The 57,671-nt window shown below is 45.1% G+C and carries 47 protein-coding genes (2 of these 47 running past the window's edge); 14 read left to right on the top strand and 33 right to left on the bottom strand.

The features are described from left to right. From ACHUFN_RS10690 to ACHUFN_RS10670, 5 genes are all read right to left on the bottom strand, one after another. On the bottom strand, positions 1–291 hold the 5' portion of the coding sequence (locus ACHUFN_RS10690; RefSeq protein WP_394222365.1) for a DUF3299 domain-containing protein. Its footprint begins 291 nt before the window's first position; only the first 291 of its 582 coding nucleotides appear in the window; the start codon lies at positions 289–291; its stop codon lies beyond the left edge, outside the window. 122 nt (positions 292–413) lie between these two features. Beyond that, entirely contained in the window at positions 414–650 is a 237-nt protein-coding gene (locus tag ACHUFN_RS10685; RefSeq protein ID WP_394222364.1) for a YgaP family membrane protein, read from the bottom strand. 25 nt (positions 651–675) lie between these two features. Beyond that, positions 676–2,235: a hypothetical protein gene (locus tag ACHUFN_RS10680; RefSeq protein ID WP_394222363.1), complete on the bottom strand. Its 1,560-nt coding sequence runs from the start codon at positions 2,233–2,235 to the stop codon at positions 676–678. Continuing rightward, positions 2,225–3,118, bottom strand: a complete 894-nt coding sequence (locus tag ACHUFN_RS10675) for an outer membrane lipoprotein-sorting protein (RefSeq protein WP_394222362.1) — start codon at positions 3,116–3,118, stop codon at positions 2,225–2,227. Before ACHUFN_RS10675 ends, ACHUFN_RS10680 begins: the two co-directional genes overlap by 11 nt. A 1-nt stretch (position 3,119) precedes the next feature. Then, positions 3,120–5,753 (bottom strand): efflux RND transporter permease subunit, encoded by a 2,634-nt coding sequence (locus ACHUFN_RS10670; RefSeq protein ID WP_394222361.1) that lies wholly within the window; start codon positions 5,751–5,753, stop codon positions 3,120–3,122. 996 nt (positions 5,754–6,749) lie between these two features. Here ACHUFN_RS10670 and ACHUFN_RS10665 point away from each other — a divergent pair. Together ACHUFN_RS10665 and ACHUFN_RS10660 are read left to right on the top strand one after the other, a co-directional pair. Beyond that, complete coding sequence (locus ACHUFN_RS10665; protein WP_394222360.1) at positions 6,750–7,970, top strand: MFS transporter; 1,221 nt, start codon at positions 6,750–6,752, stop codon at positions 7,968–7,970. A 579-nt stretch (positions 7,971–8,549) separates the two neighbouring features. Next, entirely contained in the window at positions 8,550–8,741 is a 192-nt protein-coding gene (locus ACHUFN_RS10660) for a CsbD family protein (RefSeq protein WP_370244849.1), read from the top strand. Positions 8,742–8,926: 185 nt separating this feature from the next. Here the strand turns inward: ACHUFN_RS10660 and ACHUFN_RS10655 are convergent, their stop codons facing one another. From ACHUFN_RS10655 to arfB, 4 genes are all read right to left on the bottom strand, one after another. After that, complete coding sequence (locus ACHUFN_RS10655) at positions 8,927–9,448, bottom strand: CC0125/CC1285 family lipoprotein (RefSeq protein WP_394222488.1); 522 nt, start codon at positions 9,446–9,448, stop codon at positions 8,927–8,929. A 3-nt stretch (positions 9,449–9,451) separates the two neighbouring features. Then, a complete protein-coding gene (locus tag ACHUFN_RS10650) occupies positions 9,452–10,018 on the bottom strand; it encodes a hypothetical protein (RefSeq protein WP_394222359.1) in 567 nt (188 codons plus the stop codon). A 455-nt stretch (positions 10,019–10,473) separates the two neighbouring features. Then, a complete protein-coding gene (locus ACHUFN_RS10645) occupies positions 10,474–11,148 on the bottom strand; it encodes a hypothetical protein (protein WP_394222358.1) in 675 nt (224 codons plus the stop codon). 126 nt (positions 11,149–11,274) lie between these two features. Next, on the bottom strand, positions 11,275–11,691 hold the full coding sequence (gene arfB, locus ACHUFN_RS10640) for an alternative ribosome rescue aminoacyl-tRNA hydrolase ArfB (RefSeq protein ID WP_394222357.1): 417 nt from the start codon (positions 11,689–11,691) through the stop codon (positions 11,275–11,277). A 145-nt stretch (positions 11,692–11,836) separates the two neighbouring features. Between arfB and ACHUFN_RS10635 the strand changes: the two genes are divergently transcribed. After that, complete coding sequence (locus tag ACHUFN_RS10635) at positions 11,837–12,766, top strand: alpha/beta fold hydrolase (RefSeq protein ID WP_394222356.1); 930 nt, start codon at positions 11,837–11,839, stop codon at positions 12,764–12,766. A 23-nt stretch (positions 12,767–12,789) separates the two neighbouring features. On the opposite strand, the gene ACHUFN_RS10630 is transcribed toward ACHUFN_RS10635, so the two are convergent. Then, positions 12,790–13,224, bottom strand: a complete 435-nt coding sequence (locus ACHUFN_RS10630; protein WP_394222355.1) for a hypothetical protein — start codon at positions 13,222–13,224, stop codon at positions 12,790–12,792. A 434-nt stretch (positions 13,225–13,658) separates the two neighbouring features. Here ACHUFN_RS10630 and ACHUFN_RS10625 point away from each other — a divergent pair, with 434 nt between their 5' ends. Further along, positions 13,659–14,186 carry a cytochrome b gene (locus ACHUFN_RS10625; protein WP_394222354.1) on the top strand — a complete coding sequence of 176 codons (528 nt, stop codon included), beginning with the start codon at positions 13,659–13,661 and terminating at the stop codon, positions 14,184–14,186. 21 nt (positions 14,187–14,207) lie between these two features. Continuing rightward, complete coding sequence (locus ACHUFN_RS10620) at positions 14,208–14,774, top strand: YceI family protein (RefSeq protein ID WP_394222353.1); 567 nt, start codon at positions 14,208–14,210, stop codon at positions 14,772–14,774. A 65-nt stretch (positions 14,775–14,839) separates the two neighbouring features. Here the strand turns inward: ACHUFN_RS10620 and ACHUFN_RS10615 are convergent, their stop codons facing one another. Together ACHUFN_RS10615 and ACHUFN_RS10610 are read right to left on the bottom strand one after the other, a co-directional pair. Beyond that, positions 14,840–16,132 carry an NAD(P)/FAD-dependent oxidoreductase gene (locus ACHUFN_RS10615; RefSeq protein ID WP_394222352.1) on the bottom strand — a complete coding sequence of 431 codons (1,293 nt, stop codon included), beginning with the start codon at positions 16,130–16,132 and terminating at the stop codon, positions 14,840–14,842. A 189-nt stretch (positions 16,133–16,321) separates the two neighbouring features. Continuing rightward, complete coding sequence (locus tag ACHUFN_RS10610; RefSeq protein WP_394222351.1) at positions 16,322–18,391, bottom strand: TonB-dependent receptor; 2,070 nt, start codon at positions 18,389–18,391, stop codon at positions 16,322–16,324. A gap of 232 nt (positions 18,392–18,623) precedes the next feature. On the opposite strand from ACHUFN_RS10610, the gene ACHUFN_RS10605 reads away from it, so the two are divergent. Then, positions 18,624–19,067 (top strand): DUF2721 domain-containing protein, encoded by a 444-nt coding sequence (locus ACHUFN_RS10605; protein ID WP_374960524.1) that lies wholly within the window; start codon positions 18,624–18,626, stop codon positions 19,065–19,067. A gap of 168 nt (positions 19,068–19,235) precedes the next feature. Here ACHUFN_RS10605 and ACHUFN_RS10600 read toward each other — a convergent pair whose 3' ends face one another. After that, positions 19,236–20,240: a 5'-methylthioadenosine/S-adenosylhomocysteine nucleosidase family protein gene (locus ACHUFN_RS10600; RefSeq protein WP_394222350.1), complete on the bottom strand. Its 1,005-nt coding sequence runs from the start codon at positions 20,238–20,240 to the stop codon at positions 19,236–19,238. Positions 20,241–20,556: 316 nt separating this feature from the next. Then, positions 20,557–21,912 (bottom strand): OmpP1/FadL family transporter, encoded by a 1,356-nt coding sequence (locus ACHUFN_RS10595; protein ID WP_394222349.1) that lies wholly within the window; start codon positions 21,910–21,912, stop codon positions 20,557–20,559. Between the two features lie 377 nt (positions 21,913–22,289). Here ACHUFN_RS10595 and ACHUFN_RS10590 point away from each other — a divergent pair, with 377 nt between their 5' ends. After that, a complete protein-coding gene (locus ACHUFN_RS10590) occupies positions 22,290–23,288 on the top strand; it encodes an NADP-dependent oxidoreductase (RefSeq protein WP_394222347.1) in 999 nt (332 codons plus the stop codon). A gap of 41 nt (positions 23,289–23,329) precedes the next feature. Here the strand turns inward: ACHUFN_RS10590 and ACHUFN_RS10585 are convergent, their stop codons facing one another. The 8 genes from ACHUFN_RS10585 to glmU all read right to left on the bottom strand — a co-directional run bounded on the left by ACHUFN_RS10585 (position 23,330) and on the right by glmU (position 34,440). Continuing rightward, positions 23,330–24,406, bottom strand: coding sequence for a GGDEF domain-containing protein (locus ACHUFN_RS10585; RefSeq protein WP_394222346.1), 1,077 nt, complete (start codon positions 24,404–24,406; stop codon positions 23,330–23,332). Positions 24,407–24,512: 106 nt separating this feature from the next. Beyond that, the gene (locus ACHUFN_RS10580) at positions 24,513–26,438 is read right to left on the bottom strand and encodes an ATP-binding protein (protein ID WP_394222345.1); all 1,926 of its coding nucleotides are present in this window, start codon (positions 26,436–26,438) and stop codon (positions 24,513–24,515) included. A gap of 19 nt (positions 26,439–26,457) precedes the next feature. Next, positions 26,458–27,480, bottom strand: a complete 1,023-nt coding sequence (locus ACHUFN_RS10575) for an ABC transporter substrate-binding protein (RefSeq protein WP_394222344.1) — start codon at positions 27,478–27,480, stop codon at positions 26,458–26,460. A 125-nt stretch (positions 27,481–27,605) separates the two neighbouring features. Further along, entirely contained in the window at positions 27,606–28,592 is a 987-nt protein-coding gene (locus tag ACHUFN_RS10570; protein ID WP_394222343.1) for an LLM class flavin-dependent oxidoreductase, read from the bottom strand. Positions 28,593–28,865: 273 nt separating this feature from the next. Beyond that, positions 28,866–30,698 carry a glutamine--fructose-6-phosphate transaminase (isomerizing) gene (gene glmS, locus ACHUFN_RS10565; protein ID WP_394222342.1) on the bottom strand — a complete coding sequence of 611 codons (1,833 nt, stop codon included), beginning with the start codon at positions 30,696–30,698 and terminating at the stop codon, positions 28,866–28,868. A gap of 2 nt (positions 30,699–30,700) precedes the next feature. After that, on the bottom strand, positions 30,701–31,531 hold the full coding sequence (locus ACHUFN_RS10560) for a DeoR/GlpR family DNA-binding transcription regulator (RefSeq protein ID WP_394222341.1): 831 nt from the start codon (positions 31,529–31,531) through the stop codon (positions 30,701–30,703). A 245-nt stretch (positions 31,532–31,776) separates the two neighbouring features. After that, positions 31,777–32,817, bottom strand: a complete 1,041-nt coding sequence (locus tag ACHUFN_RS10555; protein WP_394222340.1) for a Gfo/Idh/MocA family oxidoreductase — start codon at positions 32,815–32,817, stop codon at positions 31,777–31,779. Positions 32,818–33,081: 264 nt separating this feature from the next. After that, on the bottom strand, positions 33,082–34,440 hold the full coding sequence (glmU, locus tag ACHUFN_RS10550) for a bifunctional UDP-N-acetylglucosamine diphosphorylase/glucosamine-1-phosphate N-acetyltransferase GlmU (protein WP_394222339.1): 1,359 nt from the start codon (positions 34,438–34,440) through the stop codon (positions 33,082–33,084). 236 nt (positions 34,441–34,676) lie between these two features. On the opposite strand from glmU, the gene ACHUFN_RS10545 reads away from it, so the two are divergent. Beyond that, positions 34,677–36,098: a sensor domain-containing diguanylate cyclase gene (locus ACHUFN_RS10545; RefSeq protein WP_394222338.1), complete on the top strand. Its 1,422-nt coding sequence runs from the start codon at positions 34,677–34,679 to the stop codon at positions 36,096–36,098. Between the two features lie 15 nt (positions 36,099–36,113). Here ACHUFN_RS10545 and ACHUFN_RS10540 read toward each other — a convergent pair whose 3' ends face one another. From ACHUFN_RS10540 to ACHUFN_RS10530, 3 genes are read right to left on the bottom strand one after another with little or no spacing between them, the layout of a single operon-like run. Continuing rightward, positions 36,114–36,998 carry a DMT family transporter gene (locus ACHUFN_RS10540; protein ID WP_394222337.1) on the bottom strand — a complete coding sequence of 295 codons (885 nt, stop codon included), beginning with the start codon at positions 36,996–36,998 and terminating at the stop codon, positions 36,114–36,116. A 21-nt stretch (positions 36,999–37,019) separates the two neighbouring features. Further along, positions 37,020–37,544, bottom strand: coding sequence for a methylated-DNA--[protein]-cysteine S-methyltransferase (locus tag ACHUFN_RS10535; RefSeq protein ID WP_394222336.1), 525 nt, complete (start codon positions 37,542–37,544; stop codon positions 37,020–37,022). Between the two features lie 2 nt (positions 37,545–37,546). Beyond that, positions 37,547–39,001 carry a DNA-3-methyladenine glycosylase 2 family protein gene (locus tag ACHUFN_RS10530; protein ID WP_394222334.1) on the bottom strand — a complete coding sequence of 485 codons (1,455 nt, stop codon included), beginning with the start codon at positions 38,999–39,001 and terminating at the stop codon, positions 37,547–37,549. 224 nt (positions 39,002–39,225) lie between these two features. Here ACHUFN_RS10530 and ACHUFN_RS10525 point away from each other — a divergent pair, with 224 nt between their 5' ends. Then, positions 39,226–40,374, top strand: coding sequence for a serine hydrolase domain-containing protein (locus ACHUFN_RS10525; protein ID WP_394222333.1), 1,149 nt, complete (start codon positions 39,226–39,228; stop codon positions 40,372–40,374). A gap of 84 nt (positions 40,375–40,458) precedes the next feature. Here the strand turns inward: ACHUFN_RS10525 and speA are convergent, their stop codons facing one another. The 5 genes from speA to ACHUFN_RS10500 all read right to left on the bottom strand — a co-directional run bounded on the left by speA (position 40,459) and on the right by ACHUFN_RS10500 (position 46,024). Beyond that, positions 40,459–42,369, bottom strand: coding sequence for a biosynthetic arginine decarboxylase (speA, locus tag ACHUFN_RS10520; protein ID WP_394222332.1), 1,911 nt, complete (start codon positions 42,367–42,369; stop codon positions 40,459–40,461). Positions 42,370–42,514: 145 nt separating this feature from the next. Further along, complete coding sequence (locus ACHUFN_RS10515) at positions 42,515–42,868, bottom strand: arginine decarboxylase (protein ID WP_394222331.1); 354 nt, start codon at positions 42,866–42,868, stop codon at positions 42,515–42,517. A gap of 314 nt (positions 42,869–43,182) precedes the next feature. After that, positions 43,183–44,571, bottom strand: coding sequence for an NAD(P)(+) transhydrogenase (Re/Si-specific) subunit beta (locus ACHUFN_RS10510; protein ID WP_394222330.1), 1,389 nt, complete (start codon positions 44,569–44,571; stop codon positions 43,183–43,185). Between the two features lie 11 nt (positions 44,572–44,582). Then, positions 44,583–44,864, bottom strand: coding sequence for an NAD(P) transhydrogenase subunit alpha part 2 (locus ACHUFN_RS10505; RefSeq protein WP_394222329.1), 282 nt, complete (start codon positions 44,862–44,864; stop codon positions 44,583–44,585). Positions 44,865–44,866: 2 nt separating this feature from the next. Then, a complete protein-coding gene (locus ACHUFN_RS10500) occupies positions 44,867–46,024 on the bottom strand; it encodes an NAD(P) transhydrogenase subunit alpha (protein WP_394222328.1) in 1,158 nt (385 codons plus the stop codon). A 541-nt stretch (positions 46,025–46,565) separates the two neighbouring features. Here ACHUFN_RS10500 and ACHUFN_RS10495 point away from each other — a divergent pair. The 4 genes from ACHUFN_RS10495 (at position 46,566) to ACHUFN_RS10480 (ending at position 52,576) form a co-directional block, all read left to right on the top strand. Next, the gene (locus ACHUFN_RS10495; protein ID WP_394222327.1) at positions 46,566–49,472 is read left to right on the top strand and encodes a TonB-dependent receptor; all 2,907 of its coding nucleotides are present in this window, start codon (positions 46,566–46,568) and stop codon (positions 49,470–49,472) included. Between the two features lie 84 nt (positions 49,473–49,556). Further along, a complete protein-coding gene (locus ACHUFN_RS10490) occupies positions 49,557–51,125 on the top strand; it encodes a tryptophan halogenase family protein (RefSeq protein ID WP_394222326.1) in 1,569 nt (522 codons plus the stop codon). Positions 51,126–51,152: 27 nt separating this feature from the next. Next, positions 51,153–51,896 carry a SapC family protein gene (locus ACHUFN_RS10485; protein ID WP_394222325.1) on the top strand — a complete coding sequence of 248 codons (744 nt, stop codon included), beginning with the start codon at positions 51,153–51,155 and terminating at the stop codon, positions 51,894–51,896. Continuing rightward, positions 51,875–52,576: a DUF6445 family protein gene (locus ACHUFN_RS10480; RefSeq protein WP_394222324.1), complete on the top strand. Its 702-nt coding sequence runs from the start codon at positions 51,875–51,877 to the stop codon at positions 52,574–52,576. Before ACHUFN_RS10485 ends, ACHUFN_RS10480 begins: the two co-directional genes overlap by 22 nt. Before the next feature lie 105 nt (positions 52,577–52,681). Here ACHUFN_RS10480 and ACHUFN_RS10475 read toward each other — a convergent pair whose 3' ends face one another. The 3 genes from ACHUFN_RS10475 to ACHUFN_RS10465 are packed head-to-tail and all read right to left on the bottom strand — an operon-like array spanning position 52,682 to position 55,822. Continuing rightward, complete coding sequence (locus ACHUFN_RS10475) at positions 52,682–54,103, bottom strand: DUF2271 domain-containing protein (RefSeq protein ID WP_394222323.1); 1,422 nt, start codon at positions 54,101–54,103, stop codon at positions 52,682–52,684. Continuing rightward, positions 54,103–55,002 carry an EF-hand domain-containing protein gene (locus ACHUFN_RS10470; protein WP_394222322.1) on the bottom strand — a complete coding sequence of 300 codons (900 nt, stop codon included), beginning with the start codon at positions 55,000–55,002 and terminating at the stop codon, positions 54,103–54,105. Before ACHUFN_RS10470 ends, ACHUFN_RS10475 begins: the two co-directional genes overlap by 1 nt. 25 nt (positions 55,003–55,027) lie before the next feature. Beyond that, complete coding sequence (locus ACHUFN_RS10465) at positions 55,028–55,822, bottom strand: DUF4198 domain-containing protein (RefSeq protein WP_394222321.1); 795 nt, start codon at positions 55,820–55,822, stop codon at positions 55,028–55,030. Positions 55,823–56,150: 328 nt separating this feature from the next. On the opposite strand from ACHUFN_RS10465, the gene ACHUFN_RS10460 reads away from it, so the two are divergent. Beyond that, positions 56,151–57,671: the 5' portion of a TonB-dependent hemoglobin/transferrin/lactoferrin family receptor gene (locus tag ACHUFN_RS10460; RefSeq protein WP_394222319.1), read on the top strand. It continues 807 nt past the right edge of the window; 1,521 of the gene's 2,328 nt are visible here — the first part of the coding sequence; the start codon lies at positions 56,151–56,153; its stop codon lies off the right edge, out of view.

The raw sequence follows: 57,671 nt of genomic DNA, 5'->3' as shown, positions 1-57,671 counted from the left end.
CGCCTCTATAACACGCGTTGAAACTAAGGCTTGCTGATACCGCTGCGCTTGCTCGTCCTCTAGCTGCTTCGAAGCGAAACTATCAACTGAATCTGCAGCAGAACCATCGGCGATATCATTCAAAAATTCAGGTCTATTCAACAGCGCACTTAAATCATCTTCGGGCATCAACGCTACCCAATCAATTTCTTCATAATCAGTGGCTGACGCAACGTTAATCGTGGCCATTAAAACCATGAAAACAGCAATAAAAATGCGTTTAGCGCTATAGAACATAGATGTTAGTTTCACAAAAACAACCTGAGTAAAGTATGACACAATCACGTTATAACATATCACACACGCGCAATATGTAATAAAGGTTTAACTTCGCTATGTGTTGTTTTAGCGTCTTTTGAACACAAATAGGCTTTCTATAAATGATCATTTGAAGGGCCGTTAGTTAACGCCAAGTCACGCTCGCTTTTCAGTCCAAGTACATGCTTAAAGAAAAGAGTGGCGGGGCAAAAGCCCGTGAAACTCTGTTGAAATAGATTTGCGCCAATGAACACGGTTAACCAAATGAAATGGGTGTGAACAAAGTGGGTTAGTAGAACAGACAATAACACCATTAAACCTGCAAAGGCGGTTAATGCTTTTTCTTGCGACATTGTGTAAACCTTCTTGATTGAAAAATTAGTAGTAAAAGCGGTAAGCGACAAACGCATTGCTGGCATCTTCAAATTGCCCCCAAAACGTGTGGTTTTGCTCTCCTGCAAACAGGTTTAATCCGGCTCGTACCTGCCATTTATCGGTTGGAGAATAAGCCACTGTGGCTTTAAGGTATCCGTCATCATCGCTTGGCGAATAAAATAAAAAGGTGTTTAAGGTTAAGGTTTGACGAAGGGCCATCCATGTTAAACGGGTTGTTATCCAGTGGCGGTATTTTTCTTGAACGCGCTCAGAAGAGGAAAGCGCTCTATCGAGGCCACCAGCGTTATGTAAATACTCGGTATACCACTGAATACCGCCTGTCAGGTTTGCTGCCAGCTCTTGACTGTAGCCAAGAAGAAAACGGCTTTGATCATTCGCTATTTGCCCGTTAGCGCCGTATTTGTCTTCTAAGCTGTTATAAAAAACATATTCAGCGTTTGCAATGCCCGGCCCGACAGGCGCAAGAAGACTTGCCCCGTAGGCATTCATTTTACTGTAGCGTGGTCTTCCTAATGAGTCTGTTGCCGTAGGTTGCCTGGTGTAACCAGCGTAACCGTAGCCTGCAACTTCCACACCCTTTACCGATTTATAAACCCGTAACGCCAGCTCGCGGCCTCGCGGGCGATTTTCACTAGCGACAGAAAACGCGGGTGCAACATTCTTATCCAGTTGTGGGCTGTAAAATGAAAACACCTCGCCTGTGATACCAATGTCAGGCTCAAATTCAGGGGTTATCACCATGTCCACATTGGCAAAATCAGTGTAGCCCGACACCTTCAACGCGGTGCTCGGCGCTTTTAAGTATTCGTCGTCTCTTCCTGCAAAAAAAGACTGATAATCCTTGGGGAAAAGGTCGTTTAAAAACAGATAGTCACCGGTTCCCCACGTTAGCACTTGCCTACCAACTTTGATATCAAACGCATTCGCCCAGTCATTTTTATTCAGCAATGCGTTAGGCAAAACGCTGCTTAAGCTACCTTGCCATGCCAGCTCGCGAAGCTGTGTTTCCCATGTTGACGTTACGCCGTTGTACCAAACATCAGCCTTGCCCGAAATAGATGAACTCTTTAATGCGTAGTCTGCGCGCAACTGCACACGCGCGTCGCGTAACGTACTGTTGTTTAAAGGTTGGCGACCATGTGCTGATGCCATGTCACGAGAAAAGCGGTTACCTACTGCAAGCTCTGCGAAACCGCTAACACGCAGCTTTTCTTTATTCTCTGTATCCCAATCATCAGTCCACGCATCTTCCCAGTCGTCATTTGAATCGCTGCTCCAGTCGTTCGCTTCCTGAGCCGCGGTAATAAAAGAAACAAATGCCAAAAGAACTAGCGCAGCTCTCAGTCTCGAAAATAACATCGTTATATTCGGCGTTTCTCTTCGTTGTACTATCCAAGCAGTTGAAAGTAGCAGGGCATTCACGCGCACTTTTGAAAACTCCTTAACTGCGAATGTGTTCTCTGGAATAGCACTATTTGAGTAAGCTCCATTTGAGTTAATCCCATTTGAAAGCGCTTCATTTGAACGAGCCTCATTTGACATAGCGCTCTGGTGGCACGCGCAGACTACGCTCACTGAAGATGCTATCTGGCAGACCTATGTCATATTCAATTCCTCTAAACTCCATGAGGGTATAGCCGCCTGATGCTAGGTCGGTTACCTTACTTCTTACAACGGTAGGGTTACCTTGAATGACTTCAATAGAAACGGCTTCAACGCGACGATAGTTGTTATCGCCTTTGTAAAAGTTAATGGTGGTGGGTAAAAAGTTAGCCTTATCTATTTCCACCACGTAATGACTGAACTCGACCAGCGCGGTATCTTTTGGGGTTGCTTTTAAACGGTAATGCGTATTGGTTTGCTCTATAAATTCGAAATTATCTTGCGCCGTTGCGCGCCCTGAAACATCTTCATAGAAAAAATGAGAGCCAACAAACGATGTACGCTTATCGCCCGCTGCTATTCGCTTTACCAAATCTAAGGCTGGCAAATATAACCATCTGTCATCATCTGAATTAAGTGACGCGTGCTTTTCTACTCGAAATACTGTGCCCTCAACTTCCGTCGGACGGCTAAAAAACACTAGCATTCGCTGATCGCCCGTGTCTTCACCTGTTTCACTCACCACATCTTTGCGCAAAATAGTAAACTGACGCATCTGTTTTCGGCCTTGCTCATCTACAATCAGCATTCTTGCCATTGAGCGCCCGTCATCGCCCGCGTAATACGCCGCATGCTCGGCTTTTTTGACAATATCAATAACGCTTACATCATTAATGACGGCTTCATTACTTTGAACTTCAGGCGTTTGAGCAAAAACCTTGGCTGATAGCAGTGTGAAGGCGAGAGCTCCAGTAAAGTAGTGGCGAAGTGTCGGCAGGGATAGTCGACTAAGTCTTAACCTTAACAACATGGAAATACGCATTTTAGGCCTCCTTGAAAACCCAACGTTTAAGCAACGTCATAGCAGCTGGTAGCACCAGCAGCGTGACTAGAGCTGAAATGAACATGATACTTGCGAGAAAAATACCCACGGTGATGTAGGGCACAAGTGGTGCCAGCAGCAGTGGCGTAAAGCCCAGCGCAATAACCAACGCGTTGCGAGTAATAGCGCTAGCAGGCTCTTCAAACATGGCGTGTAGTGTTTTATTCACATCGCCAGTTTGCTTGTAAATTTCTTTGGCTCTTGCCAAGAAGTGAATAGCAAAGTCTACCGACAAACCTAGTGTAAGGGCTGATAGCACGGCAATTGGCATATCGTAATCTTTGCCTATAATACCAATAGCGCCATAGATAAACGTTATCGTTATGGTTAGTGGCAGCATGGCTAGTACGCCAAAGACCAGCGAGCGCAGTAGTAACACCATCATCACAAATACAATAATGAAGGCGCTAAGTAAACTGTCTAACATGCCTGCCACCATGTTGTCCTGCCACACCACATTCAGGTACGCCTTGCCCGCCCAACGATAAGTAAGACCATCAGGCAATGGGTGCTGCGCAAAGTAGCGATCAACCAATTCAATAACTTTTGTCATATCTTGGTTGTCACCACTAGATAGCTGCAGCCACACAAGCGTTTTACGATAATCTGGCGTAACGAAATGCCACAGGTCTTGCGGTCTATGAGAAGACTGATATTGCAGAAGCGTTTGGGCTATCGCGGGCTGCGTATTAGGTAATTGGTAGTCGCTATCGTTGCCCGAATGCAGTTCTCGGTTCACTACTTTAACTATGTCGCTCAATGATTGAGATTTACCTACCAGCGCTTGAGTGCTCAAATAGGCTTGCAAATCTGAAAGCATTGCAACTTTTTCGGGCTGCTGAAACGTCTTGCTTGCGCTTTTCACATCATCAATTTGCGATTGCAAGCGACGTAAGGCATTAGACGCGTTCTCATCTATATCGCTAAATAGTGCGTCATCAATGGCAAAAGCTAGGCTCTCGTAACCGTTACCCTCCGTTTCTTCTTTAAGCGCACCAAGGGTTGATATTCGCCACTCTCCCAATGAATCTGGCAGCTCTGCTGCGTTTAGCAATGCGCTTGCGCTTTTTAGCTTGCGGGTGTTTTCAATAACAATGTAGGCGTTGTACGTGCCAGCAAACTCGCTATTCAGCGCTTTGTCGGCTAAGCGAATTTCATGGGTTTGTTTAAACCACCGCACTGGGTTGTCGTTAATTTGTATTTGAAATATGCCCCACACCGATACTGCTGAAATGAGCGTGAAACCAGCAAGCAGCGCTCCCTTGTAACTAAGAGCGACGGTGCGAATACCATATACAACGCGCTGTAAGTGCGACGTTTTAACTGACTCAGAGTGAGTATCGGTATGGAGCGCCACCTGCAATTTAGCGAGTGCTTCAGGCGACATTCTGGATATGTAGGCAGGAATAAAGGTAAGCGTAACAACGAATGCCAACAAAATGCCCGAACCAATGAAAGCTCCAAAAATCTGCACGGGTGGAATAGGCGTAAGCATGAGTGAATAGAACCCAGCTGCCGAGGTAAGTGACGTAAACAACATGGGTTGAAATAGGTGTTCGACCACCGTGGTGATCACGTCATCGGCCTTCTGACCTGGTTTGTAGCGATCTGAAAACTCAGACAGAATGTGCACCGAGTCGACTACGGCAATTGGCATCAGAAATATGGCAATCATGGATGACATAATGTGCACGGTGAACCCTAGACCGATTAGCGCCCCCATGGTGATAATAACCGTTGCCATTGCCACCACCATAGGGGCAATAATAAGCGTAAAGTTACGGAAAAATACAAATAGCAGAATGAAGATCATCAATCCTGCCGCGGGCGCTGAAATAGCCATTTGAATAAACATCTCAACGCCGAATTGATCTTCAGCGACCGGCAGCCCGGTTATATGCCACTGCAGTGCATCGCTCGTTGTATTTGCGCCAATAAATGCCCGAATGCCTTCAGCAATACGAAAACTCTCGCTTTTATCTTTAATAGGCACATAGATTGCCGCAGCATTTTTTGAAGAAGACGCTAGGCTTCCCTGCAACATTGGCAGGCGCGCAATGGCTTTAGCAATGTTATCCGCTTCTTTCTGAGAAGATGGAGCTTGTGGCATCATCCAAGAAAACTTCAGCTCGCCGTTGTCGCCCTGAGTAATGTTGTCCACGGTTGAAAACGACATAACGTCTTGGGCAATAACACCCTCTGTTTTCAGGATATGCTGAGTAACGCTATCGATTGCACGCAAGTTTTCAGGCGTATATATCCCTTTTCGTGAGTTTCTCGCTCCTTTTTCTTCGATGTTTTCCGCAAAAGAATCTTCTACCGTAGCTTGCGGTGCACGCGCTGATGCAACAACCCCAACGACAATGGCGTCATGCATTGCGAACGTATGCTTTACCTTGTTATGAAAGACGCGGGCAGGATGATGAGACTCCAACATGTTTTCCGGGTCGGTATCTATCGTAATTAAGCGCATTTGATAGGCGCCAAAGGCAACAACCAATAGTAAAGCGGTGTAAACCCACCTGCCTTTGTGAGTAGATAAAAACAGTAACTTTTCAATAACTGTCGTGAACATAACCATGAACTCCTGCTTATTCAGCCTTGGAAACCTGTGATTTGGCGATAACGATGCATGTCTTGATCGCGCCTAAAACCGGCTGTGCCTGTTAATCCTGACTGTAATCTCAAAAAACGAGGCTCAACAGCTTTGTGCCGGTCAACTTGAACCAATCATGATGAACGATTTTAAATTAGATAATACTAATATATAAATAATCTAATATATTTTTAGAAAAGATCAACCCTATTTCGATGAGTGACGCAAGAACGGGAAAAGTGTTTGTAAAACGCTACACACTACCGAGAAAAAACTACATACCAATAGCAGTCTGGTTTTACACAGAGAACATCAAGAGAGACAAAAACGACACATAAAACAATAAAAACAATAACTTATACTTTAAATAAATTGCTTTTTAGGTTTGGCACAGATCACGCATACATTAGACTAACGATTAGATACAGAACGTAACTTGTAGCTAGGACAGCTTTAGCGACGGAGAGGCCGAGTTACGTAGTAAACAACACCGAAGGTGACAACATTGGAAGTTTATGGAGTGTGTCGCCAAGGAGATATGGAAGTATCAGTATTGTTACTAATGGATGACTGTAGAAGAATCGTTAAATTGCTGGTCGATGATGAGGTTAGGTAAAAGATAACCCAATTAAACTCGCAGGACGCAAGGCTCTTGTTTCATAAGGATTGCAAACAAGCTCTGAGTACCTACATCGCAAGCACTGACAGTGATGTCTCGTGCAGCAAGGGACTGTTGACCCAATTTGGATTCGTTGAATGTATGTGTGTGTTGCTTCAGCGAAGCCATTGTGAGGACACTGGTAATGTCGTCGATGTTATTAGTGAGTTGTCATCCGACGACTACCCTCTCCCCTCAAAGGCCCCTCCCGGCCTTTACATACCTCTGATTTTAGCCCGCCTTTGGCGGGCATTTTTTTATCTGCTTTTATGTTAACATTCTTCATGTTTTTACCTTCCACTGAAAAGGCTAACTGCGTGCTACCGCCTTCTGCGTCTACTATTGTCTTTAGGGTTCTTTTTTGTGCATTACTCGCTACATCAGTAGGCCAGAGCGTAATGCTCATCACACTTCCCTCAATGGGGCGCGAAGCTAACCTTTCTGAGTTTCATATTGCCACTATAATGTCGAGTTCTGCGCTTATCTTCGCGTTCGGCACCAATGTGTGGAGTAAGGTGGCAAAGCGCGCTGGGTTTAAACGCATTTTAATGGTGGGGCTAACTGGCTATAGCCTAGGCACGTTTGCTTTTGCAAGCGCGTGGATGGCAGGGTTTTCTGGCATTATTAGCGGTACCAACTTATTTTTAGCATTGCTGATAAGCCGTAGCTTACAGTCAACCATTATGTCTGCAACGCCTCCTTCCGCCGTGGGTTACGCGGTAGCCATAAGCACGCCCCAAAGTAGAGTTAGCGCCATTAGTAAGGTGACTTCCGCCAGCAATGTTGGGCAGATAATAGGTCCAGCTTACGCAGGGCTATTAGTAGGCTTCGGTTTACTAGCTCCCTTGTATAGCATTGTACTGCTCACTTTACTGGCACTAGCATTGGTGTTCTTTAAGCTACCCGTTTTACCACCATTAGCAGAACAACAATCGACGCAAAAAGCTAGTGGAAACGAGAAACCAATCGCAACCACAAAAGTGCCATACGTTTTCGTTGCCGCCTGCATTAGTGTTTTTTGCGCAATGGCAATGATGCAGCAATCGCTGGGTTTCTTTTTCATTGATTTTTACCAGTACTCGCCAGTTGAGGCTGCTCGGCAGGTTGGATTTGCCATGATGGTGAGCGCCGCAGCGTCGCTCACCGCACAATTTGGCTGGGTGCAAAAGGGTCGCGTAAGCAAAGAAACCATGATCACAATAGCCCTCCCACTTTTAGGGGTGGCGTATTTACTACTCTTTCTGCAACATACGTTGGTTGTTCTTTATGGGGCAATGATATTGATGGGGCTTGGTATGGGCATGGCTTACCCATCCTTAGCGGCAGCGGCTACTACTTATTGTACGCCATCTCAACAAGCCACAATTACAGGGCTAATCACTGCCACAACCGCCATGGGCTATGTTATAGGCCCGCCTCTCGCAGCCTTTATTTATCAAGCAGACATTGCGCTACCGTTCGCCGTTGCATCGGTGTTAATAGCTGCGACTACGTGCGTCACTTACATAACATTGCGCAAAGTAAAGCATGATGTTTAGTTGCTTAGCGGTAGCGCAGCACTTATCTTCCCCGCTCGTTTGAAAAGTATTTAATTATTTACCTTTTATTTTTAAACAAGCGGAACCTTTTTGGAATTAGACTATCTTAATTTATACGTAAAGACGTTGAGTGTGCGTCTTTGCGGTGTGTAAATGTGTTTTCCAAGTTATGTTGTGTTTTTTTAAGGGGCTTTACGCCCCTTTTCTTTTACCTCTTTTTCTTTACCGCCTGTTCGTTACCTTTTAACGCTTTCTTATTTTTCTGTGCTCACAATGAACGGTGCGCATCTCTTGCCGCTTTATTTTGAGCTTGTCACCAAATTTTGTTCAATGAGTGAGAAAACTCGAGCGCAAAAAACTAAGCTTCAATCCGCTTCTTTCCAGTGTAGACACTTTGTAGTGTTTGCAATGACTTGTAATTCCTGCAGATAAACCGCCTATTGCATTTTATAGAGTTTAAATAAAATCCATAATTTTCATAAACCTACACATTGGAATATGAATTGCTGCGGTTAAGTCAACTGGTCATAGAACTCTGACCAGTTTTTCCACCAACTGATAAGTTAAGGAGAGCAAGTAATGAACAGTGATCGTATTGAAGGTAATTGGAAAGAAATGAAAGGTAAGGTGCAGCAAAAGTGGGGCAAGCTTACCGATGACGATTTAGATGTAATTGATGGTCGTCGTGAAGAATTAGTAGGTAAAATTCAACAGGCTTACGGCAAAAGCCGTGATGAAGCCGAAAAAGAAGTAGACAGTTATTTCAACTAACGGTCGTGCCTCCAATTAGTATTGATAGGTAGTCTCTACGTACTTCTGGGGTATTAACGATGTGCTATTCGTTAACACTTTAGTTATCAAAAAAGGCCGCAGCGTGTTGTCTGCGGCCTTCTTTCATTTTCAGGTTCGACTTCCCAATGTTTTATCGTCTAGCCGAACCACGAAATCCCAAAGACCTATTCGTCTGCCTCTGGTTTCAAGTTATCGCGTACCTCTCGTGCATCAAAGCTAGTCGCCGATGTAGGTCGTGTACCCTTGCCTAATTCAATGCTGAGTATGCTTTCAATTTCGCTTTGCTGAGCGCCACCAATAAACACGCCCGTTTCAAATTGAGTAGTGGGGTGATATGACGTACGGCAGGTAAGCACACCACATTCGGTCACGCGTGCATAACGCTGACTGAACCCGGCGGTAGGCGTGGTTTGCACGGTTTCTTTATCTACTAAGGTTTCCCTGTCGGTTACAACAAACCAGTCGTACCCTTCAAGTAACGTGAGTTCAGCTGCACGCAACATGGCATAGTCCATTGCTTTGCTTTTGTCAGACCCCTTTGCTTTAAAATGCACGCGAAACTGCGTTTCACTTAGCTTACTCTCTGTATATCCAAAGCCACCTTTTTGAGCCTGCCTATAATCTGGCTGGCTTGCACAGCCTGCCATTACTACAACCGCAAGTACTAACATAATTTTAGTTTTCATCATCTACTCCTTTGGCCTTTCAGCTAGCCAAGTTGCTTCAATTGCTTTTTTCTCTTGCTCTCGGTTCAATGGCGCAAAAGCCATCATTCTGTCTAACTCATCTTCCATTAGGTTTGTGCTTACAGCCGCAGCAGTTTGTCCAGAAACCTCACTTCGTTTGTTCAGTTTACTTGCCGTGAGCTGCCATGCGCCCTGTTTATCTTTACAAGCGATCATTACATTTAGTTCATCTTTCGATGTTACTTCAGCCTGTCTGCAGTAATGCAGCCTTGAGTCGAAGAAAGATAGTTGAGGAGTTACTGTAACCCCTGAGTTTAAGGTGGTTGCTGCGCCTGCTAAATTACGGTCAAGTACAGAAGACACGCTAGCCCAGTGCGAAGGCTGAGTGGTTTTATCACCTTGTTGATTAATGAAAACTAACGCAGCTAGCACAGTTAAACTTACTACAAGGGCCACTATACGGTCTGATATAACCACATCATTCCCTATCGCTTTATGAACTTCATCCATCTCAGTTATCTCTTGCTCACCATCTAAAAATGCTGAAAATTTTTCGTCAGTTGAGATCACAATAACGCCTCATAAGTCAGCACGTCTTCGGCACTGCTTCTAATCTTTATAAACATTAAGTTCACGGTTTCTTACTATCTATTCTGAAATTTTTTCTAGCTATTCGCCTTTAAAATATGAGGTAGAGACAATAGTCAGTGAGTAAGTCGCACAATTTGTGCCATTCTTTGCAATTTCCTATCTACGCCATTTACAACGTCAAGAAAGCATAGTGAAGAGCACCTTTCTGATAGTATTTATAGTGTTTGTTGGGGGGATTGAGGGGCGTGTTTGTAAGGGATAACCGCGGCGCCAGACGCGCGGGATGGCCACGTGTCGTTCATTCGCAACAGTTTTCGCAAAAAGCTGTAATCATTTTTTTAGCTAGCGCAGCGGTCGTTTACAGCTGAACATACCAACGAAGGAAGTTTTTCAATGTCATTAAAAAAGCCCTGTAAAAACAGGGCTTTTAGTTATTATTCTGAAGCAGTCATGCTCTTTTCCCACCAAGGAAGCGAAAAGTCTATATTTTCCGCATCACGAGTTTTGGCGTATTTCATTTTAACTGAGCTCCAAAATGCCGCTTTGAAAACCGGGTCGTAAATAACAAACTCACCCTGTTCACGATATTGCTCAAACAGCTTTTGATATGCTCCAACAGGCGTCAGCGGATTGTCTTGTTGAAAGACTACGTCACCACCGTATTCTTCGTATAATGCCTTAGAAACTTTCCAACTCTTAGCCATTCCCTCAGCCATTGCAAGACGATAACGTTCAAGCTCAGGCCCTTGAAATGCTCCGTCACTATCTAAGTCGACAGTCCACAGCTTAATGACTGAATACGCAGATTGAATTTCACCTTCACTAGGCTCAATCGCGTTTTTGCTTGCAAAGTCTGACAGTACCGATTCTGTAATTTTGTTACCAAGAGCACGTTGCGTCAAAATAGCACGGACTTCTTTTTCTGACTTGTCAGTTAAAATAGACTGAAAGCGATCGACATCGGCCTGTGTTGGCTGCAATTCTGTATTTGATATTGATTTGTTGAACAAACGAGCAATAATCTCATTTGCGGCTTGCGGTGTGTTAATCCCAAGCGAAACCACTATGGCTGCGAATAGCACCATAGGAATAACGTTCGAACGAGTCACTTTGTATGCTTCCCTAAGTTCCAATAATTAGCACAAGCACAAGACACATTCATTTATTATTTTAGGAATTTTCCGTTGTCTTGCGAAATGACATCTAATAGGGCTAATACTTTAGATTACTTTTAGTTAAAATTCCACTTTCTTACGCATAGTTTTCTTAGCGCTCTGTTGTTTTTTTACGTCACCTCGTCGCGCTTTCACCGCTCGGCTCACTTTAGTTTCTCTGCGAGGTTTTTGCTCAATTGTTGCCGCTTTAATCCACTCGACAAGTCGCGCTAGAGCGTCTTCCCTATTTTGTTCTTGTGTGCGGTAACTCTGAGCCTTTAGCACAAAGACCCCCTCATTTGTCACTCGGTTGTCTTTTGTTTGCAGTAGTTTTTCTTTCAGCTTTTCAGGTAACGATGATGCGCCAATATCAAATCGCAGATGTATCGCACTACTCACCTTATTAACATTTTGTCCACCACTGCCTTGCGCACGAATAGCCTGAAGATCAGCTTCAGCGTCATCTATGGAAAGAGAAGGGGTTATTTTTAATTCCATTTGCATTCCTAGTACTGCGTAGCAAACCCACGCTTGCTTTGCCCGTTATTTATCTTGCGCCAATATAACACTATAAAAAATGCTTACTTGACGGTCTTATCGTTAGCCGATAGGTTAAATTTCAACCTTGCATTGGAAGCACAATATGTTCGTCGTCTTATTTCTGGTTATTTGTATTATCGTCGCGCTTATTTGGATTACTGCAAAAATGGACAGCAGTATCGAAACCGCATTTACGCCAAAAGGCCAGCTTACTCCCGTGGAAGGGGGAATTATTCACTGGCAAAAGCAAGGAAGCGGGCCACCGCTTGTGCTCATTCACGGTTTACTTGGCAATAGTAACAATTTTAGTGAATTAGCTAAAACGCTAGCAAATCATTATACCGTTTACGCTATTGACCGCCCAGGTAGCGGTTTTTCAAGTCGCTATAAGGGCACGTCGGCCAGCTTTGAAGCGCAGAGTAAAATGATTTTAGCTTGGATGAATATAGAAGGCATAAAAGAAGCCAGCATTGCAGGCCATTCGATGGGAGGTGGAATCGCGTTAAGAATGGCATTAGATGCCCCTGATAAGATAAAGTCAGTTTCTCTATTTTGCCCGCTTACCACGCCCCTTAAAGAGGGAGCAGGTCCGCTATCAGTACTTTATATTCCCAATGAATTTGTGCGCAAAAGTGTAGCTAAAACCATCGCAAGCCCATTAAGGGCAAAGCTCGGTAAAAAGCAGGTTGGACAAATCTTTTACCCAGAACCCGTACCTAGTTCATTCTCTACAGAAGGAGGTGGGCTTTTAGCGCTACACTCACGCAGTTTCTATGAAGGAAGCCGAGATACCGTATCGGCACAACGAAGCTTATACAAACAACAGCCCAGATATAATGAAATTCGCTGTCCAGTAGGCGTTTTATATGGCGAAAGAGATACTATTTTAAAACCAAGCGAACACATATCGGCGCTTACCGATGCGATTGAAACAGTAACGCATGAAATCATACCCAGCGCGGGCCATATGATCCCCGTTACCCAAGTTGAGGCGTGTGCCAGTTTTCTATTGTCAGTAGACGCAAAAATCTAGGTATTCTGGTTATATAGAGATACTTAGTGAAAAATAGTATCAGCCTTTTCGACTTGTTCTTTATAAGGAAATTCTAGCGTTGCTAGCGTGCCTTTTCGACCCAACGAAGACTGTTTCAGTTTACGAAGTTGATCGGCAACCCGCTCTATACCATCTTGCTCTTTACACATTTCGAATGGCGACATCTCAAGGGTAATATTGTAGCTGCTGAACCACGCATTCATTTGCTCAGTGTCCCCATCTGACAATGAGATGAGTAAATGATACATACGAATGAAAGCAAGTTGTTTTCTATACTCTGCCGTACCACTTTCAAACCCTAACAATGTGGTCTGAGCCAGTGAAGACGGAGAAATACCCAATATTTCAGACGCTTGCTTGATATTTAACCCAAGTTCTTGGTAAGCCCAAGTAAATGCTTTTGTTACAACGCTGGTAGGAAATAGAGATCTATTCATAGTGTCGCCTCAATTCTTCGCATAATGTTACGTAGATGTTATGAGGCTTTGCGAAATGCATACCAAGTTGCTTCGAGTACTTTAATGCGAATATTTCTTTGAGGCTTAGGACGGCTTAACGCATGAAATCACCCGAATAATTTAGCGCGCAATTAGCTAAGGCAGCGCCACAAAAATCGCTTCGCGAAAACACCAATGACTTTGTTACGTTGAATATAAACTATTAGAGCCTTTGGCGCGTTTAATTTAAACAATCAAACACTTTGCGCTTAAATCGCCGTCAAGACTACGATTTGCTTGCCGTTCACCTTTTGCATGTCGAGTGCTTCAGAGTCACCGTTCTATAAAAAAGAACAAAGGATCTTAATAAATGCAATGTTTAATCGGCATAATTGGAAATACACTAATCACAATTAAAAGGTAATGGACGTGATATGAAACCTAGATGGCCGCGACTTATTGTAATTATTCATTGGCTCAGTGCAGTTACCATTATTGGTATGTTCGCATCGGGCTTGTGGATGGTTGACCTCACTTATTATAGTGACTGGTACAAAACCGCTCCTCACTGGCATAAAAGCGTAGGTTTACTTTTACTCGCACTTACCGCGTTTCGATTAGTAATGCGTGCTGTAACGTCGCGCCCTCCTTCTCATGGCACTGCCACCGAAAAAACATTGAGTCGACTAGGGCATGCTTCACTGTATGTTTTGATGTTCACGCTTTTCATCAGTGGTTATTTAATTTCTACCGCAGATGGCAGAGCTATTGACGTATTTTCTTGGTTTTCCGTACCTGCTGTAGGTGAGCTATTTGAAAATCAGGAAGACATAGCAGGCGATATTCATTTTTACGTAGCGTGGTCAGTGATTATTTTAGCAGTTGTTCATGCACTGGCCGCGTTAAAACACCACTTTTTAAGTAAAGACGACACACTGAAGCAGATGTTAAGGCTTCGTTGATATTAGGAAAAAGGAGACATTATGAAGAAGTTAACACTTGCCTTGGCAGCCGCGCTGTCTTTAAGCACCGCTCAAGCCGCTGATTATGTGATTGATAGCAAAGGCGCACATGCATCTATCAACTTTAAAATTCAGCATTTAGGTTATTCTTGGCTGACGGGTCGCTTTAACGATTTTAACGGTACGTTTAGTTACGATGATGGCGCACCCAGTGCGGCAAAAATCATGGTTACTATTGATACAGATAGTATAGATTCAAACCATGCAGAGCGCGATAAACACCTAAAAAGCGATGACTTTTTGAATGTAGACGACTACCCAGAAGCTAAGTTCGTAAGCACCAAAATTGTCGATAAAGGCAACGGCATGATGGATGTTATGGGTGACTTTACATTGCACGGGGTAACCAAGCCTATCACTATCGAAGCGAAAAAAATTGGTGAAGGTAAAGATCCATGGGGCGGCTATCGCGCAGGCTTTATGGGCACGACTACCATCGCACTCAAAGACTATGGCATTGACTACGACTTAGGTCCGGCGTCACAAACCGTAGAATTAGAGCTACATGTTGAAGGCGTGAAGCAGTAATGCCAATGTAATTCCGCGTTAGCTATTAAAAAAGCCCCGTATTCGGGGCTTTTTTATAGGAAAATCTAATGAAGCTTGAGTTTGGGGCTAATGGCGTTACTTAACTTTTTAACTAAAAGCTTTAGCGTACCTTTTATTTTTCCATGTACCGCAAACTGATGCATGTTGTATAACGATACGTAAACCAGTTTAGCCAAACGGCCTTCTATAAACATGCTGCTGTTAGAAAGCGACCCCATCAAACTGCCCACGGTACTGTAGTTACTTAAGTGAACAAGCGAACCATAGTCTTTGTAGGTAAAGTCTTTCGTGCCTTTTTGAGTAAATACCGAGGTTATGTTGTGCGCAACAATATCTGCCATTTGATGCGCCGACTGCGCCCTAGGTGGCACCCACTTACCGTTTTCCTGCTGGAATCCACAGCAATCGCCTAGCACCCATATATTTTTGTGTGTTGAGCTTCGAAGTTGCTTATCAACAAGAATTTGATTGGCGCGGTTTGTCTCAAACAAGTCTAACTTTGTAATAAAGTCAGGTGCTTTTACGCCAGCTGCCCACACCATCAAGTCAGCATCTATGCGGCTACCATCTTTAGTGATCAGCCCTTTTTCATCGGCTTTCGCCACCATGGTTTGCTCTTTAATGTCTACGCCCAGCTTATGCAGCGCTTTGCGCGCAGAGTTCGCTATGCGTTCAGGTAAAGCAGGTAAGATACGATCGCCCGCTTCAACAATGGTAATTTTTAAGCGCGACGCCGACATATCTGGCATGCCGTAGGCTTTAGATAAGTTTGCAACGTGATGCAGCTGCGCGGCTAGTTCGGTGCCAGTGGCACCAGCGCCTACTATTGCCACATCAATTCTGGCGTTTTTGTCTTCCTGCTGATTAATACGGATAAGCTGATTAAGTAGAGCGCGGTGAAATCGCTCGGCTTGTTTTAACGAGTCAAGAAAGTAACAATTTTCAGCAACGCCTGGCGTGCCAAAATCATTGCTGACGCTGCCTATTGCTAACACCAGCTGATCGTAGTGTATTTCGCGTTCAGGCAACACCTGCGTACCATCTTCGTCAATGAGTGGCGATAGGGTGATGGTTTGCTCTTGTGCATTAAGCGAGCACATTTCGCCTAGTTGAAAGCGATAGTGATGAGCCGCAGCGTGAATAGCGTAGTCCACACCGTCTGAATGTTTATCGATAACGCCGGCTGCCACTTCGTGAAGTAATGGCTTCCAGATATGGGTTCGACTGCGGTCGACAAGGGTTATTTCGGCTTGTTGCTTTCTCCCGAGGGTGCGGCTTAAGCGACTGGCTAATTCAAGACCACCAGCACCGCCACCAACAATTACTATTTTTTGCATGGGTATACCTATTAACAATCATTCCACGTATATCGCCTATGCAACCACTAAGAAGCGCTATACGGGGTATGACTGAAACCCATGCTTACCCTCACAGACTACGCCTGAAGCTGATATCACACAAGCTATTCGCTGTAATAGTCTGAATATTTGAGGGTAATACGTGTTTATTTTTTCATTTACTGTTTTCTACAGGGTAAATGATGCACTTACCATGAAATTCCTAGGACGCCCGGGGAAATAACGCGGACCAGTAAAGCTGGTGAAGTCAGCGCGTTCCGCGTACTGGGCATCTAGTAAATTGTTAATACGCGCGTAAAGCGTAATGTCGTCATTTACGCTGTAACGCACACGCGCATGCAAAAGATCGTGACCTTCATATTTGTTAAGGTTTTCCGCGTCGGTAAAATAGCTTGCAACATGCTGCCACTCTACTTGCGCTTGTAACGACGATGAGATGTCATAGCTTACACGCGTGTTAAATTGTAACTTTGGTGCGGTATCGATATCGTTGCCTTTAATATCTTGTTCACCAGAAATTTGGCTATGCTCGTAGGTGTGCCTTGCGTACGTTCCCGCAAAGTCTACTCGAAGGGTTTCATTTAATTGCTGATTGAATGAAAGCTCAACGCCTCGGTGCCACGTCTCACCGTTACTTACATTGAAAAAGTCGCTATTGCGATAAATCACATTGTCTTTTTCAAGGCTATAAATGGAAAGCGTATAGGTGCCTTGCTGCGATGCGCCAGTAATACCGAATTCGACGTTATCAGCCGTCACTGCGTCTAAGTCGGTTACCGCTTGAGAGCGCTGTAATCGATAGAGCTCTGTGGCCTGCGGCGCGCGATAACCGCGAGCTATACCACCAAACAGCTGAACTTGAGCGTTAAGGGCGTAACGCAACGACAGCTTAGGGCTGAAGTTGTTAAAATCGTCTTCACTATTAGCAGGGCGAGAGTAACGACAGCCACCAAAACCACACTCGGTGCCATCCTCTCTGACTCGGCCTACATTCATATTATTTGTGTAGTCGTATTGCATTGACTCAAAACGCCCACCCAATGAAATGTCCCATTTTTCATGTTGCCAGTTGAAGGTAAAAAACGGCGCTAGCAACGTAGCATCGACGTCATAATCGTAATGCTTGCCCGCAGGAATAGTCTCAACTAAAAACGCAGAGCCTTGTGTTGCCCCCTCTTGAGACTGAACAAGCTCACCTTCGGTGTATTCTGCATCTATGCCTAGGTCGATAGTAAAATTGTCGGTAACCACATAGTTAAATTGAGACAACACACCAAACCCTTCTTGACCGTTTTCCTCTAGCGGCTTGCCGGGCAAAAAATGCATGCGAAAACGCATATCTTGATTGCGAACATAAGGCGTTATTGACAATGCGTGACCACCGTCAAAACGAGTGTCGAACTTACTCCATAGTCGTAAGCTTTCAGCCTTGCGAAACGCTTCAGGGTTGGGGTTACTTTTCGCTATTTCGGTATTTTTGTAACTCTCAAACCCTTCAATGTACCCAGCCGTTTCTTGATCGAGATTCGTGTAAGTCATACCGCTAGTGATAACAGTGTTATTCCACTCTAGTCTGTGACGCAGCGATACTTTTTCCTGATCGACACCTTCATCCGTTCGGTAACCCGTGTCTCTGGTAACGCTTGCCGCAATACCTACTCCGCTGTCGCCAAAATCTTTCCCTTCCAGAAGTTTAATCCTATGAAAACCATACGAGCCATAGTCTAAGCTAAGCTGGCCTTGTTGCTGCGTAGTGTCAGGGGTAATCACATTAATGACACCGTGAATAGCGTTAGAGCCATAAAGTGCCGATGCTGGCCCTTTAATTACATCTATTCGCTGTGCTACTTCACCATGGGCCTCAAACAGTTCATTGATATTACAAAAACCTGCAGCGCGAAGTGGTATACCATCTTCCGCTGCCAAAATACCGCCGCAGGCGCCAGCCCCAGTTAACACTGGCGAGCGTAGAGCAGGCAAATACTCCTGCCCGTTACCTCGCTGTACTCCGGCTCCAGCAATGTAGTTTAACGACTCTTGAATATGCTGAAACGACAGCATTGAAAGCGTTTCTTCCGTAATAGACGACACCGCATAGCCAGACGCATTCATCTGACCTGTTATACGGGAAGATGTGGTTTCGACTCTCTCTATTTCATTTATCTCCTGAGCTAAGGCCACAGACGAGAGTAGCGAAGCTGTAATAAGTGACAAAGAAAACAAAGAGGGTGAATGCATTACCTATCCTTATGAAGAAGCGAGATTTTTTTAGTGCTTGGCGCTAGTGTAACGCTATTCTAGAAAAAAGGGGTTAAAAACCGCTAAACTTGTCGTTAATGCAGTTTTTAGCTGTTCGTTGGGTAACACCTTGATTTTTACTTGGTATAGCCTTTGCTTTTTGTAGTTTTTAAAACTATGTCTTGATACGCCGCAATTAGCGTTTCAATTGCCACCTTTGCTGGAGGAACCGTTGGACACACTTATTCCTAGCCTTTCACAACTTATTGAATTTGCCGTTGCACCTGTGTTTTTGCTTACAGGTATTGCGGGCTTTCTTAACGTGATGTCGTCTCGATTAGGGCGCATTTCAGATAGAGTTAGGGTGGCTGAACGACAAATTCATACCTTGTCAGACCCTCACATTGTCGACCGCTCAAAGAAAGAAATAAAAGTGCTGTGGCGCAGGGTTAAGGTTATTAACTGGGCCATTGGGCTATGCGTGGCTGCGGGCTTAATGGTGTGTACGGTTATTGTTGCTTTATTCTCTGGGTCACTGTGGGTGGTCGACTTAAAAACGCCCGTCATCGTGTTGTTTATATTGGCAATGATGTTTCTTATCAGCGCGCTAATAGTTTTCTTGGTTGAAGTAAAACTGGCCACTAACACCATCAACATGGTTCGCACTATTAGGTAGCCAGCCTCATACTAGGCCGCTGTAACAGCAATTGAATGTATCAGAAAAGAGGACAAATGCGCGCTTCTTTCAACCGCTCATCTGCCCTCTTTCTTGTTGGTTTTAACAGCGCGTTTTTTGCCTTTAGCAACCGTAGACGTTAACGCATTAATCTTTTTGTAGCGCCTATTACTCTGACAGGGTATCTAGAACCGAAAACAATACATTAGCGCCTATTCTTGATACTTCTTTGTCGTACATGTTTTCAACGTTTACGCCTTCTTGCCCACCGGCAAGGTCGCTGATAGCACGAACAATCACCCAGTCAATGTCGTTAATTGTGCACACTTGACCAATGGCAGCCGACTCCATTTCCGTGACTTCCGCGCTAAATACGTCTCGTGTCCACTTACGGTATTCGCGATTGTCCATAAATACAGAGCCCGTTACCCCGTTACCACCCACATGCAGTTTGGCATCGCGTTCATCTAACACTCTTTGAGTTGGCATGGTTGCTATCGCCTGTTTTGCCGCCGTTAACAGCCGTGGTGTTGCACTGAAATAAGCAGTGTCTTGTGGTTTGTCCATACCCTCTTTCACAATAAGCACTTCATCGGGGTGGATAAAATGAAACGGTTTGTAGTTAGGCGTGTGTGGGTCTTTGGCGCGCCGTTCGTCTTGCTCTTCGAGAAAGGTAGCGTAGTACTCAGGAAGAATATATTCACCCGGTGAGTTTACATCTTCATTAGTGTAAACACTCTCATCATGGTAATACCAACGAGCCGGCACAATCACATCGCCAGGCTGCCACTTAGGGTTTACCGCTCCTGCGATTCCCATGTAAACGACTTGCTTAACCGGAAAGTAGTCTAAGGCCATCTGCATTGTCATGGCGGCATTGGCAATGCTCATTCCCGTAGCAAACACCAGAATTGGTTCATCGTGATAGCTACCTAAGCGATAAGTAACCCCTTTGATCTGTGTGGTGGAATGAATTGACGCGTTAGGGTCTTGTTCTATTCGATTTAAAATTCCTTCCATTTCTGGCGCATACGCCACTGTGATTGCAGTAAAAGCAGGTTGTGTAAACGAGGCGGGGCCATAGGCTGGTTGGTCAGTCGTACTTGTTGAAGCACAACCAACTACGCTCGATGTGGCAAGCAATACTATGATCATTAAGGTAAAGGGTTTCATGTTTGTTTCTCGTCTGCACTTTAGGTCAAACATTAAACTATCACTTTGAAGTGATAATGGAAGTACAGAAACTTCTAATTGACTGTTAAATATCGAAAAGTAGGGCATCTTCCCGACTCATCAGCATTTACTTATTCCTTGCGCTTAACCACTATATTTTCTGCGACAACCCTCACCGTAAGTATGATGTAAAGACACGACTTAAAAGCGCCTACCAATCTTTAAGTAAAATAGAATTCGCTTCTTCCCATCGGTATCTGAAACAAAAAAGGCAGCGTAAAACGCTGCCTTTTTCAATGCGCCTGTTTCTTTTTAATTAGAAACGCGTATTCATTTGAACACTTAAAATGTGCGCTGTAGCAGACTGAGTACCGGTAAAGTTAGTAGTAAAATCAGTACCTGGTACAACATCACGTAAAATGGTTCTATCTTTATTGATGTTTGCTTCACGGCCGTCGATGAAAACGTACGCCACATCAATAGAAGTATCTTCACTTACTGAGTATGTCATACCGCCTGAAAACCAGTGACGATCTGTATCAGGGATACTCAGTGAACGGTTCTCAACAGATACCACACCATCGTCGTACGCATAGCCTGCTCGAAGCGTAATTTCGTCGTTCAGGATATAAGTTACACCAAGCGCTCCACGCCACGAGTCGTCAAAGTTCTCTTCTTTGATAAGAAAATCAACGCCATCATCAAGGTTTGCTTCAAGCTTCTGGAAGGTGCTCCAATCGGTAAACGTTGCGCTTGCTTGTACCGACCACTGATCATTAATTTTCTGATCAATAGCGAACTCTGTGATAGCCGCAAGGTTCAAATCTAGGCTACCTGGCTGATTTAGGTTAATTGGGAATACTGGTGTCTGTGAAGATACCGCTCCTTCAAGCTCTAGTTTGGTCTCTGCGCGATGTGAAAGCGCAATGCTTGTTATATCGGTAGGTTGCCAGAAAACACCTACGTTCCAGCCGAAGCCTATGTCGTCACCTTCCATGCTGAAAAGTGAATTACCAGGCGTAAGCGCCGGTAAGGTAACGCCTATTTGCTGCGCCATAGGTGCTAAAGCAGCTACGGTACCCGCTAACGTGTTTGACACACCAGAACCAATTTCAGCTTCTGCATACGTAATGTTTAATCCAAAACCTACCATAAGCTGCTTATTTACTTTGTAAGACACAGCAGGGTTTAGCGTTACAGTTTTAACTTCCGCTGTATCAGCGAAGTGAAGCGCACCAAAGTCATCGGCATAATCTGAACGAAGCCCGTAAGTAGTGAACATACCTACACCCGCAGACACTTCGTCATTAATAGGTGATACATAGAAAAAGCCAGGAACAAAGGCGGTATCAGCAATGTTGTCTTCTGCTGCTGGTAGTTGCCCTAAGGGTCTGTCACCTAATGCAAAGCTTACGTTGCCATCAACATCTACGTTAGGGTCGATAAAGCTGACAGATGCGCTGAATTCAGCTTCTTTAAATACACCAATTGCAGCTGGGTTTGTTGCCAGAATAGAGGCATTCTCTGGCTTAGCGGCTTGGCCAGCCATAGCTCGGCCTAAGCCATTTGCACTGTGTTCATTAACTTGGAATCCGGCTGCCAGCACAGAAGAAGAGGCTAAAGTAGCAAGCGCTAAGCAAACTGAGGCACGTAAAGAAAACTGTTGCTTCATAAAATACTCATAGTAATAGGGGAAATTGCCCGCGCATTCTACGGATATGAGTACTTTTGTTCAATGCAAGTAAACGCCATTTACGCACTTTTATCGCATTTTTTACAATTATAGGCGCAATATCGACGCATTTATAAACAAGTTTGAAACAATAAAGTTAACGAGAGATCACCATACTGTTAATTAACCTTTAATTATCTATCACTAACAACTATTGGAACTACTAAAGTATTTCACTCAAATTTATAAATATCGTGGTGTAGTTATTGCGTTTATCGCGAAAAGCCCCACCCTTTTCTAAGAACAGCATGTTGCTCGGCTTACGCCTATGCATCATTTTCACGAAGTAATCACCTTACTAGTTACTGGAGGATACAATGTCAACTTACAAGGCCATTACACTGGTTGAACGTCCACACGATAGAAAAATAGGCCCACACCTATTTGAGACCAAAGAGTTGGATATTCCTACACCGCAAGACGGTCAAATTTTGATAAAGCAAACGCATATGTCATTAGACCCTGCGATGCTTGGCTGGATGAGTGAAGACAGAGAAAGCTACATTCCTCCAGTAGAGCTTGGCGAGGTGATGCGATCAAGCGGTGTGGGTGAAGTTGTCGAGTCTAAGAACTCAAACTTTTCTGTCGGCGATAAGGTCATGGGCATGACCGGCTGGAGTGAGTATGTACTTAGTGACGGCTCTGGTTTTAACAAACTTCAGCCTGGCATTTCTGAAGAAATGGCCCTTTGCGTTTTTGCACTGCCCGGCTTAACTGCCACAACGGGGCTTTATAACTTTGGTGAGCCAAAGGAAGGCGAAACCCTCATTGTAACGGGAGCAGCTGGCTCTGTCGGTTCCATTGTTGGTCAGCTTGCCAAAGCAGATGGCCTGCGCGTAATTGGTGTGGTGGGTAATGACGATAAAGCCGATTGGATTGTGAATGAGTTAGGGTTCGACGGCGCAATTAACTACAAAAGCGATAACTTAGAAGAAAAACTGGCCGAGCTAACGCCTGACAAAATCGACGTATTCTTTGAAAACACAGGCGGTCCCATTCAGCAACACATTTTTAACCGAATGAACGCTCACGGTCGTATTGTTGTTTGCGGCATGATTGCTGATTACCAGTCTGAAAATCCGTCTCCCGGCCCGAACTGGATACCGCTTATTAAAAAGCGTATCAATATTCGCGGCTTCGCCATGCCCGACCACTGGGGCGAAATTCCGCAGCTTTTACAAAAGCTTTCCCCTTATGTTCAACAAGGCAAAATTAAATACCGCGCCCACACCATTGAAGGCCTTGAAAATGCAGAGAAAGGCTTGAACATGCTATTTGAAGGCAAGAACACCGGAAAAATGATTTTGAAGCTATAGAGGCTTTAGGTAACGTCTACGAAAAAACAGATGGCGTGGTGTTATTGTTTGCACTGCGCCTCTGCTAACACATACTGGGCTTTGCCTTTTTCCTTTGCCTCGTAAAGTGCTTTATCAGCTTCATTAATAAGCCTATCGATAGATAAGTCACTCACCGATTCCGCGAATACTACGCCAATAGAGCAGCTCATTAATGGGTGCTTTGCGCCTTCGGCATGTTTCAATCCTTCGTCCTTCCACTTATCTAAAAAAGCCTTACAGTGCTTTTCTACCTGCGACTTTTCGATATCGCTCAAAACAACAATAAACTCTTCACCGCCGTATCGCCCGACAATATCCGTTTGACGCTGAAAGACCTCTTTCATAAGCCGCGCTTGTATTTTTATCGCTTCATCACCTTTTTGATGCCCAAAGCTATCGTTGTATTTTTTAAAGTCATCTAAATCGAACATTAACACTGCGACTGATACTTTGTGACGTCGACTTAACGCCACCAGCTTTTCGCTTTGCTCTCTAATGGCACGTCGATTTAATAGGTCAGATAATGGATCGTACTTGCTTAGCTTCAACAACCTGTCGTTAGTTTCCTTAAGCATTTGTACGCTTCTATCTAATCGGTAGCGCGCGTAAACACAAATAAATAAAGAGCCGCAAACAAATGCCATCGAAATAGGTACTCTGTCTCCATAAACTGGCGCTATCCACATCAGCCCTGCAAACCCCAAGATATTGATTACACATGCCACGAGCGCTAGCTTAAATTGAATGCCCAATGCGAACACACAAAAGAAGGCATATAAAATGGTGCCCTCATAAGGGAAGACAAATTGTTGCTCCTGCCAACATACCCAGATAAGCCAATAGTTGCTGTAAGAAAGGGCTATGAGCAACCCAGAAAATATGTACGCTCGGTACTGAATAAATTTCTGCCAATAAGACAAGATAACGATGGCAAGAATGATGGGAAGTTGAAGAAGAAGGCGGTCAATTATATACAACTGTAACATAGACCTAGGAAGAAGCATTAGATCGGCAACCATAAAGGTAAGCACAAGCACAACGCCAATAAAAAGCGCAATGCGCAGACGAATTAACTCGCTGGGTCTATAAATTTGCACACGCCACCTTACGCAATGAATTGCAGTTAAAGTACTCGCTCATAAACCAGTGAAGAAAGTTAACCAACGGCCATTTCAACTTCAATACACTGAAGCTTTATCTACTTTAACTATTATCAATGACTTCTTCGCCAAGCGCCAGTTTTAACAAGCTTTCTAGTAATGCTTCAACGGTGACAGGCTTGGTAACAATATCGTTCATCCCTGCTTTTTTAAACGATACATGGCGCTCTTTGAACGCCTCAGCGGTAAGCCCGATTACAGGCGTTTGGCTTAACTCGCCTTCTAGCTTTCTAATGCGCTTTGTTGCCTCAATGCCATCCATAACAGGCATATGCACGTCCATGAAAACCACGTCAACACCACCTTCTTCAACCCGAGCTGCGGCTTTTAATCCGTTATCCACGTGCTCTACATCGCATTGAAGTTGCTCTAGCAGTGCTTGAGCGACCACTGCATTAATCGCGTTGTCTTCAGCAAGTAACACCTTAAGCCCTGTTGGCAAACTAGCCCTTTGAGCATAACGCGCCGAACCTTTGTCAGTTGCCAATTCAGCTTTTAATCTTGATTGCACTTTCGCAGTCACCGTGAAGCATGACCCCTCGCCCACCATACTTACAACTTTAATGTCGCCATCTAATATCTGAGCGAGCTGTTTCGCGATGGCAAGTCCCAGCCCTGTTCCACCGTATTTTCGCGTAATGGAGGAATCTGACTGAGTAAATTTATCAAAGATGTGCTCTAGTCTATCTGTCTCGATACCAATGCCGGTGTCTTTTACCGAAACCACCAAACGGTTATCGCTGATTACTGTAGTTGAAGGCTGCTTCAGCTTGGCAGAAATACTCACTGTACCTTTGTGAGTAAACTTAATGGCATTGCTCACCAAGTTAATTATGATTTGACGAAGTTTGGTAATATCACTGGTAACCGCAACTGACTTCATGTTCTTACTGGAATAAACCAAGCGCGTGTTATTTGCGCTTGCGTTGGTACCCAGTAGCGTAATCAAGTCGTTAAGCATAGAGTCGAGATCAAACTCTGTCACATCAACCTCTGACATACCCGACTCAATTTTTGATAGGTCCAGTACATCATTTATAACCGCAGCAAGTATAGATGCCGACGACTTTAAGTCACTCGCGTACCGATGTTGCTTTTCAGACAGCGGTGTATCAAGAAGTAATGTTGCCAACCCTTGAATACCATTTAGCGGCGTGCGAATTTCATGGCTCATTACCGCCAGAAAATCGGTTTTCGCGCGATTAGCTTGTTGCGCTTGTGCGACGTACTGTTCAATTTTACCCGACATCGTTTCTACATCTCTGGCTAGCACGCCAAGTTCGTCGTTTTGCTGTAAATCTATGCTGACTTTTTTATGCTCAATGGCTATTCGGCTTGCTGCTGACTTAATTTTTTCGATAGGCGATACCACGAATATTTGGGTCACTCTTCCCATCAGTAAACTAACAATGGCCACAGCAAACAGTGTCACTAAAAACGTCAGCCACGCTATTGTTGATAGGGAAGACTGCAAGTCGTCGGCTGGCTGGAGTACCGTTACCTTCCAGTTCCACGGCGAGAATTCAGAACACGCAAATAAAACGTCACTGTCGTTTACATTCGACTCACCAAAGGCGACGTGTCTGCTGGCTATAGTAGAGATAGTTGCGTTTTCCACATTGGGCACAACCATTTGTTCCATTGTGCTAAAAATAACCGTTTCAGAACTTGAATCACTGATAGCAAAGTGTCTGTCGGTGGTTTTCTGTAACGACTTCAATTCCTCGAACACTTCTTCTTGATAGGCATCTCGAAACACGGGCACATTTTCAAGGCCTGATTCGATAAGCAACTCTCGCCTTTCATCAATAATTTCTAAAACATTTAATGTTAGCGTTTGAGTGAGTAACTGATATTCACGTTCACGTACCGAGTCGTACGCAGTCAAATATGCCCAGTACCCTGTAAGCGCCATTCCAATTAATAATATTGGAATATAAATAACCAACAGTTTCGATTTTATTCGCATGCTTACTTCTAGTTAGGCCTTATTGATACACATGATTTTTTGACAACTTCAAATAATTTGAAGGGATTGGGAGCTGCAACTTAATTGCGGTCGAGACATTTACTGCGACAGTGTACGTATCCATTTTATCAACGGGAATGTCTCTCGCCGACTTTTTATCGAGTATCTGCTTTGCCTTTCTTGCGGCAGACTTTCCTATGCTAGAGGGCTCGGATACTACACCAAGCAACGCACCTTCCTTCACTGACGAAATACTTTCAGCGAACAAGGGCAGTAATCCCGTTTTTTCTTTTACCTTTGCGATTAACCCATGCGCTTCTGTCAACGGCCCAGAAGACAACCAATAGCCATCTAACTCATTAGCCTTGCTTTGTAGGTTATGAACAATGTTATCAGTCATTTCAACTAACCCATCGTCACCTTCTATATAAGGCGTGCTGACAGCGACAAGATTTATATTTTCATACTCGCCGTCAAGCGCTAACAGTTGATTTACGAGATTACTGGAAGAGGGATAAGTTGAGTGGATAAGCCCGATATTCAGCGGCTTAGTACGCTTCGCTGCACGCAATACCCCATCTACCATGTCGAGCTTAACTTTTGCTTCAAGCACATGAGACTCACCGGTAATATTTCTACCACTTGTCGCACCAATAGCTGGCACAATACCTTCAGCAACAGGCGCCGAAACCACCATAAATAATTTAGGCACCTCGATAAAAGCATCAGAGGCATTTAATGCACGAGTGGCAAGGGTTGCAACCGATACAATAAGGTCGGGATTCGGCTTTTGAGCAAGCTCTTCAAGAATAGATTGAGCCTGTGTTTCAGCCCCTTCAGCGCTGTAAACTGTCACACTGATTTCGTACTCAGGCACAATGCGCGAAAGCTCTTCTTCAAACGCAGCGCGCGATTCAGTGACTATAGGAACAGGTAAGGTTTCAAGGATAACAACATTTAACGTTTCCTTCGCTAATACTAAACTCGTGCTAAACACGAAACAAAAAAAGGCAAAGAAAAAGGAAACGCTGACCTTTGTCATGATCATAAACCTGCAACAAAATGCTGAAAAATGCGTATATATAGCCGTATAATAAAGTGATTTGTAGATAAAGCATAGAAGAAGTTCTAACCAAATGTTCAAACATGGTAGCCCACTTCTACTAGCTAAGACGCTATCTCTGCAAAAGCTTTCACGCTGAATAAACGCGCATCTATGTCGTAAATTGGCATAGACACAATAATTTCATCGACATCTGTTGCCTCGATAAATTGCGCCAGTTTATTTTTAACGGTTTCCTTTGAACCCACCAAGGCATATCTCAGCACATTCGATAACATTGCTTCGTCGCTTGCCGAGCAATGCTGGTTAAAATTACGCATAGGTTTAGCAAACGGTTTGTTTAAACCACGACGCATATTCATAAATTGTTGCTTTACCGACGTAAATAGAAACTCAGCTTCTTCATTGGTGTCGGCAACTACCACCATTACGCCAGCCATTACTTTTGGCGCTGACAACTGTAGTGAAGGTCTAAACATGTTGCGATATACATGCAGCGCGTCAAATAGTGCATCAGGGGCAAAGTGCGAGGCAAACGAATACGGCAACCCCATTTTCGCCGCTACTTGAGCACTGTATAAACTAGAACCTAGCAACCACAACGGCACGTGAGTATTCGCTCCTGGCACCGCCACTATTGGCTGACCGTTTTGCACAGCGCCTAAATAATGCTGTAGTTCTTGAATATCTTCTGGGTAACTGTCGACATCGCTTTGTAAGTTGCGGCGTAGCGCGCGAGCGGTTGCCATATCTGTACCTGGCGCACGGCCAAGCCCCAGCTCAACACGGTTTGGAAATAATTCTGCCAACGTGCCAAATTGCTCGGCCACAACCAAAGGCGCATGATTAGGTAGCATAATGCCGCCCGCCCCTATTTTAATGTGTGATGTTGCATTCGCGATATGCGCAAGCACGACTGACGTTGCTGAACTTGCCACACCATTCATGCCATGATGCTCTGCTAACCACACTCGTTCGTAGCCGCTGCGCTCAGCCTCCATTGCCATTAGCTTTGAATTGTTTAGCGCGTCTTTAACGCCAAACCCTTCCGATATTGGCGCTAAATCTAGCAGTGAGTAGGGTATAGCCATGATGCCTCGCAATACTTTAAACCGTGTAGTCACTACTAAATATGAACTGACCTCAAGATTTACAATGGCTGCTTTGGCAAAGTAAGACGGGTGGAGAAGCTTTGTCGATGAAATGAAACTGAGGGTGTATAGGCGTGCCTTAGTGCCGAAGTTCAATAGCCGTTTTCTGCGATTGAGACTGTTGTTGTTTAGGATGAGTTACGCTTAATAAAAAAGCCTGTGACTTTTCAGTGACAGGCTTTTTTACACAATGAATCGCTTAAACAGCGCTTCTTATTCCACCGTCACCGACTTCGCCAAGTTACGCGGCTGGTCAACGTCTGTACCTTTAATAAGCGCTACATAGTAAGACAGTAGCTGTAGCGGCAAGGTATAGATGATAGGGGCAATTGGCGCTTCGCAGTGCGGTACGTCAATAACACGCATGGTTTCGTCGCCCGCAAACGCCGCATCTTTATCGGCAAACACATACATGATGCCGCCACGCGCACGCACTTCTTCAACATTCGACTTAAGCTTTTCAAGCAGTTCGTTGTTAGGTGCAACCACAATAACTGGCATTTCATCATCAATTAGCGCAAGCGGGCCGTGCTTCAATTCGCCCGACGCATATGCTTCGGCGTGAATGTAAGAAATCTCTTTAAGCTTAAGCGCCCCTTCCATAGCAATTGGGTATTGGTCGCCGCGGCCCAAAAATAGGCTGTGATGCTTATCGGCAAACTCTTCGGCTAAATCTTCAATACCACCTGTAATAGCCAGGGTCTCTTCTAGCTTAGCTGGCAGGCTGTGAAGTGCAGACACAATGGCTTTACTGTCAGCATCAGCAATGCCGTTTTCTTTACCTAAAGCCAGTGTAAGCATTAAGAAGGCAGTAAGCTGTGTGGTAAATGCTTTGGTTGACGCTACACCAATTTCAGCGCCGGCACGGGTCATAAACGCAAGGTCAGACTCGCGAACAAGCGACGAGCCTTGAACGTTACAAATAGTAAGGCTAGACATATAACCTTGCTCTTTAGCTAGGCGAAGTGCTGCGAGCGTATCGGCTGTCTCGCCTGACTGAGAAATGGTGATAAGCAGGCTGTTCGGATGAACGACTGACTTGCGGTAACGAAACTCAGAGGCAATTTCAACGTTACACGACACATTTGCGTATTGCTCTAACCAGTAACGCGCTGTCATTCCCGCGTGGTAACTTGTACCACATGCAATAATTTGTACGTGTTTTACTTTTTTGAAAATCTCGTCAGCGCCCTCGCCGAAAACATCTGCGGTAAGCCCGTTCTCGTCGATACGATCTTTTAGCGCATTGCGCACAACGGTTGGCTGTTCGTGAATTTCTTTAAGCATGTAGTGACGGTAGCCTGCTTTATCGCCTGCGTCGTGCTCTACATTAGACTCAATCACTTCGCGTTCAACGGCGTTGCCGTCTTTATCGAAAATTTTCACGTCACGACGCGTAATTTCAGCAACATCGCCTTCTTCTAAAAAGATAAAACGACGAGTAACAGGCAACAGCGCCATTTGGTCTGATGCAATAAAGTTTTCACCAAGGCCCAAGCCAATAACCAAAGGGCTACCAGAACGAGCAACCACTACACGGCTTGGATCTTCTTTATCCATAATGACTGTGCCGTACGCACCGTGGAACGTTCTTACTGCACATTGAACCGCGTCTAATAGTGACTTACCTGATTTAAGCTCTTCATGCACAGTATGCGCAATAGTTTCGGTATCTGTGTCGCTGGTGAAGGTGTAACCTTTCTCTTTAAGCTGGGCTTTTAAGTTAACGTAGTTTTCAATAATGCCGTTATGTACCACTGCCACACGTTCGGTTGAAAAATGCGGGTGAGCATTCGCCTCTGTTACGCCGCCATGGGTTGCCCAACGGGTGTGCGCAATACCTGTTGTGCCTAATGCTTCACCTTCTGCTACAGCGTCAGCAAGCTCTTGTACTTTACCTGTACGACGAATACGCGTTAACGTGCCGTCGTTTTGCAAAAGCGCCACACCTGCCGAATCATAGCCGCGATACTCTAGTCTTTTTAAACCCTCAAGCAGGATTTCAACAACGTTACGTTCGGCTACAGCGCCAACAATTCCACACATAGTTATTCTCCACTTGGCGCTGCAATTAACACTGTCACGCCCTGATTTTCAATATTAAGTTTGTCTTCATCGCTAATGTTTTCATCAGTGATCAACACAGAAATGTTTTTCCAACCCAGTTCAAGGTTTGGCATTTTATGAGTAAGTTTCTTTGAACTGGCTAGTACCACAACCTTGCTAGCTGCCGAGGCCATGGCGCGGGTTACCCCAATAAGTTCGTTAAATGTGGTGGTTCCCCTGTTTACGTCTATGCCCGCTGCACCAATAAATGCAATGTCAAAACTATAGGCGTTAACCAACTGTTCGGCCATTGCCCCTTGAAATGACTGAGACTGCGCATCCCACGTTCCCCCTACCATTAGCACGGTAGGTTCTTTATCGCTTTGCGTTAGAAAGTTAGCGGTCGATAGGGTATTGGTCATTACCACTAAGTCGTCGATTTGCGCTAAATGCGGCAGCACCGACGCCGTAGTAGAGCCGCAATCTATCACTAACCTGCTACCCGGTTTAACCAAGCTTGCTGCGCATTGGCCTATGGCATTGATCACAGGGTTCGCTGCATTTGCCGCAACACTACTGGCTTGGTTATTTGAAGAATCGTTGGTAGAGGATTGAGGAAAATCAGTATTTGAGGCTACCGCGGGAACGGGAACGGCGCCGCCAAACTGGCGAATAAGCAAACCTTGCTGCGAGAGCGCGGCGAGGTCTTTTCTTATCGTCACTTCAGAGGTGGTAAAACGCTCGGCCAAGTCTTCAACTTGCGTTTGACCGTGCTGATTAACCCAAGACACTATTTGCTGTCTGCGCTGCTCTACTGATTTACTGCTTTTCAATGATACCTCGATGCTTTTGGGGCCGTCACTTTTTCAGCTATAGCTCGTAAACCCAACGCTTAACACTAGCGCCTGGTTTTAACGTCGACACATCAAAATAGCGTCAGTAAAACTCCGAGGTGTTGTGCTAGCGTTTTAACGCAACTTAAGGGGTCTTAGCGAACTCATAACTTTCAAAACGAAAGCTATGAGTTTTAAAGTGAAAGCATCGTAAGTTAAAATGAAACGTTGATCAAGATAATTGTTTATTTAAACGGCATCGTTTGTTTTTGGTTACTGGCATTTAACGCCAACTCGATAACCTTTATCACAGGAACCACAGTACTTGCGTCTGCAGGTGAAAATTTGCCGTCTTCAATAGCATGAGCAAGTCGGTTAAAGAATGTCAGATACTCGCCTTTATGCGTTGTCACTGTTTCTTTCGCTAGCTCGCCATTGTGATCTGCAAAAGCTAAAACACCATGCTCATCGTGGGGTGTCTTTGCCCAGCTGGCGTCATCAAAAGAAAGGCCAGCACGTAGCTGGTCTTCTTGTGGGTCTAAATGGAATTTTCGGAAGCTTCCTTTTGTGCCCTGCAAGTCAAAACGCAGAGTTTCACCAGCCTGAAAGGCTGAACTACCAAGTTTTACTACTTTGTCGCTATAGTGAAGCGTTACATCAAAGGTGTCGTCCGACTGTCCGTTTTCGCGCAATGCCATAACATTGGCCGACACTTCTTTGGGTTCGCCAAAAAGCTGTAATGCTTGGTCGATTAAATGCGGACCTAAATCCCAGAAGATACCGCTGCCAGGGCCCGCATTTTCACGCCATCTATCTCGCGGTATGGGGCGAAATCTGTCGAAACGGCTTTCAAAGCGTTTAATGTCGCCTAGCTTTTTGTCGTTTATTAGCTGCTTAAGAGTAAGAAAGTCGCCATCGAAACGTCTGTTGTGATACACACAAAGCTGTTTGTTTTGCGCTTTTGCAAGGTCAACTAGCGCTTCTGCTGCTTCACTATCTAGGGTAAATGGCTTTTCCACCAGCACATTACAACTGTGCTCTAACGCCAGTTTGGCTTGAGATGCATGTAAGTGATTTGGCGTGGTAATAACCACCAAGTCAACATCGTGAATTTTCAATGCTTCTTCTAACGAACTATACACTTCAGCGTTAGGTAACACTGCTTTCACTGCACCTGGCTTTGACGAGATAACCACATCCACTGAAAACTGTGGTAGATAATTGAGAAAAGGTAAATGAAAAGTGGTTGCTGAAAACCCAAAGCCAACCAGTAAGGTAGATATCATTGCAGCTCCTTGTGAAACAATAAGTTCTAGGTGAGTGATTGCACACTATCAGTAATGATAGATAGTGAGAACCACAGAAGGTTCACTATTTGAAAAGAAGGGTGTTATTCGTGCGCATTTACGCTATGTTGCTTATGATTGCACATAAAAACACAAATTAGGAATTGGACCAGCAATGTGGTTTTTTGCTCGGTGCAGTGTAGAAGAGCCATAGTCAAAAAAGGCCTTGTTGAGCAAGGCCTTTTTTACAAAACAATTTGGCGTTTATTTTTTAGTTGGGCGAGGCCAATTTGGAATGTTGCGCTGTTTGCCGCGAGCCACTGCTAGCGCGTCGTCATCAACGGTTGAAGTAATCACCGAGCCCGCGCCTACTGTCGCTCCTTTGCCAATAATAACTGGCGCTACAAGCGATGAATTCGAACCGATAAATGCATTTTCGCCAATCACGGTTTTCGATTTGTTCACACCATCATAGTTGCAGGTAATAGTTCCTGCACCGATATTCGCTTTCGCACCTACCTCAGCATCACCTAAATAAGTCAGGTGGTTTGCTTTCGCACCTTCACCTAACACGGCTTTCTTCATTTCTACGAAGTTACCCACTTTGGCATTTTTCTGCATAACTGCGCCAGGGCGAAGTCGTGCGTAAGGCCCTACCGTGCAAGCCTCACCAACAGTGGCCTCTTCTACTATTGAGTTTGCCTCGATAACCGCGTTGTCGGCAATAGTGCAGTTGCGCAATATACAGTTCGCACCAATCACAACGTTATTTCCAAGGGTAACGCTACCTTCAACAATCACATTTACGTCGATGATGACATCGTTGCCGGTTTCTAACTGGCCACGTAAATCGAAACGCGCGGGGTCTAATAATGTAACGCCATTGGTCATAAGCTCGTCGGCTTGGCGACGTTGAAGCGCTCGCTCAAGGTTGGCTAGCTGCAAGCGATTGTTCACACCTTCTACTTCAACAGCCGATTGCGGCTGCGCAGACTGAATGCGTTTGCCCTCGGCGGCTGCCATAGCAATAACGTCGGTAAGATAGTATTCACCTTGCGCGTTGTCATTGCTTAACTCTCCTAACCAGCGTTTAAGATCAGCACCTAACATCATCATCATGCCTGTGTTGATTTCTTTAATTTCACGCTGTGCATCGGTGGCGTCTTTGTGCTCAACAATGGCAGTAATATTGTCATTCTCGCGAATGATTCTGCCCATGCCCGTAGGGTCGTCTAAATTTACGGTAAGCAGCGCCAAGTCACAGCTTTCTTTAGCTGCCTTTAGTGCGCTTAAGGTTTCTTCGCGAATAAGCGGTGCATCGCCCACCAGAATTAATACGTCTTCATTGTCATTAATATGCGGGGCGGCTTGCTGCACGGCATGACCTGTACCTAGCTGCTCGGCCTGTAGGCACCAGTTTAGGTTGTCTTCAACAACCGTTGCTTTCAGCTGATCGCCACCGTGGCCGTATACCAAATGAATATTGTCGGCACCCAGTGATTTCACGGTATTGATAATACGCTGCACCATAGGTACACCACCGACCTTGTGTAGTACTTTGGGCAACGCCGACTTCATACGGGTACCTTTACCCGCCGCTAAAACAACCACTGAGAAAGCCATATAATTCCTTTATTTCGAAAAGAGAATGAAAATCGGCGAATAGTGTAACCAAGGCCTAGCGATATGTCAGCGGTTGATTCGTGATTTAACACTTTCGCCTAGTGCAGAATCTAAGTGTTTTCCTTCCCAGAAATTTGGTCTAAAGTTAAAAAAAACCACCTAGTAGTTCATTATTGCAACAGGTATACTTGCCGTAATGGGTAAAGTTCAGTCAGGCAAGGGAGCATGCGTAGTCTGTGAACACATTTAGAACACTGCATAGAAGCATTTTAGTGTTATTTGCGGTAGTGGTTATCGCTATTGTTACACTGGTGCATTTTAGTATTTCCAAAATTGTTGCCGAGCAAAGCCGAGCGCAACAACAGTCTCTTTCGCCTGCAATTTCACTAATTGTCGAGCAACTTCTTAAGCCACTACACATATCAGAAGCTTTGGGACACTCCACCGAGCTAGTTGATTTGATGGATGGAGAAACCATTGATCAAGACGCTGTTTTTAAGACATTGGACCGTCTTGAAAACGAGTTTGGTTTAGATTTCTTCATCGCTAGCGAAGCAGACAGAAAGCAATATAACTCTGACGGTAGCATTATTAACCTGATAGAAGGCGAAGTTAGTTGGTACTTTAAGTTTAAAGACTACCCTGCCGATGCGGTGGCAGATATAGGTAAGTGGGAAGACACCCACTTTTACATCGATATAAAAATACACGACGAAGATGGCCGGTTTTTAGGTTTCTTTGGCGTGGGAAAAAGCTTACGCAGCTTCATCGAGGTCTTTGATACTTACAAGCAAGAATACGGCTACGACTTTTTGTTTGTAGACGATGAAGGTGACATTATGCTGTCGTCCGACCCGAACCTTATTGCGTCTTACTCTGATTTCACCAACTTGTCAGAACTCCCTTGGTATGCCAGCCTACCCCTTACTATTCAAAACGAACAAGCGCTAAACAATAAGCTAGTCACAATAGATCAAAACGACTACCTTATTGCCGAAGTGAAGCTAAATCAGTTTGGTTGGACCGTATTCCTATTAAGCCCACTTGAAGATCGCCAAGCTGAAATTTCACAGGCGTTTATTTTTAGCGTAGTAACGCTTCTGGTAGTTATTTTCTCGCTGTTTTTGCTTATTTACAACTTGCTGTACTACTTCAGAAAAGATATGCAGCCAGACTTAGTGGTTCGCCATACTAATCGCTTACCAGAAAAAGAAAACTTACAGCTAATTTATAAAACGCTGCTGGCTGAACATAAGTCATTAAGTGTCATGCTTATTAGCGTTGATGAATTTTCTGATATTGTTGATACCCATGGCCGAAATACGGGTGACGACTTATTAGATAAAGTGGTTGCATATTTAGCCGAACACTTGCGTGAGCAAGACGTATTAGGCAGATGGAGTAGCGCAGAGTTTATTATTTTATTGCCGCATACTGGCCCGCATGTGGCTTTTGATATGGCGCAAAATCTTCGCCATGGCATTGCTACCTTGCCACCGCTACAAGAGCTACCCGAGCTACTTGTAACGGCATCTATCGGAATATCTTACACTGCCTCGCCACGTGCTATGCACGAAGTCACAGCACACGCCGAGGATGCGCTCTATCAAGCCAAGCGCGACGGCAGCAATTTAGTAAGAATGCAGCTCATCGACTAGCGACACTTGGCTTCTTCACGCAGGTTTAACCTTTAGGCGTTTTCGTTTGAGAACGCCTGTGGTTAGCGCCACACCAAATAAAATCATTAACCCGCCTACAATAGTTTGTAGCGACAAGTGTTCTTGTAAGAAAAGTACGCCCCAAATAATGCCAAACAGCGGTACTAAATACGCCACGGTAATCGCTTTAGCCGGGCCAATATCGGCAATAAGCTTGAAATACAAGATGTAAGCTATGCCAGTGCCACCTACAGCTAGTGCCACTGCATTAACCCATGCATTCATACTAGGCATAGCATCTGGTAAGGTTGCAAGCGCAAAGGGTGCCAACATTACGCTTGCCATAGCCTGACTTCCCGTAGCGACAACTAAAGGCTTAACCCCTTGCAGCCATTTTTTCATCATGCACGCCGCAATACCGTACCCTGTTGTGGCTAAAAGCGCAGTAAGAATAGGAAGGAAGCTAATTTCTCCCTCGCCTAACTTTTGCTGACTAATTACTGTTACCCCGACAAAGCCCACAAATAGCCCAGCCACAGCTGACCTTGTTAGTTTATCACCCAACCAAAGCCACGCTACAATAGCGCCAAACATGGGCGCAGTGGCATTTAAAATAGCGTTTACACCCGCCTCTAAATGTAAGCTGCTGTAGTTGAATAGCACAAAGGGAACCGCGGTATTGGCCATACCCACTAACGCAATAGCCAGCCAATGGCGCTTTATGTCTTTAACTGAACCACGTAATAGCAGTAAAGGTAATAAAACTGCTGTGGCAAGCACGGTGCGAATGGCCACTAACACATAGATGCCAAACTCTGGCGCAGCAACACGCATAAAAATAAATGAACCGCCCCAAATGCCAGCTAAAACCAGCAGCGAAATAATGTCTCTTATTGCCATTCTGTTATTACCATTTTCTTGTTAGCACAGCACCCCTTGGGCCCCTTCTAAATTGAGTAAATATTGCTTGCGAGGCAAGCCACCTGCATAGCCCGTGAGCGTTTTGTTGCTGCCAATTATACGATGGCAAGGCACTACAATAGCAATAGGGTTACGACCATTTGCCATACCAACTGCACGAACTGCTTTTGGGTTACCTATGGCTTTTGCAATATCTAAATAGCTTGCCGTTTCACCATACTGCACTTGTTGTAAGGCTTGCCAAACCTGATGCTGAAATGGCGTACCTTTGGGGTCAAGCGGAAGATTAAATTCACGCAGCGTTCCTCTAAAATAGGCTTGAAGTTGACTGCACGCCTCATTGGTTATCGCATTTGTATGCGCTTGCTGTACGGTGCTATTAAACTGCCCAGAGCCGACTAAAAACCCAGAGCCGGGTAATTCATCCGAGTGTTCTTCTACAAACTTGATGGCCGTTACGCCATTGTCAGACGCGTCTATTCTTACGCGCCCCTGGGCACTATTCACAAAACCTGTGTATATCATGCTTATACCTCTTTTTGTTCGTTGCTTAGCTGCCACAACTGAAGCGTTAAATAACTGCGCCAAGGCGCTGCTTTCTCAGGCTCTACAGGAAACTGCTTTGCCATCTTTCGAACAATTAAATCCCCCCCCAAGTAAATATCGGGGTTTCGCTCGCCGCGCATTTTTAAATAATCGAGAGTCCACGGGCCCACACCCTTTATTGCTAAAATGTTTTCATGCGAAGGTACGTTATCGCCTACAAACAAGTGTGCAAAGCGACGCACCGCATCTTTCCTTGCTTGAGGCATTCGCAAGAATTCAAGGCTGTCATTGGCCACCGCTTCTGGTGAAGGAAAGCCGTACTTATCTTTCCCGGTAACATTTAATGGGTTCAATGATTGTGTTTCAGACGGCTTAGCACCTACCTGATGAACAAGCAGGGTAACCTGCCCAATCGCTGCCTTTACGCTTACCTGCTGGCCCACGATTGCGCGACAGCCGCTTTCAAATACACTCCATGCGCTAGGTAGCCGCAGCCCTTTCGTTAAACGCGCTTTAGGCAAGCCAGCTTGTATTAAGCTTTGCTCAATCAGTAAAGGGTCACCGTGAAGGTCAAGCACCCACTTAATGTTCTCAATGGTTTTATGAAGACGGCTTAAATCGGGCATATCTAAGTGAAGCGAAAATCCATGACGCGCTTTATCGTGTACCGCTTTGAAAAAGCCAAGGTTGTTTCCACACGTGAAGTAACGTTCGTAGCTGTCTTCGGTCACGCGCTCCATTCCTTCAATGGCACGGGTCGCTAAGAAATCTCGTACATACGGCCAGTTATAGGGTGGCCGATAAGAAAGAAATAGTGAAATATGTTTTTGCTCTGCGCGCTCTTTTTTTCTCAACTGCGTGGGCGAGCTTGCGCAATACTGCTCTACGGCTCGTTGCAGTTGCCTAAGTGACTGAAAGCCAGCGGTAACTGCCACATCGGTCATGGAAAGGTGCGTTTGTTGAATAAGCTGCTTTGCAAAGAGGGCACGCTGCATATTTTGAAACTGTTTGGGCGAAATACCCACTGCATTTACCACTAGCTTATTTAAATAACGTTCACTGATACCAAGCCTAGTTGCAATATCAGCCACCCGTTCAATTGGAATTATTGACAACAGCGAAAGCGCGCGACTTATGGTAGCGCCCACACCTTTCCATGCAGCTGAACTTGGCGCGCTATCTGGACGACACCGAAAACAAGGGCGATACCCCTCTGCCATCGCCTGAGTGGCGTGTTGGTAATAGGTTACATTTTCTTCTTTCGGCAGTCGCGCTGGGCAAATGGGCCGACAAAAAATGCCTGTTGTTTTAACCGCAACAAAGAATCGTCCGTCAAAGCGTGGATCTCGGCTAAGTCTGGCCTTCGCAAACACCGATTCGGCTAACGCTCGGTCGGTTGAAGCATGATCATCCAACCTGATAAAGTTATCTGACATAAATCTGCAGCACTATGTTGTCGTTTATCCACTATGTATAGTGTATCGCGCATTCAAGTCGTTAGTGCGACAAAATCGGAACTCAATAAAAAATCAGAATCCTTAATAGTGAGCATAATTAGCGACATTTGATCATTGGGGCCGCTAAACGCATAATAATGCGATAATAATAATGAACGCCTGAAGGATGTGTTGTTAAATCGCAGGCATAACGAGCTGACTGTATGCTGAACTCATTGCGCACTTCAATGTTGCGTCTGTCACAATTTTGCCTAATAGCAACGCTATTACTTTTAGCCCAAGGTGCTTCCGCTGACTGGCTTGATGACTATGCTAGTTATGTCCAAAAAGAAGCCTCGAAGTACAACGTGCCCGGCTATGCGTTTGTATTTTATGAACAAGGCAAAGCACCAAGAGTGTACGTTTATGGCAAAACCCGTAAGCGTGGTGGTGAAAAGGTCACAGAAAATACGGTATTCAGACTAGCATCAGTTTCAAAAACGTTTACAGCATTGCTGTTTGCAAAGCTGGTTGAAAAGAACCAATTACAATGGGAAACCCCAATATCTGCTTTGCTGCCTGACATTCCTTTTAAAGGCAAAGGAATGGAGTCGTTGCAGTTGCAACATATTGTAGGCCAGTCCAGCGGTTTTATGCCCAACGCCTACGACAACCTGATAGAAGCTGACTATTCCTTAGAGCGAGTGCTTAAATCTCTTGGCGAGCTTGAACCCTTATGCGCCCCAGGCGACTGCTATACCTATCAGAACGCTTTGTTCGGTGCGCTAGAGTATAACTTTAGCCACAACAACACCTCTTACTCACGTCAGCTGCAAGCGAACTTGTTTTCCCCACTGGGCATGAATACCGCCAGCGTTGGAAAGGGTGGCTTGCTTGCCTCAGAGTCTTGGGCGCATCCACATATTGCCATTGCTAGAAATAAATGGCGCGAAGGCAAAGTGGAAAGTAACTATTACCGCTTTTCTCCTGCTGCAGGTGTGAATGCAAGCATTTCAGATATGACCATTTACTTGCAGGCATTGCTTGGTGAATTTCCAACAGTGATGTCTAAAGACATGATCGACTACGTCACGACTAAGCGCGTGAAAACAAAGCGTGAAACCTATCGTAGAGGTTGGCGCGGAATGATAGATGACGCTCACTATGGTCTAGGCTGGCGTATATACGACTTAAATGGCATGAAACTGAACTATCACGGCGGCTGGGTGAAAGGCTATCGCGCTGATGTGGCGTTTTCACCCGAGCGTAAAGTGGGTTATGTGATGTTGATGAACGCTGAATCGAACATGATTAACTCGACAACCGCCGAGTTATGGAAACGCTATTTGAAAAAAGCCGACGCTGATAAGTAATTTCGGCATCAGCTTTTGGCTCCGGTCAACTTTTTCAAACTATCTAACGTCGACCGGCACTTTTTCTTTAAAGATTGAAACCGCTTACTGCTTCAAATACGTGTAACCCGCCAAGCAATTTTCGTAGAAATCAGTCCAGCGAACGCCCTCACGCGGGTTCAATTTCCCGTCCCACACTTGCTTGTCAATCAGACGCTTCACATCCGACGCCATGGCGCGCGGGTTGTACTGCATAACATTTAGTACATCTTCTACCGACGAGCCTTTAACTACTTCTTCAATATAGAAATCTTCAGGGTCGTCGTCGTAGCTATAAATATGCACTTCGTTTAAGCGCCCGAACAAATTGTGCATGTCGCCCATTACGTCTTGATACGCGCCCGTTAAGAACAAACCTACGTAATACGGCTCGTCTTTTTTCAGTGGGTGCATTGGCAACACATCTGTAATTTCACGACCAATAGTGAACTGGTCAATTTTCCCGTCGCTGTCACAGGTAATATCCACCAACGAGCAATTCACCGTAGGCTCTTCGTTCATGCGCGTAAGAGGCACAACTGGAAGTAGCTGATCGATGGCCCATGTATCTGCTGCCGACTGGAAAATAGAGAAGTTACACAGGTATTGCGACGACAGACTGTAGTCTAACTCCTGAAGCTCTTCAGGCACATATTCTTCGTTGCGATACCACTTCTGCAAACGCTCCATAATTTGCCAGTACAGCGTCTCTATTTTGCCCAGCTCTTCTAATGACAATACACGCAGTTTAAACGCGTCTAGCGCTTGCTCTTTATACTGCGACGCATCGTTGTATATTTCATGCATGTTCGTTTGTTCATCAAACGTGACTGCCAGTTCGCGCATGTTCTTTAAAAAGATGTGCTCGCCTTCGTTAGCAGACGTATCCAATTGAGAGGCATTCGACTTGATTTCGCCCACAATCTCAGTAATGACACAGCTGTGATGCGCAGTGATTGCACGACCACTTTCACTAACCAAATGCGGATGTGGAACGCCTTCTAAATCACACATTTCTTTCATGCCATACACAACGTCGGCAACGTATTCTTGCATACTATAGTTACGTGACGACTCATTGGTTGAGTTACTGCCGTCGTAGTCAATGCCTAGACCGCCGCCAACATCAACATAGTCTAGCGCGAAACCCATTTTGTGAAGGTCGGCATAAATACGTGCCCCTTCGGTTACCGCTTCTTTTACCGCGCGAATGTCGGTTAGCTGGCTACCAATATGGAAGTGAAGCAACTTCAAGCAATGCGCCATCCCTTGCTCTTCAAGGTAGCGCGCAGCATTAATAATTTCAGTAATGGTTAAACCAAACTTCGCACGTTCGCCGCCTGAGCTTTCCCACTTACCACGGCCTTTCACGGTCATTTTAGAACGCACACCAATAATTGGCTCTATGTCCAGTTCTTTCGATATTTTAACGAGCAGTAAAAGTTCAGTGTATTTTTCAACAACCACTACAATACGACGACCAAGCTTTCTGCCCAACAGCGCCAAACGCATCACTTCGTCATCTTTGTAACCGTTTAGTATGGTGAGTGATTCTTCGTTGGTGTTCATTGCAAGCACAGTAAGTAGCTCTGCTTTAGAGCCTGCTTCCAACCCGTAGTTGTAAGGTTTGCCAGCGTCGACAATCTCTTCAACCACTTCGCGCATTTGGTTAACTTTTACTGGATACACGCCTTGATACTGGCCTTGATATTCGGCTTCTTCAATAGAGTGTCTGAACGCCTTGTTTAAGCCAGCCACTTGCGAGCGCAATATATCGTGAAAACGAACAACAACAGGAAACTGTACGCCTTCTTTACGGATATCTTCTATTACCGAATTAAAGTCGATTCGAATGCTAGGATCTTCAGGAACAGGGGTAATATGAACGTTACCATTTTCACCAACTTGAAAATAGCCGCCACCCCATTGAGACACGCCATAGACGCGCTCCGCTTCTTCGATGCTCCAATCTGACAATTTATTCACCTATTTGTAAGTGGGCTAGGTCAATTACCTAGCATGTAAAGTGCGAAAATAAGCAGCGTATTATAGACATTGCAACATTTGTTGCGATGTAAAATATCTATTGTCGCGACTAATTTTGTTTATCGAACATGGTCTGTTAAGTGGTTACCCATGTTCGGATATATTCCAAAGCAACAACATCTGCTTTTTGTTCACAGTGTTTTATGAAATCTGAGATGTCTTGAGTACGTTGAAGTCTAAATCCCAGATTAACCAATGGCGATGTTGAAAACTTTGCGGCGATATGATCGGCATCGGTCGCATCATCTTCCAACCAAATCTCGCTTAATTGGCTTCGCCTATCTAATTTAATTGGCGCTTTTATTTGAGCAAAGGTATCAGACTTGGGGATTTGCCATGTACGCATATCAACGAACATATGAAAAGGTCTTCCTTTTCGCGTTTTTAGGCATTCAGATAGCTTTGCGAGGTATTGGATATTCGTCGCCATATCCCACTTTCCTCGAAGCGTAATTAAAATGCAATTTCTAAATTGCTCAATATGAAAATGTGCCGTCGACATCTGCTCGTACATCTATATGAATATCACACTTAGCTGCTATAGCGCTTACATACTAGTAGTGAAAAGCACCAACTACAATAAACGTGCGGTACTTTGTAACGAAGTTTAATCTCCCATAAATACGAAGAAGCCTGCGATTAAGCAGGCCTCTTAAAAACTTCTTTTGTGATCACAATTATTTAGAAATAGCCGCGCTCCTGTACACAAGTTTACATGTACGTCAAACGCAACCGTGCTAAGTATTAATCATCACCGAACTCGCGAATAATATTGTTAATTGTGTCTTTTGCGTCACCCAGCACCATACGCGTGTTTTCTTTGAAAAAGAGTGGGTTGTCAACACCAGCAAAACCAGCATTTGCAGAGCGCTTAAGAACAAAAACCGTTTTAGCGCGATAAGCTTCAATAACCGGCATACCGTAAATCGGGCTACCTTTCATTTCTTTTGCTGCTGGGTTCACTACGTCATTTGCGCCAATAACAATAACCACATCGTAGTTTTCCATGCGCGGATTTACGTCATCCATTTCGTATAGCTGGTCGTAGGGAACATCGGCTTCTGCCAATAACACGTTCATGTGCCCCGGCATACGCCCTGCGACGGCGTGAATAGCATAATCTACCGTACAGCCATTATCTTCTAGCAAAGACTGAAGTTCACGAACGGCATGCTGAGCTTGCGCTACGGCCATACCGTAGCCTGGCACCACCAACACCGCTTGAGCCGCTTCTAATACATAAAATGCATCTTGCGCTGACAGAACTTTGATCTCACCCTCAATTTTTTCACCCGCTTCCACAGGCTTAGCAAAACCCGACAACAGCACGTTCATAAGTGAACGGTTCATGGCCTTACACATAATATTGGTCAGAATAAGCCCAGATGCCCCTACCAGTAACCCCGTTACAATGAGTATGGTGTTGCCCGTTGCAAGGCCCGCAGCCGATGCTGCCACGCCTGAATAACTGTTTAAAAGCGCGATGACTACTGGCATGTCTGCACCACCAATCGAAATGGTCGCCCACAAGCCAAAACTGAGTGACAGCGCAATTGCACAATAAATCCAAAGCGGATTGCTTGGGTCAGTAGCAAAGAAGTATCCAATCACCACCATGCCAATTAAGTGCAAAATACTGAGTTCGCGAAGCCCCGTAAAAATAACGGCTTTAGAGTTCATTTTGCCCGACAGTTTTCCCCAGGCTACCACCGAGCCAGAAAACGTAATGCCCCCCACTAAAATAGTGAAAAACAGGGTAATGAAGGTGAACGTGCTTGCGGTTTTAAGTGCAACTACGCTCATTCCTGCCAGTGTGGCCCAGCCCAAAAGTAATGACGCTGCACCACCAAAGCCGTTAAACAATGACACCATTTCAGGCATAGCCGTCATTTCAACGGTTTTGGCCTTCCACGCGCCAAATGCGCCGCCAATCACAAAACCCAATAGGATAAAGTGATAGCTAATAATCTGCTGATCAAGCAGCGTTACCACTACAGCTATCAGCATACCAATGGCGGAAATGAAGTTACCTTTTTTAGCCGTATCTGGATGACTAAGCAATTTAAGGCCAAGAATAAATAGCGCCGCAGCTACTACATACGCAAGGTTTATTACAGTTACAATATCATTCACTTGCGTACTCCTTATTTTTCTTTTTTCTTGAACATGCTTAACATGCGATCGGTCACCAAATATCCGCCAACCACGTTAATACTGGCCAGCGCCACGGCTGCTGTGCCCAATATGGTGGTAAGCAAATTGTTATCACTGCCCGACGCAACCAAAGCACCAACTAGCGTTATGCCAGAAATGGCATTAGAGCCAGACATCAAAGGTGTATGTAAGGTGGCAGGCACTTTTCGAATAAGCTCGAAACCCAAAAAGGCAGCCAGTAGAACAATGAAAAGTAAGTAGATGATTTCCATGATTAGGCCCCTTTGTATGCGTTATTAAGCATGTCGTTGGTTATTTTGCCGTCGTGGGTAATAACACAGCCGGCTAGAATGTCGTCTTCTAAGTTCAATCCAAAGCTTTTGGTTTCATCATCGAAGAATTCATCAACCAAGTTGTAGATGTTATTGGCATACATATCGGTGGCAGCTTTGGCAACAAACTGGCTCCAGTAACCGTTACCAATTACCGTTACGCCATTCACTTCAACTGTTTCGCCAGCAACCGAACCTTCTACATTGCCCCCCGATGTGGCGGCCATATCAACCACGACACTGCCTGGCTTCATTAACGCTAGGGTGTCTTTTGAGATAAGTACTGGCGGTTTGCGACCAAACAGCTGTGCAGTTGTGATAACAATATCTGAATCGGCAATGGCATCGCGCTGCGCTTCTTGCTGCTTTGCTTTTTGTTCGTCGGTAAGCTCTTTTGCGTAACCGTCTTTGGTTTGGCCCGTTTCTCCAATATCAATTTTAAGAAACTTTCCACCTAGCGATTCAACTTGCTCTGCCACCACAGGGCGGGTGTCATAAGCAAGTACATTTGCGCCTAAGCGCTTTGCGGTAGCAATAGCCTGCAAACCAGCTACACCAGCGCCAATAATAAACACCTTCGCAGGCTTTATTGTTCCAGAAGGCGTCATCATCATAGGTAATATTGAAGGCAATTTATTCGCTGCCTGCATCACCATCACGTAACCCGCTAAACTGGCCTGCGAGCTCAATGCATCCATTTTTTGGGCGCGAGAAGAGCGAGGGATCATCTCTACAGAAATAGCGGTCAACCCCTTTTCTGCTAAAGACTCAATAAGCGGTTGCTGAAAGAAAGGGTCGAGATGACCTACAACAATGGCCTCTTTTTTCATCAACGCTAGTTGAGCATCGATAGGTTTATTCACAGCCACCAGCATATCTGCGCTCGACAGTGCATCATTCACATCATCGATGACAGTTACACCTGCTTCTTCATATTCGTTATCTGAATACCCTGAGAGTTGGCCCGCACCTGCTTCTAGCAGTAAGGTCGCGCCCTTTTTCACCAAACGCTGTGCACTATTAGGGGTAACTGCACATCGCTTCTCCACATTATTTAGCGGATCTGGCGCTTTTGCTTCATTTAATATTATGATTTTCACACGCTTCTCCTCACATTCCGGCTATTCGAGAATGACACCCTTTAAACCGAGTTGAGCCATTTTATTCGCTTATGCCTAGCATTTTTTGGCGAAATTAAAACCAAATCAGGCAACATCTGTTTTTATTTCACCTTAAACAAGCCTATTGATTTCGCTCATTTTTCAAGCGAAACCTTGTTGAACCTACGCTATGTGGGTATGCATCACTAGTATCTTTTACTTACGAGTCATAACTAATATTTATATAAAAAGGGCATACACGCGATAAATGACACCAATAAATGTGCATTTATTGCGTGAATACATTAAAAACTGATTGTTATTTAAACAGACGTAAAGGTGGAACGATGAAAAAAGTCAGGGGTAAATAAGGCCGTAAATGAAGCATTAGCAGTAATATTTAAATTATTGTTAAAAAAATATGGGGGATTTTACAAATCGTGTCGTCTTGATGAATTAGCAGCGTAACGCTGTGACAAAAAGCCAAGCGGGGTGCACACCACTTGGCGTATTACAATTAACGATTAGGACACACACCATCATGTATAGGAAAACCAAGCTTGCATGCTCAGTGGCAGCAGTTTTAGCTTCAGCTATTTCTGCCAATAGTGCATTTGCCCAAGACGCGCAACCCGACAGTAACGTAGAAGTGATTGAGGTAAGTGGTATTCGTTCGTCGGTAGCAAAATCGATGGACGTTAAACGCAGCTCTGCGGGCGTTGTTGACGCCATTAGCGCAGAAGATATCGGCGATTTCCCCGATACCAACTTAGCTGAATCACTTCAGCGTATTACCGGTGTATCAATAGACCGCTCGGGCGGTGAAGGACAATTAATTACCGTGCGTGGCTTTGGCCCGCAGTTCAATACGGTATTGGTTAATGGTCGTCAAATTGCCTCTGAAAACGACTCGCGCGCGTTCTCTTTTGACACTATTGCTTCTGAGCTAGTAAGCAGCCTTGATGTATACAAAACGTCAACAGCAACTATGCAATCTGGCGGTGTGGGTTCAACCATAAACATTAACACGGCACGCCCTTTTGCCTTAAATGGCTTCAAAATGGCGGGGTCGGTGAAAGGTGTTTACGATGAAAACAGTGAAGAAACGACGCCACAATTTTCTGGCCTTATAAGCAACACGTTCAATGATGATAAGTTTGGCGTATTGCTTGCGCTTTCACACCAAGAGCGTGAAACTCGCCTTAACCAAGCACAAATGGATGGCTGGCTAGAAAACGTAGGTGTGCCCAATCCTGTTACGGAATCAGGCGAAGCCTGGACAGGCAATGTGTTTTCGCCGCGTAACTACGATCACAAAGTTACCTTTGAAGAACGCACCCGTACTAACGCTAATTTAGTGTTCCAGTATGCCCCGAATGACAAACTCGTTGTTACCGCTGACGCACTTTACTCAGATTTCGACGTTGAGTCAGAAGCTACATCCTATGGTCACTGGTTCACTGCGCCCAACATTCAAGGTGTGGGCGATGACGGTAGCCTTTTCGATGAAAGTGGCAACAGACGCAGCCCAACGGTAGATGCAAACGGTACAATTATCGACTTGTATCAAGAAGTGGGATTAGCAACTGATATGCACGCGAAAACCTTCGACCGCCTAACAGATACCTATGCCGTCGGCCTTAACTTCGATTATCAATATTCAGATAACCTAAACTTGTCCTTCGACTTAAGCCATTCAGAAGCTGAACGTGAAGCCAATAACGGCGGTGGCGACCAACTTTCACTTATTGGTTATGCCAACCGCGTGCGTTTTCAGGTAGACGACAATATTCTACCTAATGCCAGCATGTTCGCATCTCCAAACGCCAATATCTATAGCGGTCAGCAAGAGCTGGACGGCGCTATTGTTACAGGCCCAGACGGCTTTCCTATTTACAACCCTGCCCTTTCGCCCGATGGTGTAAGCAACCACCTTGATGAAGCAAATAGCCGTGCCCATGTAATGCTGCGCCGCGGATGGGCGGTTGAAGATGAAGTGAGCCAACTGCGCTTTGACGGTGAATACGTAACCGATGGCAGCGGTTTAACTGAAATTCGCTTTGGCGGGCAATACAGCACAGAAACGAAATCGCTTACCCGTTGGGACAATGAAGGGGTTGGTATTCACTGTACATATTGTGGTTACCCTGATTTACCTGAAATTCCTGCAGGAAGCCAATACGTTTTTAACGCAGGTAGCGACTTCCTATCAGACGTTAGCGGCAGCGGCCGCATGCCAACATCGTGGCTAGCACACGATGGTGAAGCCCACTTTGCGTTCTTAGAATCTTACTATCAAAGCGTAAATGGCGAGTCGATAAGTTTTGACGCGGTGCGACGCAACAATAGTTTCGAAGTAGAAGAAGATATTCTTTCTACTTACCTTGAGTTCGACTTTGAAGGCGAAGTTGCCGACATGTTTTTAAGCGCTACCGCAGGCGTGCGCTATGAAATGACTGACGTGACGGTTAACGGCACGCAAGCGCCTATAACGGGCTTAACCATATTAGATCAAACCGAAATGCTGGCTGGCTTTGGCGATGCGCAAAGTATTGCCACTGAGTCTGATTATGATGTGCTATTACCTAATTTCAGCGTACGTTTAGAAGTGACGGACGACCTAATTGCTCGCTTTGCGGCAAGTTCAACGATTACCCGACCTACGCTTAACAGCATGTCACCGGTAACGGTAATTACTACCACACGTCAAGGTGGCGATTTAACGTCAACGAGTGGTAACCCAGCACTTGAGCCGTTTAAGTCAGACAATTTAGATTTATCACTTGAGTATTACTACGACGAAGCAAGCTACGCCTCAATTGGTTACTTCAGAAAGCTGGTATCGAACTTTATTGTTAATAGCCAAGAAGACAAAACCTTTGAGCTTGCCGATGGCAGCCTGCTGACAGACCCATCTACCGGCGCTAACGCCAGTGCCCCAGATGCAGGCGATGACGTGGCAGTATTTACCAATACGCTACCAAATAACGGAGAAGATGCCACGGTAGACGGTTTCGAACTTGCACTTCAACACACCTTCGACAACGGCTTTGGTGTACTTGCCAACGGTACTATTGTTGACAGTGATGCAGAGCTAGATCCGTTCAACATCAATCAAGTATTTGCGCTAACCGGGTTGAGTGATTCATACAACTTGGTGGCATTTTATGAAACTGACGACTATCAAATTCGACTAGCCTACAACTGGCGTGACGAGTTTGTTCAGTCGTTAACACAAGGGCAGGGTGACGGCCCAACCATTGTTGAGTCTTATCAACAGCTTGACATTAGCGGTAGCTACAGCGTGACAGATAATGTAGAAATTTTCTTTGAAGGTATTAACCTAACAGAAGAATTTGTACATAAGCGCGGTCGCTTCTCTAATCACTTGCTGTTGGTTGAAGACAGCGGCAGACGTTGGGCTTTCGGTGTACGCGGAAACTTTTAGTTTCGCGTAATATGGGCCAGCGTTTGCTGGCTCTACATTCGTGGCTACCCTTTGGTAGCCACAGTTTTTATTCAGGAATACAGTATGACAACAGCAACTCCCATAACGCAGATAGTAGTAGTCGGTGGCGGCAGCGCAGGGTGGCTAACGGCTGGTCGTATTGCAGCGCAGCATCATTGCGCTACCCGTAATGACATTCAAGTAACCTTAGTTGAAAGCCCGAATGTACCTACCATTGGCGTAGGTGAAGGCACCTGGCCAACTATGCGCTCAACACTAATTGCATTGGGTATTAGCGAAACTACCTTTATTAAAGAGTGCGATGCTACTTTTAAGCAAGGCGCAAAATTCGCGAAGTGGACAACAGGTGAAGACAACGATTTTTACTATCACCCTCTTATGCTGCCCCAAGGGTTTTCGCAAACGAATTTAGGGCCCTATTGGCAAACTGTGGCACCCGAGTTAAATGAATCCTTTTCACACGCCGTGTGTTTTCAAGAAGCGATATGTGAAGCAGGCTGCGCACCTAAGAGCATTCGTCACGCAGAATTTGCAGGCACTGCAAACTATGCCTATCACTTAGACGCAGGCAAGTTCACCGCCTTTTTAACTAAACACTGCACAGAAACGCTTGGCGTTAAACACGTTTTCGCCGATGTTAATCGCGTTGAGAGCAGTGAAAATGGAGATATTAAGGCTCTTCATACTCAGCAAGGCGTGGTGATTGAAGGCGACCTGTTCGTTGATTGCACAGGTTTTAAATCGACGTTACTTGGCGAACACTACAAAGTACCGTTTGTTCCCTGCGATGACGTGCTTTTTATCGACCGAGCGTTGGCCGTACATGTGCCCTACGAAGACCAACATAGCCCAATTGCTTCACACACCATTTCCACCGCACAAGACGCGGGTTGGATTTGGGATATAGGCTTGCAGTCTCGACGCGGTGTAGGCCACGTATATTCCAGTAGGCACCAAAGTAAAGATGCAGCCTATGACCGACTAGACAATTACGTTCGTGAAACCAGCGCCCTAAATGGCATCGGAGACATGAGCGTAAAAGAAATTACAATTCAAAGCGGTCACAGACAACGCTTCTGGCAAAACAACTGCGTTGCAGTTGGCCTAGCAGCAGGTTTTCTAGAACCTCTGGAAGCGTCTGCCCTTGTACTGGTTGAACTGTCAGCCTCTATGATTGCTGAACAATTGCCAGCAAATCGCGCGGTGATGGATATTGTAGCCAAACGTTTCAACGAGACCTTTTCTTATCGCTGGCAGCGCATTATCGACTTTTTAAAGCTGCACTATATGTTAAGCAAACGGGAAGACAGCGCTTTTTGGCGAGATAATCGCGACAGCCACACTATTCCAGATTCACTTAAAGAGTTACTTGCGCTATGGCAATACCACCCGCCAAGCGACAAAGACTTCACCAGCAATAATGAAGTGTTCCCAGCAGCAAGCTATCAGTATGTGCTGTACGGCATGGGCTTTACTTCTGAACTTGGTGCACATCAACAGTGGGTGAATGCCGACTTTGCCAAACAGCAGTTACTACAAAATAAGAAAGCCCGCGCGATGGCAGTAGAAAAGCTCCCCAAGCATCGCGAGCTTATTAATAAAATTCACCAATTCGGCCTACAAGCCGTTTGATAGTAAAACAATAAAAAGGACCGGCGTATGACACACATGGTTGCCATTAATAATAAACAGCATGCAGGCCTTAAAGTGACTGACGATGCCCTGTCGCTAAGCGCCAATCAGCACCTTGTGCCTGTGGTGGTTTCTGAGCTTAACAAACTTGTGGTGCATTACCCTGTAGTGATCACCAAGCTCGACGACTCTGGACAATTTGGTTTATCTGCCCTGTTAGGCTTTGAAGAAAACGAAAACTTATTTTGGCAGCAAGGCGCGTGGGAGGCGGTTTACATTCCCGCACAGTTTGAACGCCTGCCGTTTTATGTGGGAACAGAAACGCAAATTGCTGATAGCAGTAACCGCGTGTTGTGCATTGATATGGATAACGCTTCGGTAAGTGAAGAAACGGGAACGCCGCTTTTTGATAACACGGGCGAGCCTACCAATTATCTAATAGAGAAGCAGCAGATCCTCGCTCAGCTTCTTGACGGTGAGACGCAGAATCAACGCTTTATTGCTGCGCTTCAACAGCACAACCTTATTACGCCGTTTACGCTAGATATTACCTTTGAAAATGAAAGCAAAACGTCTATAACAGGGTTATACACTATTGATGAAGATAAGCTAGCGGCGTTGAGCGCTGACGCGATTGCCGATTTGCACGCACAAAACATGCTGCAAAGCATGTACACGCTAATAGCATCAAACGCACAAATCTATGCCCTTATCGACAAAAAGAACAAGGCGAATAAAAACGCAGACGCATGGTTTCAAACTACGAATTAATTAAGGTTGGCGAGAAAGCCACGCCGGTTGTGGTTATTGATGACTTTTTACCAAACCCGTTGAGCTTGGTAGAGACGGTAGCTTGCAACCATCAGTTTACAAAAAAAGAGGGCGACTTTTATCCGGGCGTAAGAAGCCACGCACCTAAGGGGTATGAAGCGTATCTTCATACCTCGCTCTCCCAAGTGTTTGGCCAGCTTGCTACGCAAAATAGCCTACACGATTTTGGCGTAGACAAGCCGCTTCACATTCCCTTAGTGCAACTCTCTATCGCCAATCAAGCTCCAAAAACCTTATCGCCTATTCAATGCATTCCGCATATCGATACGCAAAAAGATAATGAGTGGGCATTGGTGCACTATTTATTTAGCACGCCATTGGGCGGAACTGCTTTTTACAGGCATATTGAAACTGGGCTAGAGCGCGTAAGTGCGGCCCAATACGACGGCTATTTCAAAACGTTAAAGCGTCAGGCCACCAGTGTAGGGCTACCGCCCAAAGCATACATTAATGGCGATACCGCTATGTTCACCCAAATTGATCGCATTGAGCCTGCGTTCAACCGCGCCGTGCTATACCCGGCCAATCTGCTACACAGCGGCTGTTTACCCAATAATATTTCAAGCTCAGATAATGCGAAAGAAGGCAGGCTAACCGCAAACGCCAGTATCACGTTTTAAAGAGTCAAAACGCTCAGCCCTTAAATAAAGGCCCTTGGGGCTTAAATGAGCAATTGCGATAGCTGCCTTAGGTAGTGCTCTTTACTAAGCGTCTTTTAACGCTGATTATTCTAGCGAAGACAATGTTATAGACGCGATTTCATCCATGCCCGACACCGTTTTTGGCGAAGCCAGATCAGTTAGCGTGAAGGGGACTTTCTCATAGCTTCTGCTGCCGTGTTCTCTCGCCACTTCAACGTGAAGTATTAGCGACGACGCGTCTACGCTTTCTCCATAATCATCCAAGCCGTCCCACTTGATATTCAAAGGCACATTTTTCTTTGTTGCCCCCGAAAAGCCATCAACTAGACCTTCGTTTTTACGGCCTACTCTTCTCCACCAAGTGCGCAGCTCGCCTAGCCATCGTTCGCTTGTGCCGCGAAGCGCTAAGCTTTTTATAAGTCGATTTTTCTCGTCGCTTATCCACACGCTTACGTAAGGGCCGCGATAGTCAGCAATATCAAACATTGGTAACGTGATATCAATGGCAACAGCATTGTGTTTATTGTCTTTTACACGCTTGCCTGATGTACGCGACGTATACGTATCGCTTGTAAACACCCTGCCATTTTCGTCAATTAGCTTTAGCGCTAGTGACGGTTCGCCATTCACCATTTCCATTGATTGTTGCGCTGCTTGTGATGCCGCAAAGTGTGCCAGTAACACGGCATCAAACGCACTATCGGCCACCGCCACCGCTTGAAACTTAGCGCTTGGCCAGCCATCGCTTTGGCTTAATACCCCTTTTTCGCTAGACACTCCATTGCCAGTAAACATCACGGGGCGCTGCCATGGCCTAACGTGTGCAATCGCACTGGCAATACCGCCACCTTGCGTTACACGCTCTTTGGCTATTTCGCCCTGCCAGCTAATCCCTTCGCTCGAGGCGTGAACCTCAAGCCCCAGTGCGCTGATATGGTATGAGTTGATATCAAGCGATGCTAAGTATTCAACAATACGCTCTGCGGCAAGCGAAGCCGCAAACTCAGACAAATCCCACTGAATAGGTGGCGAAAATTCCAGGCGGTTTTCGCTTTTAAAACTAACCTCAGCAATACGCGCCACACGCGCAAGCCGCCTTACTTCGCGACGAGATAAACCGTGTTGGCTCTGCACATACGTTGCCCAATAATCGTAAAGCGCCCCGTTGCGACAGCTAATATTGCCTTCGGTCTTATTGAACCAAGCCTCACATCGTTTTAATGCGCTAAAAAGCCAAGGTGGAAGTTTTCCTTCATTGCGTCGATTAATTTCGCTAAGCGCACTCTTTGCGTTCGATCGGTTTAAGGTTTGGTAGGTATCTTTTATCAGTAGCTCGATATTCTGTTGCGCAATAGCGCTAAGCGTCTGGTTTGCATACAGCGTTAGTTCTGTGTCATGCACGTAGGGGGTTGCTTCCCCTGATGGCGCAGGAAACACATACGACTCGGCCTTAACCACAAAGCTGGCGGTAAATACCGCCAGCCAAAGAAAAAACCGCGCTGCCATTATTCGCTAACTTGTGCAGTGGTGTTGTCGCTTTGCGTCTGTTCACGAGGCGCAGGCGCTGGGTCGGCTAGTGTTAGGTAGCCATCGCCATTGGTGTCGTAACGATGAAAGGCGTTAAACCCAGATACCATGTACTCTGAGAACGTCATTTTGCCATTCTCATCTTTATCTAACACGTTAAAGCGAACGTAGGTTTGTTTAATTTGCCCTTCGTGAGTTTTTTCGATTTGCGCATCTAGCCTGTCTTCAAACTCAAGCACGTATTCTTGTTCAGTGAGCTTGTCATCGCTATTTTCGTCTGTACGCTGAAACTGGGCTTTGCGAACGGCGTGAAACTCGTCTTTCGTTACGCTTTCATCGCCATTTTGATCGTACAAAGTAACAAAACCCGCAATGTTGTGACTGGTCGGCATACGCAACATAGGACGTTGTATAAGCTCTGGTTTATCGTCTTTATCATTTGACGCGGCGCGACGCGGTGCTGGCTCAGGGTCGCCCAACGCAACCACGCCATCGCTGTCGCTGTCCATATGCGAGAAACTGCGTTCGCCTACCGCGTTTACTTCGTCAATAGTAATGTAGTCATCATCATTGCTATCAACTGCATGGAAACGAATGTAGGTTTGCTTAACCGACGCTTTTCTGTCTTCCGCCAGGCGGGTTTCTACTTTCCCTTCCCATTCGTACACGTATTCACTTTCATCAAGCACCCCATCTTTGTTGGTATCGGATGCAATAAATCGAGCGCGCCTTGCATCTACAAACTCTTCTAATGGAAGTGATTCATCGTTATTAAGGTCGTAGGTTAAAATGATGCCACTGGCACTGTGAGGTGCCGCTACTGCCGAAGCGCTAATACAAAGTGCAGTTACAACGGCTAAACTTACTGCTTTAAACATAATTATCTCCTTGCTGGCTCAACAACTAGTAGGCTTCAAATGAAAGTGTGGTGGTGTAGCTATAGGTTGGCACGTCGGCTCCTTCAGGCGCATCGGTGCGCAGCCTTACTTGCATCAGATAAACGTCTTGCGCAGCAGGTGTAAACGCCGCCTGCCCTTTAGCATCTGTTGTTATTTTTTCTACATCAGACTCTTCAGCAAACTGGTCTTTGCCTTGATAAATTGCCACGTCGTGATCAGTAAGAGGCTTACCGTTGAATAGCACCTTAAAACTGAAGCTCTCATTAGCAAACAAACTGTTGGGGTGATTAATTGCAACGATTTCTAGACCTTCGTTTCTAGGTGCGAGTGCTTTTTCATTGGGCCCTTTTTTAGTCACGTAGGTACTAGCAAATGTAACTGACTGAAAATGCTCTTTTAACACAGCCCCTTCAGGAAGCGGCTCATCGTTTCCTCGCATAGAGCCGCGCTCGCCGTCTTTTTCGTACACTCTGAAAATTGCGCCCATGCGTTTTCCGGTTGAAAACTGATAGGTTCCTTCTTCTTCTAGGGTGTGCTCAAGAACATTTCGAGTGGAAAGATCAACAACGTTGTCCACGCTCACTAAGTCGCCGCTAGGCGTTATTACTTCAAACGACGCATTCGAGATTGCCGCTTCAGGCACAAAAAACTGTTCAGCGAAAGATGCATCTAACGTTACTTTTCCGCCTCTAACGGGCTCGAATTGAAGAGGTTTTAAGTAAGCGACATGCGCTAATGACGTACCGCTGAAACAGCTTGCAATTAACAAAGGTAAACTGATGAGCGTGTGTTTTTTCATAAATTTTTATTGTCTAGTTGCCTAAAAGTGCAAACATACTATTGCAAATGATAATTGTTATCAATAGTATTACGTCCGATTTTTGACGCATGATGTGTCAGAAGACAATCGCTTTGACAGGCACGATTTAAAAAAGGAAGACAAAAAGAAGAATGATATCAACCTACGCAAACTGGAAGCTAAGCGTTGGTACAGCATGATTTATAGAATATAAAAAACAATAACTTGAATGTAAAAGCACCAAAAACTTATAGCGTTTAGGCCTTTCTATAAATCGATTTTGTAAATCTTAATTATTTGCACCTTTATTAAAAATTGGAAGAGAACAATGAAATTTAAACTTTCTACGGTAGCGCTTTCGCTTAGCTGTGCGTTAACACTCCCAGCGGTAGCTCAACAATCTGAATTAGCCGTGACAAAGGCAAAAAGCGAAGAAACACTGACCACCACTGTTGAAGCCGTGCTAGATGCCGAAGCCCTGTCAAAACGCTCTATTACTAACATTGAAGACACTGCACGCTACATTCCTGGAGTACAAACCAACGACACAGGTAACCGTTTTGGTAACGACGGTTTTAATATTCGCGGTTTAGAAGGCGATGCTGTTGCAGTCACCGTTGACGGTGTTTATCAGGGGGAAACCCTCAACCCAGGTGATTTCGCCGCTTATGGTATGTTTGGCTCAAGCCGTGGCGAAATTGAGCTAGAACACGTAAAAGCAGTGAGCATAATTAAAGGGCCAAGCGCCGTTGCGCAAGGGCCAGGCTCATTAGCTGGCTCGGTGACTTATGTCACTAACGACGCCAGCGACTTTCTGCCCGCAGAAGGCGATGCCACCGGCATTAAATTAAAAACCGGATTTGATGCGCGCTCTGACGAATGGCTGGTACATGGCACTGTTGCAAATAGAACGGGTAAAATTGACTCATTATTGCAATACACCATGCGAGATAGCGACGAAGTAGATGCGCACAGTAATGGGGTAGATGTATCTGGCCCAGAGCGTGGGCAAGCTGACCCTATGGACAATCAAGTTGATGCTATTCTACTAAAACTTGCTTATAACTTCTCAGAGTTCCAACAACTTGGTTTTATTTACGAAAATACAGACAGAGAAACTGACGGCATTCCACTTTCTCGCCAAAGTGCTGCCTACTTCGATTTTACCTCGGCAGATGAAAACAACCGCGAGCGCGTTGGTATTTTTTATAATAACGATAACGTGAATTCATCCTTTGCTGATAGCGTAGATATTAGACTGGATTATCAGGAGCTGTTTTCATCGGGTGTTACTCACTTTCTTTTTGGTAGCGCCGATGGCGACGCTATTTTACGTACCGAAGACCGTAACTTCAGTCAGGATTCACTTAGCGTTAATATTGACTTAGCGAAGTCAATTACCGGTAAATTTAACCACGACATTATCTATGGCTTTAGCTATCAGCACGTTGATGCAAAAGCGGTAATGTTCGATCGCAGGTATGCGGGGCAAACCATCGATGCACCCATTTTAGACGGCTACCCTATTCGCGACCAAAGCTTTGTTCCTGAAACAGAAAAAACGCTTATTACGGCGTATCTCGCCGATACCGTTGAACTAAACGAACAGCTAAGTGTAAACCTTGGGCTTCGTTACGACTCAACCGAGTACACCCCAACCATAGACAGCACCTTCTCTGACCCAACAGGATTAAGTATTACTGACAGCGAATTTAGTGCAGTAGTTGGCGAGATAGGCGCAACGTACGAATTTGCTAAGGGTCATTCAATAAACGCGCGCGTTGCACAGGGTTATCAGGCTCCTACACTTCAAAACTTGTACTTTGGCACAAACTCGGGGGATGAGGTG

The organism is Alteromonas gracilis, from assembly GCF_043642145.1.
GTDB lineage: Bacteria > Pseudomonadota > Gammaproteobacteria > Enterobacterales > Alteromonadaceae > Alteromonas > Alteromonas gracilis_B.
This window is presented reverse-complemented; position numbering and strand designations above follow the sequence as displayed.

Coding starts and splice junctions, on each gene's coding strand:
- ACHUFN_RS10670 (WP_394222361.1), bottom strand. CDS start 5,753: ATGTTCACGACAGTTATTGAAAAGTTACTGTTTTTATCTACTCACAAA.
- ACHUFN_RS10680 (WP_394222363.1), bottom strand. CDS start 2,235: ATGTCAAATGAGGCTCGTTCAAATGAAGCGCTTTCAAATGGGATTAAC.
- ACHUFN_RS10535 (WP_394222336.1), bottom strand. CDS start 37,544: ATGATATACACAGGTTTTGTGAATAGTGCCCAGGGGCGCGTAAGAATA.
- ACHUFN_RS10600 (WP_394222350.1), bottom strand. CDS start 20,240: ATGAAACCCTTTACCTTAATGATCATAGTATTGCTTGCCACATCGAGC.
- ACHUFN_RS10555 (WP_394222340.1), bottom strand. CDS start 32,817: ATGATATCTACCTTACTGGTTGGCTTTGGGTTTTCAGCAACCACTTTT.
- ACHUFN_RS10570 (WP_394222343.1), bottom strand. CDS start 28,592: ATGGCTATACCCTACTCACTGCTAGATTTAGCGCCAATATCGGAAGGG.
- ACHUFN_RS10540 (WP_394222337.1), bottom strand. CDS start 36,998: ATGGCAATAAGAGACATTATTTCGCTGCTGGTTTTAGCTGGCATTTGG.
- ACHUFN_RS10595 (WP_394222349.1), bottom strand. CDS start 21,912: ATGAAGCAACAGTTTTCTTTACGTGCCTCAGTTTGCTTAGCGCTTGCT.
- ACHUFN_RS10580 (WP_394222345.1), bottom strand. CDS start 26,438: ATGCGAATAAAATCGAAACTGTTGGTTATTTATATTCCAATATTATTA.
- ACHUFN_RS10470 (WP_394222322.1), bottom strand. CDS start 55,002: ATGTTTAAAGCAGTAAGTTTAGCCGTTGTAACTGCACTTTGTATTAGC.
- arfB (WP_394222357.1), bottom strand. CDS start 11,691: ATGGAATTAAAAATAACCCCTTCTCTTTCCATAGATGACGCTGAAGCT.
- ACHUFN_RS10615 (WP_394222352.1), bottom strand. CDS start 16,132: ATGCAAAAAATAGTAATTGTTGGTGGCGGTGCTGGTGGTCTTGAATTA.
- ACHUFN_RS10525 (WP_394222333.1), top strand. CDS start 39,226: ATGCTGAACTCATTGCGCACTTCAATGTTGCGTCTGTCACAATTTTGC.
- glmU (WP_394222339.1), bottom strand. CDS start 34,440: ATGGCTTTCTCAGTGGTTGTTTTAGCGGCGGGTAAAGGTACCCGTATG.
- ACHUFN_RS10495 (WP_394222327.1), top strand. CDS start 46,566: ATGTATAGGAAAACCAAGCTTGCATGCTCAGTGGCAGCAGTTTTAGCT.
- ACHUFN_RS10620 (WP_394222353.1), top strand. CDS start 14,208: ATGAAGAAGTTAACACTTGCCTTGGCAGCCGCGCTGTCTTTAAGCACC.
- ACHUFN_RS10630 (WP_394222355.1), bottom strand. CDS start 13,224: ATGAATAGATCTCTATTTCCTACCAGCGTTGTAACAAAAGCATTTACT.
- ACHUFN_RS10480 (WP_394222324.1), top strand. CDS start 51,875: ATGGTTTCAAACTACGAATTAATTAAGGTTGGCGAGAAAGCCACGCCG.
- ACHUFN_RS10590 (WP_394222347.1), top strand. CDS start 22,290: ATGTCAACTTACAAGGCCATTACACTGGTTGAACGTCCACACGATAGA.
- ACHUFN_RS10625 (WP_394222354.1), top strand. CDS start 13,659: ATGAAACCTAGATGGCCGCGACTTATTGTAATTATTCATTGGCTCAGT.
- ACHUFN_RS10515 (WP_394222331.1), bottom strand. CDS start 42,868: ATGGCGACGAATATCCAATACCTCGCAAAGCTATCTGAATGCCTAAAA.
- ACHUFN_RS10465 (WP_394222321.1), bottom strand. CDS start 55,822: ATGAAAAAACACACGCTCATCAGTTTACCTTTGTTAATTGCAAGCTGT.
- ACHUFN_RS10655 (WP_394222488.1), bottom strand. CDS start 9,448: ATGAAAACTAAAATTATGTTAGTACTTGCGGTTGTAGTAATGGCAGGC.
- ACHUFN_RS10575 (WP_394222344.1), bottom strand. CDS start 27,480: ATGACAAAGGTCAGCGTTTCCTTTTTCTTTGCCTTTTTTTGTTTCGTG.
- ACHUFN_RS10505 (WP_394222329.1), bottom strand. CDS start 44,864: ATGGAAATCATCTACTTACTTTTCATTGTTCTACTGGCTGCCTTTTTG.
- ACHUFN_RS10675 (WP_394222362.1), bottom strand. CDS start 3,118: ATGCGTATTTCCATGTTGTTAAGGTTAAGACTTAGTCGACTATCCCTG.
- ACHUFN_RS10485 (WP_394222325.1), top strand. CDS start 51,153: ATGACACACATGGTTGCCATTAATAATAAACAGCATGCAGGCCTTAAA.
- ACHUFN_RS10685 (WP_394222364.1), bottom strand. CDS start 650: ATGTCGCAAGAAAAAGCATTAACCGCCTTTGCAGGTTTAATGGTGTTA.
- ACHUFN_RS10635 (WP_394222356.1), top strand. CDS start 11,837: ATGTTCGTCGTCTTATTTCTGGTTATTTGTATTATCGTCGCGCTTATT.
- ACHUFN_RS10530 (WP_394222334.1), bottom strand. CDS start 39,001: ATGTCAGATAACTTTATCAGGTTGGATGATCATGCTTCAACCGACCGA.
- glmS (WP_394222342.1), bottom strand. CDS start 30,698: ATGTGTGGAATTGTTGGCGCTGTAGCCGAACGTAACGTTGTTGAAATC.
- ACHUFN_RS10660 (WP_370244849.1), top strand. CDS start 8,550: ATGAACAGTGATCGTATTGAAGGTAATTGGAAAGAAATGAAAGGTAAG.
- ACHUFN_RS10475 (WP_394222323.1), bottom strand. CDS start 54,103: ATGGCAGCGCGGTTTTTTCTTTGGCTGGCGGTATTTACCGCCAGCTTT.
- ACHUFN_RS10610 (WP_394222351.1), bottom strand. CDS start 18,391: ATGCATTCACCCTCTTTGTTTTCTTTGTCACTTATTACAGCTTCGCTA.
- ACHUFN_RS10490 (WP_394222326.1), top strand. CDS start 49,557: ATGACAACAGCAACTCCCATAACGCAGATAGTAGTAGTCGGTGGCGGC.